Source organism: Marinomonas profundimaris (assembly GCF_000508165.1).
GTDB lineage: Bacteria > Pseudomonadota > Gammaproteobacteria > Pseudomonadales > Marinomonadaceae > Marinomonas > Marinomonas profundimaris.
Window position 1 is genome coordinate 230685 of record NZ_AYOZ01000034.1, and the last position, 57671, is coordinate 288355.

At 44.2% G+C, this 57671-nt stretch carries 53 protein-coding genes, 1 other RNA gene and 1 pseudogene (2 of these 55 cut by a window edge); 29 read left to right on the forward strand and 26 right to left on the reverse strand.

Annotated elements, in window-relative coordinates; all coding sequences use genetic code 11:
* The 4 genes in view from D104_RS31875 to D104_RS31890 are tightly spaced (at most 40 nt apart) and all read right to left on the reverse strand, a layout consistent with a single transcriptional unit that may run on beyond the window.
* A protein-coding gene (locus D104_RS31875; protein ID WP_024024716.1) for an amidohydrolase family protein crosses the window boundary here: on the reverse strand, positions 1-837 show its 5' portion. The gene continues 36 nt to the left of window position 1, outside the view; 837 of the gene's 873 nt are visible here — the first part of the coding sequence; it begins with the start codon at positions 835-837; its stop codon lies beyond the left edge, outside the window.
* A 40-nt stretch (positions 838-877) separates the two neighbouring features.
* Positions 878-1966 carry a 4-oxalomesaconate tautomerase gene (locus D104_RS31880; RefSeq protein WP_024024717.1) on the reverse strand — a complete coding sequence of 363 codons (1089 nt, stop codon included), beginning with the start codon at positions 1964-1966 and terminating at the stop codon, positions 878-880.
* Entirely contained in the window at positions 1959-2636 is a 678-nt protein-coding gene (locus D104_RS31885; protein WP_024024718.1) for a 4-carboxy-4-hydroxy-2-oxoadipate aldolase/oxaloacetate decarboxylase, read from the reverse strand. The genes D104_RS31880 and D104_RS31885 overlap by 8 nt, the downstream gene beginning before the upstream one ends.
* Before the next feature lie 29 nt (positions 2637-2665).
* Positions 2666-3673 carry an amidohydrolase family protein gene (locus tag D104_RS31890; RefSeq protein ID WP_024024719.1) on the reverse strand — a complete coding sequence of 336 codons (1008 nt, stop codon included), beginning with the start codon at positions 3671-3673 and terminating at the stop codon, positions 2666-2668.
* 622 nt (positions 3674-4295) lie between these two features.
* On the opposite strand from D104_RS31890, the gene D104_RS31895 reads away from it, so the two are divergent.
* The 3 genes from D104_RS31895 (at position 4296) to D104_RS31905 (ending at position 7134) form a co-directional block, all read left to right on the forward strand.
* Positions 4296-5309, forward strand: coding sequence for a DctP family TRAP transporter solute-binding subunit (locus tag D104_RS31895; protein ID WP_024024720.1), 1014 nt, complete (start codon positions 4296-4298; stop codon positions 5307-5309).
* Between the two features lie 80 nt (positions 5310-5389).
* On the forward strand, positions 5390-5863 hold the full coding sequence (locus D104_RS31900; protein WP_024024721.1) for a TRAP transporter small permease: 474 nt from the start codon (positions 5390-5392) through the stop codon (positions 5861-5863).
* A gap of 2 nt (positions 5864-5865) precedes the next feature.
* A complete protein-coding gene (locus D104_RS31905) occupies positions 5866-7134 on the forward strand; it encodes a TRAP transporter large permease (RefSeq protein WP_024024722.1) in 1269 nt (422 codons plus the stop codon).
* Positions 7135-7232: 98 nt separating this feature from the next.
* Here D104_RS31905 and D104_RS31910 read toward each other — a convergent pair whose 3' ends face one another.
* Both D104_RS31910 and D104_RS31915 read right to left on the reverse strand, forming a co-directional pair.
* The gene (locus D104_RS31910) at positions 7233-7712 is read right to left on the reverse strand and encodes a peroxiredoxin (RefSeq protein WP_024024723.1); all 480 of its coding nucleotides are present in this window, start codon (positions 7710-7712) and stop codon (positions 7233-7235) included.
* Between the two features lie 61 nt (positions 7713-7773).
* Positions 7774-9750 carry a methyl-accepting chemotaxis protein gene (locus tag D104_RS31915; RefSeq protein ID WP_024024724.1) on the reverse strand — a complete coding sequence of 659 codons (1977 nt, stop codon included), beginning with the start codon at positions 9748-9750 and terminating at the stop codon, positions 7774-7776.
* 274 nt (positions 9751-10024) lie between these two features.
* Between D104_RS31915 and D104_RS31920 the strand changes: the two genes are divergently transcribed.
* The 3 genes from D104_RS31920 (at position 10025) to D104_RS31930 (ending at position 12597) form a co-directional block, all read left to right on the forward strand.
* A complete protein-coding gene (locus D104_RS31920) occupies positions 10025-11428 on the forward strand; it encodes an aminotransferase-like domain-containing protein (RefSeq protein ID WP_024024725.1) in 1404 nt (467 codons plus the stop codon).
* A 220-nt stretch (positions 11429-11648) separates the two neighbouring features.
* On the forward strand, positions 11649-12059 hold the full coding sequence (locus D104_RS31925) for a PilZ domain-containing protein (RefSeq protein WP_024024726.1): 411 nt from the start codon (positions 11649-11651) through the stop codon (positions 12057-12059).
* Between the two features lie 22 nt (positions 12060-12081).
* The gene (locus D104_RS31930; RefSeq protein WP_024024727.1) at positions 12082-12597 is read left to right on the forward strand and encodes a DUF501 domain-containing protein; all 516 of its coding nucleotides are present in this window, start codon (positions 12082-12084) and stop codon (positions 12595-12597) included.
* A 50-nt stretch (positions 12598-12647) separates the two neighbouring features.
* Here D104_RS31930 and D104_RS31935 read toward each other — a convergent pair whose 3' ends face one another.
* Both D104_RS31935 and glpK read right to left on the reverse strand, forming a co-directional pair.
* Entirely contained in the window at positions 12648-12938 is a 291-nt protein-coding gene (locus tag D104_RS31935; RefSeq protein WP_024024728.1) for a hypothetical protein, read from the reverse strand.
* Between the two features lie 93 nt (positions 12939-13031).
* Positions 13032-14516 (reverse strand): glycerol kinase GlpK, encoded by a 1485-nt coding sequence (gene glpK, locus D104_RS31940; protein ID WP_024024729.1) that lies wholly within the window; start codon positions 14514-14516, stop codon positions 13032-13034.
* Between the two features lie 157 nt (positions 14517-14673).
* On the opposite strand from glpK, the gene D104_RS31945 reads away from it, so the two are divergent.
* The 3 genes from D104_RS31945 to D104_RS31955 all read left to right on the forward strand — a co-directional run bounded on the left by D104_RS31945 (position 14674) and on the right by D104_RS31955 (position 18009).
* Positions 14674-15444: a DeoR/GlpR family transcriptional regulator gene (locus tag D104_RS31945; protein ID WP_024024730.1), complete on the forward strand. Its 771-nt coding sequence runs from the start codon at positions 14674-14676 to the stop codon at positions 15442-15444.
* A gap of 183 nt (positions 15445-15627) precedes the next feature.
* Complete coding sequence (gene glpD, locus D104_RS31950) at positions 15628-17115, forward strand: glycerol-3-phosphate dehydrogenase (protein WP_024024732.1); 1488 nt, start codon at positions 15628-15630, stop codon at positions 17113-17115.
* Between the two features lie 123 nt (positions 17116-17238).
* Positions 17239-18009, forward strand: a complete 771-nt coding sequence (locus D104_RS31955) for a TSUP family transporter (protein WP_024024733.1) — start codon at positions 17239-17241, stop codon at positions 18007-18009.
* A gap of 13 nt (positions 18010-18022) precedes the next feature.
* On the opposite strand, the gene gcvA is transcribed toward D104_RS31955, so the two are convergent.
* From gcvA to D104_RS31975, 4 genes are all read right to left on the reverse strand, one after another.
* On the reverse strand, positions 18023-18961 hold the full coding sequence (gene gcvA / locus D104_RS31960; protein WP_024024734.1) for a transcriptional regulator GcvA: 939 nt from the start codon (positions 18959-18961) through the stop codon (positions 18023-18025).
* A gap of 550 nt (positions 18962-19511) precedes the next feature.
* Positions 19512-20885, reverse strand: coding sequence for a glyceraldehyde-3-phosphate dehydrogenase (locus tag D104_RS31965; protein ID WP_024024735.1), 1374 nt, complete (start codon positions 20883-20885; stop codon positions 19512-19514).
* A 262-nt stretch (positions 20886-21147) separates the two neighbouring features.
* A complete protein-coding gene (locus D104_RS31970; protein ID WP_024024736.1) occupies positions 21148-21477 on the reverse strand; it encodes a DUF3392 domain-containing protein in 330 nt (109 codons plus the stop codon).
* Positions 21478-21511: 34 nt separating this feature from the next.
* Positions 21512-22072 (reverse strand): hypothetical protein, encoded by a 561-nt coding sequence (locus tag D104_RS31975; RefSeq protein ID WP_024024737.1) that lies wholly within the window; start codon positions 22070-22072, stop codon positions 21512-21514.
* 128 nt (positions 22073-22200) lie between these two features.
* On the opposite strand from D104_RS31975, the gene D104_RS31980 reads away from it, so the two are divergent.
* The gene (locus D104_RS31980) at positions 22201-22812 is read left to right on the forward strand and encodes a uridine kinase family protein (protein ID WP_024024738.1); all 612 of its coding nucleotides are present in this window, start codon (positions 22201-22203) and stop codon (positions 22810-22812) included.
* Positions 22813-22867: 55 nt separating this feature from the next.
* Here the strand turns inward: D104_RS31980 and dnaJ are convergent, their stop codons facing one another.
* The 3 genes from dnaJ to grpE all read right to left on the reverse strand — a co-directional run bounded on the left by dnaJ (position 22868) and on the right by grpE (position 26791).
* Complete coding sequence (gene dnaJ, locus D104_RS31985; protein ID WP_024024739.1) at positions 22868-23998, reverse strand: molecular chaperone DnaJ; 1131 nt, start codon at positions 23996-23998, stop codon at positions 22868-22870.
* Positions 23999-24196: 198 nt separating this feature from the next.
* Positions 24197-26110, reverse strand: coding sequence for a molecular chaperone DnaK (dnaK, locus tag D104_RS31990; RefSeq protein WP_024024740.1), 1914 nt, complete (start codon positions 26108-26110; stop codon positions 24197-24199).
* 102 nt (positions 26111-26212) lie between these two features.
* Positions 26213-26791, reverse strand: coding sequence for a nucleotide exchange factor GrpE (grpE, locus tag D104_RS31995; RefSeq protein WP_024024741.1), 579 nt, complete (start codon positions 26789-26791; stop codon positions 26213-26215).
* 185 nt (positions 26792-26976) lie between these two features.
* Here grpE and recN point away from each other — a divergent pair, with 185 nt between their 5' ends.
* Complete coding sequence (gene recN / locus D104_RS32000) at positions 26977-28647, forward strand: DNA repair protein RecN (RefSeq protein WP_024024742.1); 1671 nt, start codon at positions 26977-26979, stop codon at positions 28645-28647.
* 70 nt (positions 28648-28717) lie between these two features.
* Here recN and fur read toward each other — a convergent pair whose 3' ends face one another.
* The gene (gene fur, locus D104_RS32005) at positions 28718-29128 is read right to left on the reverse strand and encodes a ferric iron uptake transcriptional regulator (RefSeq protein ID WP_024024743.1); all 411 of its coding nucleotides are present in this window, start codon (positions 29126-29128) and stop codon (positions 28718-28720) included.
* Between the two features lie 69 nt (positions 29129-29197).
* On the opposite strand from fur, the gene D104_RS32010 reads away from it, so the two are divergent.
* A complete protein-coding gene (locus tag D104_RS32010) occupies positions 29198-29515 on the forward strand; it encodes an outer membrane protein assembly factor BamE (protein ID WP_024024744.1) in 318 nt (105 codons plus the stop codon).
* Here D104_RS32010 and D104_RS32015 read toward each other — a convergent pair.
* From D104_RS32015 to D104_RS32025, 3 genes are read right to left on the reverse strand one after another with little or no spacing between them, the layout of a single operon-like run.
* The gene (locus D104_RS32015; protein ID WP_024024745.1) at positions 29512-29796 is read right to left on the reverse strand and encodes an RnfH family protein; all 285 of its coding nucleotides are present in this window, start codon (positions 29794-29796) and stop codon (positions 29512-29514) included. The two genes, D104_RS32010 and D104_RS32015, sit on opposite strands and share 4 nt — an antisense overlap.
* Before the next feature lies 1 nt (position 29797).
* The gene (locus D104_RS32020; RefSeq protein ID WP_024024746.1) at positions 29798-30229 is read right to left on the reverse strand and encodes a type II toxin-antitoxin system RatA family toxin; all 432 of its coding nucleotides are present in this window, start codon (positions 30227-30229) and stop codon (positions 29798-29800) included.
* A gap of 1 nt (position 30230) precedes the next feature.
* On the reverse strand, positions 30231-31589 hold the full coding sequence (locus D104_RS32025; RefSeq protein ID WP_024024747.1) for a sodium-dependent transporter: 1359 nt from the start codon (positions 31587-31589) through the stop codon (positions 30231-30233).
* Positions 31590-31770: 181 nt separating this feature from the next.
* Between D104_RS32025 and smpB the strand changes: the two genes are divergently transcribed.
* Together smpB and ssrA are read left to right on the forward strand one after the other, a co-directional pair.
* On the forward strand, positions 31771-32250 hold the full coding sequence (smpB, locus tag D104_RS32030) for an SsrA-binding protein SmpB (RefSeq protein ID WP_024024748.1): 480 nt from the start codon (positions 31771-31773) through the stop codon (positions 32248-32250).
* Between the two features lie 88 nt (positions 32251-32338).
* Positions 32339-32700: a transfer-messenger RNA gene (gene ssrA / locus D104_RS37230) on the forward strand.
* 267 nt (positions 32701-32967) lie between these two features.
* Here the strand turns inward: ssrA and D104_RS32035 are convergent.
* Positions 32968-34311, reverse strand: coding sequence for an IS1182 family transposase (locus tag D104_RS32035; protein WP_024024749.1), 1344 nt, complete (start codon positions 34309-34311; stop codon positions 32968-32970).
* Between the two features lie 296 nt (positions 34312-34607).
* Here D104_RS32035 and D104_RS32040 point away from each other — a divergent pair, with 296 nt between their 5' ends.
* From D104_RS32040 to D104_RS32080, 10 genes and pseudogenes are all read left to right on the forward strand, one after another.
* Entirely contained in the window at positions 34608-35255 is a 648-nt protein-coding gene (locus D104_RS32040) for a hypothetical protein (RefSeq protein WP_024024750.1), read from the forward strand.
* A 202-nt stretch (positions 35256-35457) separates the two neighbouring features.
* Positions 35458-36069 carry a Yip1 family protein gene (locus D104_RS32045; RefSeq protein WP_024024751.1) on the forward strand — a complete coding sequence of 204 codons (612 nt, stop codon included), beginning with the start codon at positions 35458-35460 and terminating at the stop codon, positions 36067-36069.
* Between the two features lie 414 nt (positions 36070-36483).
* Positions 36484-36951 (forward strand): annotated as a pseudogene (locus tag D104_RS37710) (methyl-accepting chemotaxis protein); the annotation flags it as partial.
* Between the two features lie 48 nt (positions 36952-36999).
* Positions 37000-37377 carry a CZB domain-containing protein gene (locus tag D104_RS37715; protein ID WP_235075939.1) on the forward strand — a complete coding sequence of 126 codons (378 nt, stop codon included), beginning with the start codon at positions 37000-37002 and terminating at the stop codon, positions 37375-37377.
* Positions 37378-37723: 346 nt separating this feature from the next.
* Positions 37724-40522, forward strand: a complete 2799-nt coding sequence (locus D104_RS32055) for a monovalent cation/H+ antiporter subunit A (protein WP_024024753.1) — start codon at positions 37724-37726, stop codon at positions 40520-40522.
* The gene (locus D104_RS32060; protein WP_024024754.1) at positions 40522-40887 is read left to right on the forward strand and encodes a Na+/H+ antiporter subunit C; all 366 of its coding nucleotides are present in this window, start codon (positions 40522-40524) and stop codon (positions 40885-40887) included. The genes D104_RS32055 and D104_RS32060 overlap by 1 nt, the downstream gene beginning before the upstream one ends.
* Positions 40888-42399, forward strand: coding sequence for a monovalent cation/H+ antiporter subunit D (locus tag D104_RS32065; protein WP_024024755.1), 1512 nt, complete (start codon positions 40888-40890; stop codon positions 42397-42399). It begins immediately after the preceding gene.
* Positions 42396-42881, forward strand: a complete 486-nt coding sequence (locus D104_RS32070) for a Na+/H+ antiporter subunit E (protein ID WP_024024756.1) — start codon at positions 42396-42398, stop codon at positions 42879-42881. Before D104_RS32065 ends, D104_RS32070 begins: the two co-directional genes overlap by 4 nt.
* A complete protein-coding gene (locus tag D104_RS32075; protein WP_024024757.1) occupies positions 42875-43144 on the forward strand; it encodes a K+/H+ antiporter subunit F in 270 nt (89 codons plus the stop codon). The genes D104_RS32070 and D104_RS32075 overlap by 7 nt, the downstream gene beginning before the upstream one ends.
* 8 nt (positions 43145-43152) lie before the next feature.
* Positions 43153-43530, forward strand: a complete 378-nt coding sequence (locus D104_RS32080; RefSeq protein WP_024024758.1) for a Na+/H+ antiporter subunit G — start codon at positions 43153-43155, stop codon at positions 43528-43530.
* On the opposite strand, the gene amt is transcribed toward D104_RS32080, so the two are convergent.
* Both amt and D104_RS32090 read right to left on the reverse strand, forming a co-directional pair.
* Entirely contained in the window at positions 43508-46564 is a 3057-nt protein-coding gene (gene amt / locus D104_RS32085) for an ammonium transporter (protein ID WP_024024759.1), read from the reverse strand. The genes D104_RS32080 and amt overlap by 23 nt on opposite strands.
* Before the next feature lie 257 nt (positions 46565-46821).
* Positions 46822-48849 carry a hypothetical protein gene (locus D104_RS32090; protein WP_024024760.1) on the reverse strand — a complete coding sequence of 676 codons (2028 nt, stop codon included), beginning with the start codon at positions 48847-48849 and terminating at the stop codon, positions 46822-46824.
* A gap of 364 nt (positions 48850-49213) precedes the next feature.
* On the opposite strand from D104_RS32090, the gene D104_RS32095 reads away from it, so the two are divergent.
* Entirely contained in the window at positions 49214-49507 is a 294-nt protein-coding gene (locus D104_RS32095; RefSeq protein ID WP_152531166.1) for a hypothetical protein, read from the forward strand.
* A gap of 41 nt (positions 49508-49548) precedes the next feature.
* On the opposite strand, the gene D104_RS32100 is transcribed toward D104_RS32095, so the two are convergent.
* On the reverse strand, positions 49549-51066 hold the full coding sequence (locus D104_RS32100; protein ID WP_024024762.1) for a Ppx/GppA phosphatase family protein: 1518 nt from the start codon (positions 51064-51066) through the stop codon (positions 49549-49551).
* A gap of 531 nt (positions 51067-51597) precedes the next feature.
* On the opposite strand from D104_RS32100, the gene rho reads away from it, so the two are divergent.
* Both rho and D104_RS32115 read left to right on the forward strand, forming a co-directional pair.
* Positions 51598-52863, forward strand: a complete 1266-nt coding sequence (gene rho, locus D104_RS32110) for a transcription termination factor Rho (protein ID WP_024024764.1) — start codon at positions 51598-51600, stop codon at positions 52861-52863.
* Between the two features lie 145 nt (positions 52864-53008).
* Positions 53009-53728 carry an NAD(P)H-flavin reductase gene (locus D104_RS32115; protein WP_024024765.1) on the forward strand — a complete coding sequence of 240 codons (720 nt, stop codon included), beginning with the start codon at positions 53009-53011 and terminating at the stop codon, positions 53726-53728.
* A 78-nt stretch (positions 53729-53806) separates the two neighbouring features.
* Here the strand turns inward: D104_RS32115 and D104_RS32120 are convergent, their stop codons facing one another.
* The gene (locus tag D104_RS32120; protein ID WP_024024766.1) at positions 53807-54079 is read right to left on the reverse strand and encodes a YfcL family protein; all 273 of its coding nucleotides are present in this window, start codon (positions 54077-54079) and stop codon (positions 53807-53809) included.
* A gap of 96 nt (positions 54080-54175) precedes the next feature.
* Positions 54176-55672 carry a malate dehydrogenase (quinone) gene (gene mqo, locus D104_RS32125; RefSeq protein ID WP_084546038.1) on the reverse strand — a complete coding sequence of 499 codons (1497 nt, stop codon included), beginning with the start codon at positions 55670-55672 and terminating at the stop codon, positions 54176-54178.
* Between the two features lie 393 nt (positions 55673-56065).
* On the opposite strand from mqo, the gene D104_RS32130 reads away from it, so the two are divergent.
* Positions 56066-56467 (forward strand): CBS domain-containing protein, encoded by a 402-nt coding sequence (locus tag D104_RS32130; protein WP_024024768.1) that lies wholly within the window; start codon positions 56066-56068, stop codon positions 56465-56467.
* 2 nt (positions 56468-56469) lie between these two features.
* Here the strand turns inward: D104_RS32130 and hslO are convergent, their stop codons facing one another.
* Positions 56470-57345, reverse strand: a complete 876-nt coding sequence (gene hslO / locus D104_RS32135) for an Hsp33 family molecular chaperone HslO (protein ID WP_024024769.1) — start codon at positions 57343-57345, stop codon at positions 56470-56472.
* A 244-nt stretch (positions 57346-57589) separates the two neighbouring features.
* On the opposite strand from hslO, the gene D104_RS32140 reads away from it, so the two are divergent.
* On the forward strand, positions 57590-57671 hold the 5' portion of the coding sequence (locus D104_RS32140; RefSeq protein ID WP_024024770.1) for an ABC-F family ATP-binding cassette domain-containing protein. 1841 nt of this gene lie beyond the right edge of the window; only the first 82 of its 1923 coding nucleotides appear in the window; it begins with the start codon at positions 57590-57592; the stop codon falls past the right edge of the window.

A 57671-nucleotide genomic window follows, 5' to 3' on the forward strand; every position in this document is an offset into this window, starting at 1 on the left:
TAACGCTTGTTGGAGCGCTTGTGTTGGCGCGATATGAGGAATGACATCCACAAGGTGACCGTCATTTGGCGCTTCTACCTTCATATTTGGGTGCGGCCAATCCGTGCCCCACAAAACACGATCAGAGAACTTCTCAACTAACGTACGCGCAAAAGGATATACATCGGAATAATCTGGCGCGTGCTGTGTTAAACGCTCTGGGCAGCTCACCTTACACCAAACATTGTCGTTGTCTGCCATGAAGTTAACAAAGCGCTGGAAGTCAGGATGATCAACGCCATTTTTCACATTCGGGGTGCCCATGTGATCCACAACAATCGTCGTGTTCAACGCTTTCAAGAAAGGGATCAAATCTTCTAGATCGGCGGCTTCAAAATACACCACGATGTGCCAACCAAAAGGACGAATTTTTTCCGCAATCGAGAAAAACACGTCTCGTGGCGTGCTGTCGACAAGACGTTTAACAAAATTAAAACGTACGCCTCGAACACCCGCCGCGTGCATTTTTTCAATTTCTTCATGGGTTATTGAATCATCAACAAACGCCACCCCACGAGCTAAATCCCCTGCGGTTTCTAACGCATCGATCAACGCAGCGTTGTCGGTGCTATGACAAGACGCTTGAACAATCACGTTACGGGAAAAGCCCAAATGATCACGCAAGGCAAACAACTGCTCTTTTGACGCATCGCACGGCGTGTATTTACGTTTTGGGTGATAAGGAAATTTATCCGCTGGACCAAAAACGTGACAATGCGCATCCACCGCACCCGCTGGCGCCTTGAACGTCGGCTTGCTTGGAGCAGAGTGAAATGGAATATAATCTTTGTCCATCATGTTCAAATACCTATTTTAAAATTCGTTAAATCGTCAGCACTTATAGGCCGTTACTATGCGCAAAGACTTGCCCATCAAACAGCTTTCTCGCGGTACGTAGAATCGCCGCCGAGCCAACATCGCCATTGTCTTCTTGATCCAAAATGACCGTCATGGCGCCAATCGGATGCTCCACATCCAAGGTCATGCGTGAAGCAGACTTAAACTTAGCCACTTCATTGGCGGGCGAGCCTTTTAATACCGCCGCCGTTGCAACACTCACCGCCCCCAAAACACCAATAGAAGCATGACAACGATGTGGAATAAACGTGCGCGTTGAAATCGCACCGCCATTGGTTGCTGCACTCACCATGGTCATTTTAGGCACAGATTTGTCTTTCACATCGCCCAAATTCATCATCGGGCCGACCTGCAATCGAATCGATTCTAACTTTGCTCGCAGCGCATCATTGGCTTCGAGCTCTTCACGAGATTCTTGCCCTGTGATGCCCATATCAGCCGCACGCATAACCACCACTGGCATGCCGTTGTCGATACAGGTTACTGCCACGCCATCGATCACATCAACAATGTTACCAGTTGGCAATAACGCACCGCAGCTTGATCCCGCGGTATCTTGGAAAACAATCGGCACTGCCGCCGAAAAGCCAGGTACGCCGTCAATGCGAGCATCGCCTTCGTACTGCACTTCGCCGCCTTTAACCAATACACGAGCAACTGCGATTTGTCCGGTGTTTTCCATGAAGATTCGAACCGAGGTTTCCCCTTCAAGACCGTTCACTAAACCACGCTCAATCGCAAACGGGGCAATACCCGCTAAAATATTGCCGCAGTTTTGTGCGTCCGTCACAATCGCCTGATCAACAAACACCTGCAGGAACAAATAATCAACATCTGCGTCGTCGCGTTCCGACTTTTTCACCACGGCGACTTTAGAAGCAAGAGGATCCGCACCGCCAATGCCGTCAATTTGACGTTCATCCGGCGAGCCCATTACACGCAATAAAAATTGCGCGCGCGCCTCGATATCCGTCGGCAAATCCGCCGCCAAAAAGTAAGCCCCTTTCGAGGTGCCGCCACGCATCCACATGCAAGGCGCACTTTTTAGGACGCCAGATGCGTTAGACATACTTAAGGCCTTTTTCTTTCAAACGTGGACGCATTTCATAGATGTCCAAGCCCAGTTCGCCATTTGCCATTCGAACGCGTTTTGCTTCTTCATTTACCATGCGTTTACGAGCAAGCTCTAACACTTCCGCGGCACTTTCACGACGCACAACCACAACACCGTCGTCGTCTGCGACAATCACATCACCAGGGTTTACCAAAGCATCTGCGCACACCATAGGCACGTTAACAGAACCCACGGTTTCTTTAATGGTGCCTTCAGAGAAAATGGCTTTTGACCAAACAGGAAAATCCATTTGACGAAGATCGCGCGTATCACGAACGCCGCCGTCGATGATCAGACCCACCACACCGCGAGACTGAGCCGATGTCGCCAACAAGTCACCAAAAAAACCGTGATTAGAAGGCGATGTAGGTGCGAACACCATGACGTCGCCTGCTTTACACTGTTCAATCGCCACGTGCATCATCCAGTTGTCGCCCGCCGCACCGGAAATGGTGATTGCGGAGCCGGCAATGGTTTTGTCCATTTGAATCGGGCGCATGTAATGCGCAAGCAAACCAATACGACCTTGAGACTCATGGATCGTCGCCACGCCGCATTCTGCCAAACCATCGATCACTGCTTGGTCTGCGCGTTCGATATTTTGCACAACAATATTATTTCGCATGATTTTTTATTCCCTTGTAATCGAAAGTCTTACGCTTTTAATCGTGAAAAGACACGACGCGCATTACCTTCAAAGATGGCTTGTTTCTGCTCAGCATTCAACGCCGTGTTGTTATCGATGTAACGCTTAGTATCATCAAAATAATGGCCCGTTTCTGGGTCAATACCCCGTACGGCACCAATCATTTCAGAAGCGAATAAGATGTTTTTCGTTGGAATAATGTCCAATAGCAAATCAATGCCGCGCTGATGGTAGACGCAAGTATCAAAGTAGACGTTATTCAACACGCGCTCAGCCAGATCAAAACCTTGATCTTGCGCCATGCCGCGGAAACGTCCCCAATGGTAAGGCACCGCACCGCCACCATGTGGAATGATGATTTTCAGTTCAGGGAAATCTTTAAACACATCCGACATCATGAGCTGTTGGAAACCAGTCGTATCAGCCCCCAGATAATGTGAACCTGTTGTGTGGAAACAGTCATTACAAGCGGCACTTACGTGAATCATCGCAGGAATGTCGTATTCACACATTTTTTCGTAGATAGGGTAAAAAGAACGATCGCCCAACGACTTATCTTGCCAGTAACCGCCGCTTGGATCCGGATTCAAGTTGATGCCAAGGAATCCCATTTCTTCAATGGTACGGACAATTTCGCCGACAGACTTAGCAGGATCAACACCAGGAGATTGAGGCAATTGCGCAACAGGTGCAAAGTTTTCTGGGAATAAGTCACACACGCGACGAATTAAGTCGTTTTGATGTTCCGTCCAATATTGGCTCGTGTATTCATTGCCAATGTGGTGTCCCATCCAACTCGCACGCGGAGAAAAGATGGTTAGGTCCGTGCCTCGCTCTTGTTGCAAACGCAGCTGGTTATTAATAATGCTGTCACGAATTTCGTCATCCGACACTATGACTTTGCCCTTTTCACCGGTAAAAGAAGGGTCTTTAGCAACCTCAGCTTTCTGCTTATCTCGGTACTCACCAACACCGGGCGGTGTTGTCGTGTAATGTCCATGGCAATCTATAATCATGTTACTGCTCTCTATTCTTATTTAAGGTAACAAAGTGCTGCGCGACAGAAGTGAATAAAGCCATTCCATCACAATCTGTTGAGAGTATTCTTTCATGGGGACAATTTGGCTATTTCAATTTAGCCGAAAGGGTATTGTATTTTGATATAGGTGTTTTTTAGTACAGATAAGACATCTGCTCATTTGAGTTATTTTTCTTGAATAATCGAACCCCATTTCTTTTTTCTCCCACGCTTCATTTCGAAAATCATATTGATATATATGGCTTTTTTCAAACTCCCCTAGCGATAATGTTTTTTGTATTCCCTTTTCGATATACGAGAGTCATAAAAAATTCATTTCTAAAAATGCAAAAATTACGACACTTTGGTGCGGTTGCTTGGCAAAGCAGTCCTAAAAACACATATCTCATGGTTCAAAACAACAGAAATCTAAACTGGGTTTCTGTAGTTGCGTACCCATAAGAAAAAATATAGGGTATTTTTAAAATGATCCTATATTATTTAGGGGCTTAAAGCGCTGGTTACGAATACGAGACAGCCTACCTCATGACGACCTTGGGGTAGAAAATACAAAAATAAAACGATCGGGACACTTAAGATCCCAGCCTGGAGACGTAAAAATGAATCTAACCAAAAAAATCACCCTCGGTTTAATGGCAGCGGGTGCAGTCAGTGCCGTTAGCGCAGCAGACCTTACTCTTACTATTGGCCACGTTGACCCTCAAGATTGGACATCGTCAAAAAAAGGCGCCGCTACTGAGGTCTTTAAAAACCTCGTTGAAGCTGAGTCCGGTGGTCGTATCGAAGTCAATGTATACCCTTCTGGCCAGCTTGGTGGTGAAACAGACCTTGTTCAATCCGCTCAAGAAGGCACACTTAGCATGGCCATGGTGTCTGGCGCTTTTGCTAAAGTCTGTAAAGAAGCCGCTGTCCTAGAAATTCCATACTTATTCCCATCAGCCCCAATCGCATGGGAAGTATTAGATGGTGAATTCGGTAAAGCATTGTCTCAACATTGCCTAGAAGAAAGTGGATTACGCACACTAGCGTATGGCGAAACAGGCTTTCGTAACTTCACTAACTCAAAACGTGCGGTTGCAGAACCTAAAGACATGAAAGGGCTGAAAATTCGCGTTCAAACTTTGCCTTTGTACGTTGAAATGGTAAAAGCGATGGGCGCAGAGCCAACGCCAATCGCATGGCCTGAAGTACCATCCGCCCTAACAACTGGCGTTGTTGATGGTCAAGAAAACCCAATCAGTGTGATTGAAGCGAATAAATTCTATGAGTTCCAAAAATACTTAACACTAGACGGTCACGTCTATGGCACAGACTTCTTGCTAATGAATGAAGAACTGTATCAATCATTGAGCGACGCAGATCGCGCCATCATTAACCGCGCAGCGAAAGTAGCCGGAACATTGGGCCGTGCCGTACAGCAATTCAACTCCGCAAAAGGGCTAAAATCATTGGCTAAAAATGGCATGGTGATCACCACTCCAACGCCAAGCCAAATGGCGAAGTTCCGTGATGCTGCACAACCAGCCGTGATCAATTGGCTGAAAGGTGAGGTACAACCAGAGTGGATTGAACGTGCTCAAATGTCTGTAAAGGTTGTTAGTAACTCGCAATAAGCTATTCGTTTGAAATCAGGAGGCCGACAGCGATTTAATTTCTGTCGGCCACCTTTCCTTTGTCACAACCCGGAATCACCATGAAACGCCTCTACAAGAAAGTCCTCTCCATCTTAACTGGCACCTCCCTATTCGTTATTTTTGGCGTTATTTTAGTCAGTAGCATGAGTCGCTATTTATTAAATTCACCGATTCAATGGAGTGAAGAAGTAGCGAAATACGCCATGATTTACGGCACCATGTTTGGCATGGCGCTGTGTTATTTAGAAGGCATACATATTCGTTTTACGTTTTTAGAGGATTTGGTTTCCGATAAGATCCGCCACTTTCTTCATTTTATTTCTGACGCTATCGCCCTTATTAGTGGCGGAGTGATCGCCTATTCTGGTTACCTTTTCATGATGAAACGAGGCGGCATAAAAGCGCCGGGGACGGGCATTGAAATGTATTATTTTCAAGTCGCCATGGTCATCGGTGGCCTGTGCCTTATTATTGCAGCACTCATTCGACTCGCCGCGTATTTCCAACCTAAATCATCCGTAGAAGGACAATAATCATGCTAGGTTTCGGAATTCTTATTGTTCTTTTGGTGATTGGTAGCCCTATTGCCTTTGCTATTTTATTGGGTGTTGTGGGTCATGTTTACACTCTTCCATTCAATGTAAGTTTAGTGGCACAACGCATTTTCAGCGGGCTGGACTCGTTTTCAATTCTGGCCATTCCCTTATTCGTTCTAGCGGGTGAGTTAATGAACGAAAGTGGTATAACAGGCCGCATTATTAACTTTGCAAATGCCTTAGTTGGCCATATGCGCGCTGGCCTTGCTCATGTCAATATTTGGGCGTCGGTAATTTTTGCTGGGCTTTCTGGTTCTGCCGTTGCGGACACATCGGCACTGGGTCGTGTGTTTATTCCGACGATGGAAAAAGAAGGCTATCCGCGTGCGTTTGCAGCGGCACTAACAGCCGCATCGTCGGTTATCGGTCCGATGATTCCACCCAGCATTCCGGTGATTATTTACGCTTTAATCACCACCGGCGTGTCGGTTCCCGCTCTTTTCCTTGCTGGTGTCACACCAGGTTTATTCCTCGCTGTTGGCTTGTCCGTTTACGTGTATTTTTTTGCGGGCCATTACGCACCAATAAAAGCAAAGCTGTCCGTCAAAGAACGCTTAAAAGCCTTTGTGGATGCGTGGATTCCTTTGTTCATGCCCGTCTTCATTGTGGGCTCTATCCTAACGGGTATCGTTACGCCAACTGAGGCCGCGGCATTTGCCGCCGCGTACGCATTGTTAGCGGGTATATTCATTCTTAAGAGCTTGAAGCTATCGGACTTGCCTCGCGTCTTCATTCGAGCGATGCGCGATTCTTCTGTGATATTGATTGTGATCGGCGTGGTTGCCGCAGCAAATTGGCTACTAACTTTCTCTCGAGTGCCTCAAACGGTAAGTCAAATGGTACTAGAACAAGTGTCTAGCCCGTGGATGTTCTTGATTCTAGTCAACGTCATTTTGTTGGTTGTGGGGCTCTTTCTTGAAGGGATCGCCGCCATGCTGATATTGCTGCCGATTCTACACCCTATCGCTATGAGCTTGGGTATTGATCCGGTTCACTTTGGTATTGTGGTAATTTTTAACTTAATGATTGGCCTTGTGACACCACCGATGGGCATTTGCTTATTTGTCTCGAATTCCATTGCCAATGTCGGTATCGCCGCGATTTCAAGACAGATCATGCCGTTGTTCTTAGTGGAATTAGCAGTCTTGATATTAATCACCTTTGTTCCAAGTACGGTGACCTTCTTGCCGACGCTATTCGGGTACTAAGGCGCTGAGCTAATTATTGATGATTAAAAATATCAGGCATAAAAAAACGACGCATATTGCGTCGTTTTTTAAATTCAATACGCCGTCTTTCTTACGATTTACAGCTGAGACAACACATATTCAGCAGAACTGACTTTGTACTCGCCCGGTTCATCCAGCCATAACTCCTGCACGATGCCGTTGGTAACCAACATAGCGTAGCGAAGGCTGCGGATGCCCATTTTAGCCGCAGAGATGTCTAGTTCCATCCCCATAGAGCAAGTCAGCTCAGCCAAGCCGTCAGACGCCATCATTAAGTGCTCTGCGTTGTTCGCTTGACCCCAAGCGTTCATCACAAAAACATCGTTCACAGAAAGACAAATAATATCATCAATGCCTTTTGCTTTTAGATCATCATAATGAACAACATAACCCGGTAAATGGCTGGCGCTACACGTTGGTGTAAACGCACCAGGAACCGCAAACATCAATACGGTTTTTCCAGAAAAGAACTCCGTTACATCGATCGTCTCAGGCCCTTCTTCTCCCATGATTTGAAACGTACCATGGGGCAGCATATCGCCAACAAGAATAGACATAGATTTTCTCCAGAGAAATTAAGTTATGCCAATCTTAACGCAATCTCCCTGAGAAAACTCATTAAACAATCTTAAACTGGCTCAGTAAGTGCTTCTGATGAGACGCCAACTTCGACAAGCCTTCACTGTCTTTCTCACTTTGATCCGAGCCCAATGCCGCCTCTTCAGACATCGCGGATATCTCCAACACATTTTGCTTTATCTCTAGCGAAACAGCAGACTGCTCTTCTGCTGCTGCCGCAATTTGCGTGCTCAAGTCTCGAATTTCTTCCATGCTGCTTTGCAATTCTGCCAATGACAAGCCAACGGTACGAGCTTCTTCTGCACTGGTATTCGCGCTCTTACGGCTTTCCGCCATACTGTCTACCGTTTTTGTCACGCCTTGCTGTAACTGAATAATGACTTGTTGGATTTCTTCGGTAGAGCTGTGCGTTCGCGTTGCTAAGGTACGGACCTCATCCGCCACCACAGAAAATCCACGACCTTGTTCGCCAGCACGTGCCGCTTCAATCGCCGCATTAAGCGCCAATAAGTTGGTTTGTTCAGCGATTTCTTGGATAACATCTAATATGCGATCAATGTTTTTGGAGTGTTCATCGAGCTGATTAACGACCGTGGTCGATTCTTCAATTTTTGAAAGGAGTCGTTCTATTTGCTTAATATTCGAGTCCATCAACGAGCGATTCTGATTGGCTCGTTGGTCGACAGATTGAATTTGGTGCAGAATCACTTCTGAACTTTTGGCCACTTGATCTACCGCCGCCACCATTTCTGTCATAGACGACGCGACTTCTGTCGTTCTATCATTCTGAGCGCCCATCAAGCGTTTTGATTCGGCGGCCAAACGCACATTACTTGCGGCCGATTCTGCAACGTCATTCGACACTTTATCGATGTCCGCCATCACGTTTTGTAATTTCGCCACCAAGCCATTAACCCAACCGGATAATTCGCCAAATTCGTCTTTGGTTTTCACCGCGCTGCGCTGCGTGAAATCGCCATCCGCAATTTTGCCTAACACATTCATCACTTCTTTTAATGGAAGACGAATGCTTCGACTAACCCACAACGCCACCAGCACAGCAATCACAATAGAAACCACCAATACGATTTCTATAATCAATGTGGACAATGACGCGGCGGCACTGGCTTCACTTTTGGCCTCGCGGCTCATTTTTTCGGTTTCAGACAAAAGTTGTTCCACGGAAGCGTTCACGGCTTCCATGCTGTCCGACAACTGTTTCGCCAGTACTTCAGACTCTTGAGACAAACGCGTATTTTCATACTGTTTCGCCACAACGCCTTCTTCTGAAGAAACGCCCAGCTCTACTTCATTCACTAAATCATTGATATTGTCGTCTTTCACATACGACTGTTTGTCTTTAAGGCTCGAAATAATGGTCGCCATTTCATCTCGAAACTCCTGCATTCTATCCAAACCACGTACATCGAAATAATCGTTTACCGATACTTGTAAGCTCTGTATTTGACTGTGCATATAGGAAGCGGCAAACTTAATTTCAGACGTGTCGCCATCGGTTTGCAACATGTCTAGATCTTCCGATGCAAAATTAATGGCGTCTTTTAAATCCAGTTTTTCATCCGGGACAACCGCCTGCAGTTCTAACATTTTTTTATGATTAGAAAAGGCCACATCGGTGTAACCAAAAAAGTTCTCAACTTCTGCATTGATGTCCCTCAATGCTTGTTCCATTGCAGGAAGGCCTTCAAGTTGACCAGACAGTTGCTCAGACACATCAATAAACTCTTGTTTATGAAGTGAAAAAGCTTCTGAAAGCGTTTCTAATGAGTCCGGTGTTTTACTCAGTAAATATTGTAAAACGGCGGCATTCGATAGGCTTAAATCGTCTTTTAACGCATTACTCGTAGACGAAATTGTCGCGACTCTTCCTGTAACAACATTTAGACGGTCTTCAATTTTGTTAATGCCGACAAAACCAGACGCAGCGATCATTACTAACAGCAGCAATAAAACACCAAAACCAAATAAAATCCTTTGAATAACAGACAACGACATAATCGACCTCTAAATTAAAACCCACGTGATATTTTCTTTGTGCTCACATTATCGAAAAGCACTCATATTGACATAGAAATGCTTATTTTCACGGAAAACTAACCAATCATACAGGAAAACAATAACACTTTATTGACAAACAATGCCGTACCCTCAACGTCAAATACCCGCAAAAACAAATCCATGAACGTCACACCACATAAACCACATAGATTTCTTTCAACCCGCCAATCTGGTAAATTGGGGTTCTCTTTCTGAACTCGACTTGCACTTTATGGATTGCCCCTTATACGAAAAAATTGCCAACCAAATTGAACACCAAGTTCATGAAGGTATTTTCTTACCAGGTGCAAAAATTCCATCCGTACGAAAATCCAGCAAACAAATGGAAGTCAGTGTCGCCACCGTGCTCCAAGCCTACAGTTTGCTGGAAGACCGAGGCGTCATCAAAGCCCGTCCACAAAAAGGGTATTTCGTTCAAGAACACCAATTACAACCATCAGAACGCATCAAAATTGAACCGACTAAAAATGACGGCACTATTCATGCGTTATTAAGGCGTCTTCTGCACGCATCACAAGACGAGAATATTATTCAATTTGGCGCCGCCATTCCGAAAAGTCAGTTTCTGCCCATTCGACAATTACAGCGTTCTGTTGGTCGACTCATGCGCTTGGAGCCTGAGATCTGTGCGGCCTATGAATTTACCCCGGGCTCACTCAGCTTACGTCGCCAAATCGCCATTCGCATGCTCGACAGTGGCTGTCAATTGCAACCCGATGACATCACCATCACATTAGGCTGCCAGAATGCTTTAATGCTTTCATTACAGGCCGTTGCAAAAGCCGGCGACACCATTGCCATAGAAAGCCCTGCTTATCATGGCGTTCTACAAGCCATTGAAGTACTCAACCTAAAAGCCATCGAAATTCCTTGCTCTGCTGAACACGGCATCGATCTGGACTTATTAGAAAAAGCCGCCACGGAATGGGACATTAAAGCCTGCATAGTCACCCCAAATAATCAGAACCCCATTGGCGCCACACTCAGCCATCCATCCAGACAGCGCATCATCGGTCAATCCGTAGAACATGACTTCACTCTGATTGAAGACGACGTGTACGGCGAACTGAGCTACAAAGACAAGCGCGAACGCGCGCTCAAAGCCGACGACAAACACAACACTGTGATTTACTGCAGCTCTTTCTCTAAAAGTATCGCGCCGGGGTTCCGTATTGGGTGGGTTGTTGGTGGACGCTTTCAGCCACAAATTGAACATTATGCTTACGTTCAATCCTTGGCGATTCCGACGTTAACGCAAACCGCCATCGCCAATTTTTTGGAAAACGGCGCCTATGATCGCCACTTACGAAAAACTCGGTTGGCGTATCAGGATAACTTGGCTCGTTGCCAAGCCTTAATCCAAGAGCACTTTCCAGCAGGCACCGAGACATCATCCCCTAAAGGCGGTTTTTTACTCTGGGTCACTTTGCCAGACCACGTAAACGCCATGACGCTTCACGCTCAAGCTCTGGAAAATGACATTGGCTTATTACCCGGTCTTGCCTTTAGTTTGACGGCGCAATTTAGTCATCATTTTCGATTAAATTACGCATTAACTTGGGATAATAAAACCGATGCAGCACTTAAAGCGTTAGGGAAACTTTGCCAACCATAGACAAACTGATCTAAGCTGTTTTAAGGTAGTAAGACAGGCAAAACGAAAAGCCTAAATCTGGCGTTTCGACATATAAGTAAAAGTTATGAATTTAAGGATGAACATCTTAATATTCGTCTGTACAGACAGAGCAAAAAGCGTACAATTCGCATTCTTTTTTAAACACTCGGCTTCCTTGGCCGATAACATAATTATCTAAATTAGTAGCTGGCTTGTTGCGATGGAATTTGTTGCACATCCGAGAGACCTTCCGTTAGAAATCACTCTAATAGAAGATCAGCCTTTTCCTCCGGTTAACGAAGAAAGAGCTGGGTTTGTCGGTATTACATATGTCTCCCTTCGTCCATTTGATAATGGACGCTCGGTAAGAATCACACTGGAAGAAATAGACCCAAATTTTTGCGTCTCTGGCCGTGTGGTATGGTGTAACCAAGAAGCTGACGGTTATCGTATTGCTATTGAATTCCCTACCAATGAAGAGTGTTATTGTGTTCGCATGATTGAACAGCTCTCTCAGATAGAACACTATCGACGTAAAGCAAAAACAGAAGGTCGACGACTTAATTACAACGAAGCCGCTGCCGAATGGATACAAAAATTTGCCGCTAGCTTTCCTGCATTCACGCTTTAACCTCCCTATTTAATAAGACTCTATGAAAAACACACTTTCTCAGCGTGATTTTGACATCATCGCCGCTCAACTTGGCCGTAAGCCTAACGGCATCAATGCCATTGCTCATTATTCTCCCAACGGAACGCCTCAAGTATTAGAGATGGAAACATGGGTGTTTGATCAGCCCTTTCCAACGCTGTATTGGCTTTCTAGTAAAGCAATAGACAAAGCGTTGGCAAGAATAGAAAGCCACGGTGTTGTAAAAGAACTGGAACAACGCATTAAAGACGACCCAGAATTAAGAGAAGCACATCACGCTTCTCATCGCGATTATATTGCGAGACGCTGGGAAGTGATGAGTGATGAACACAAAGCCATCATTGAAGAGAAAGGTTTCAAGCCTCTGTTCGATAAATTGGGCATTGGCGGCATTGCAAACTGGGATAAAGTACGATGCCTGCACATGCAATACGCACATCATCTTGCTGGCAACAATGTGATTGGTCGCATTCTAGATGAAGAATACGATGTCAGGGCCATCGCCGACGCAGAATAAAACAAAAAAGGGGCAACATTATGTTGCCCCTTTTTTTAAATGCTAAATGCTTATTTTAAGCTATTCAGTAACGCTCTGAGTTCATCGGATGTTGACGCTTTAGGAAGCACGCCACGAATACGGTTAAACGCATTCTGCGCAACAGACGCACGCTGCGCGTAAGTTGTTAATGCACCACCTGTCCAACCCGCCAATTTCACCATTTCATTTTTGAAATTGTTACCGTTAACGCCATGACCACCTAGCGCCATTAACGCATCTTCAATCTCCAGATAGCTTGGACGGTCGCCGCCAAACTTCATAAAATCATCTTCTTGCACTTCAGCATACTGCTTTGACATTTTCTAAACCTTTTTAAAAAGAAACACCTGCTATTAAAGTTAGACAAATTTACCTTATCGCACAAGCCATAGCGTGTATTAAAACGTAAAAACTTACTCACGCGTTCGAACGCGGTCTACCGCTTTTTGCCAACCTTGATACAATTTGTCTCCCGTGCCCTTTTCCATCGCCGGCTCAAAACGTTTATCCGCTTTCCATAACGCCATCACGTCGTCCAAAGAATGATAAAGACCAACATGCAAACCCGCTAAAAACGCCACACCCAACGCGGTCGTTTCGGTCACACAAGGACGCTCTACCGTAATTTCTAACAAATCACTTAAGAATTGCACCATTACGTCGTTTATTACCATTCCACCATCGACACGCAATGAACTAAATGTTGCGCCATCTTGCGCCATCGCCCCGACTAGATCCCTTGTTTGATAACACACAGAACGCAAACCCGCACTTACAATATCTTCCACACTGGTGTCACGAGTAAGGCCTATCATGGCGCCACGGGCATCTGGATCCCAGTACGGCGCACCCAATCCAGTGAACGCTGGCACAAGGTATACCGAATCATCATTCAATGCTTTTTTTGCCAGGCTTTGTGTTTCTTTGGCGTCCGCAAACAGCTTCAGGCCATCGCGAAGCCACTGAATAGCCGCGCCAGCAACAAAAATACTGCCCTCTAAAGCGTAAGTCACTTTACCATTCAAACGATAACCAACCGTCGTCAGTAATTTATGCTCAGAACGAATGGCCACATCGCCTGTATTCAAAATCATAAAGCAGCCTGTTCCATAGGTACTTTTCACCATCCCAGGTGTAAAACATGCTTGACCGACCAAGGCCGCTTGCTGATCACCAGCGATGCCATTAACTGGAATTTCCGCCCCTAACCAAGACGCGTCAATCACACCAAAATCCGCACTGCAATCCATGACTTCAGGAAACAAAACGTCACCGATGCCCAACAATTGAATCAGTTCATCGTCCCATTCTTGTGTATGTATATTGAACGCCATGGTACGAGCCGCATTAGTTGCATCGGTTTTATGGGATTTCCCATTGGTTAACCGCCACAATAAAAAGCTGTCAACGGTGCCAAAGGCTAACTTTCCTGCTTGCGCTTTTTCACGCGCACCTTCAACGTTATCGAGAATCCAGCGAATCTTAGTGGCTGAAAAATACGGGTCAATTAACAAGCCTGTTTTCTCTTGAACTTTTTCACCCAACCCCTGAGCGCTTAAGGACTGGCAGAATTCACTCGTTCGACGGTCTTGCCATACAATTGCGTTATAGACCGGCTTACCCGTTTCCGTATCCCATAAAATGGTCGTTTCACGCTGGTTTGTGATCCCTATGGTCGCTATCGCTTGCGCATCGATCCCTGTATCCTTTAAAACAGATCGACAAACCGCTAACGTAGACGACCAAATATCTTCTGGATCATGCTCAACCCAACCGTCATTTGGAAATATTTGTGGGAACTCTTGCTGGGATTGACCGACACGTGTGCCTTTTTCGTCAAATAAAATAGCGCGAGAACTGGTAGTGCCTTGATCAATAGCAAGAATATAATGCGTCATAGTGAATTCTCTTTCGAACCACAGTCCCTCAACACGTGAGCGACTTAATTGTTGTTTTGTTTTTTGAACATGAATATTCAAATGCGAATATTCCATATTAAAGACCAATGCACACTTGTTTAGCAAGCAGTAACCTTTTTCAGGAGAAGAAAACAATATGGGTCAACTCTCTCGCCAAGACAACATTGTCGCCATAGTAAAAGAAAAGGGTTATGTGACAATCGATGAATTGGCCAGTCAATTTTCTGTGACGCCACAAACCATTCGAAGAGACATCAATGAACTGGCCAAAGCCGATCAAATACGTCGCCACCACGGCGGAGCCAGTTACGATTCCAGCACAACGAACGTCGCGTATGCCACTCGACAGATTCTACAGCTGCCAGCAAAAGAACAAATTGCCCAGCGAATCGCAGCTGAAATCCCCAATCACGCGTCTCTATTTATCAACATAGGTACAACAACCGAAACCGTTGCACGCGCACTTTTAAACCACAAAGGCCTGCAAGTCATTACCAACAATCTCAATGTAGCGGCTATTTTGAGTGGAAAAGAAGATTTTACCGTTATTATTGCTGGCGGTACGGTTCGTTCCCGTGACGGTGGCGTAATGGGCGAAGCCACCATCGATTTTATCAACCAGTTTAGAGTGGACTTTGGCATTGTCGGCATCAGCGGCATCGACCCAAATGACGGCTCTCTTTTAGATTACGATTACCAAGAGGTGCGAGTTGCCCAAAGCATCATCCACAATTCTCGTACCGTATTTCTGGCCGCCGACAGTGCAAAATTTGGACGTAATGCCGTTGTTCGATTGGGAAACATCACCCAAGTCGACCGCCTTTTCACCGACGAACAACCACCAAAAGCCATCATAAAACTCATGAAAGAACACAAAGTACGCCTAGAACTTTGCACGCCCAAGTAACCCTTGGGCAGGTTCCTTTCAAGGTAACACTTCACTCTTCTGCCAACCCCATTCATAAATAAGATCATTTTTTCACCAAAACTTCACAAAGCAATGTTGTCATCAGCCACGTAGAGGTTTAATATCGAAAAACAATGTTCACTTTCGAACATACAAATTCGCAATACAACCGTGAGGCTTTGCATGAATCACTCCCATTTTGACCTATTTGTAGTTGGTGGCGGAATCAACGGCACAGGAATCGCCGCCGATGCGGCTGGACGAGGCCTCAATGTTGGCCTTTGTGAAATGGGAGATTTGGCTCATGCGACATCATCATCCAGCAGTAAGCTGATTCATGGCGGGTTAAGATACCTAGAGCATTATGAGTTTCGACTAGTAAGAGAAGCGTTAACAGAGCGTGAAGTCTTACTGAAAGTCGCGCCGCATCTTGTCACGCCAATGCGCTTTCAAATGCCGCATAGACCACACTTACGGCCTGCTTGGTTAATCCGCATTGGTTTGTTTCTTTACGATAATTTAGGCAAGCGAGAAACCTTACTCGGCTCAAAAGGCGTGAAGTATCGCGCAGACAGCCCACTGAAAGACGACATTACTCAAGGCTTTGAATACTCGGACTGCTGGGTCGACGATGCTCGCTTAGTGGTGACCAACGCCCTAAGCGCACAACAAAACGGCGCCATTATTTTTGCTAGAACGCGCTGTACCTCTGCCAAACGGATTGATGGTCAATGGAAGATCCAACTCGAAGACCAAATTACTAATGAAATACATGAAATAACGGCCAAAGCCTTAGTCAATGCCGCTGGGCCTTGGGTATCGTCGTTCATTGAAACGAAACTGGAACAAAAAGCGCCTTACGGCATTCGCATGATTAAAGGCAGTCACATCGTAGTGCCTAAGCTTTATCAACACGCTAACGCGTTTATTATGCAAAATACCGATAAGCGCATCGTGTTCGCGATCCCTTATCGTGAACATTACACGCTATTAGGCACAACCGATGTTGAATACAAAGGTGACCCTAATGATGTCGCGATTACCGAAGAAGAAACACACTATATTCTAAAAGTCGCGAACGACCACTTCAAAAAGACACTTTCTCCTGCTGACGTGGTGTGGAGTTACTCTGGCGTTCGTCCTTTATTAGAAGACGAGTCTTCTGACCCATCGGCCGTGACTCGCGATTATACCTTGCATTTAAACGATCAAAATCACAAAGCACCACTGCTAAGCATCTTTGGCGGTAAAATCACCACATACCGAAAACTGGCGCTCTCCGCGATGCATAAACTCGAACCGTATTTCGATAAGCTTGGGGACGAATGGACACACAGTAAACCATTACCTGGTGGTGATTTAGGCATGCCGTTGGATGCCTTCGCCATGAAGCTTCAGCAAGATTACCCGTTTATCGGTGCACACCTTGCGCACCGTTTTGCCAACAGCTATGGAACGCTCACCCACACGTTACTGAACAAAGTGAATTCAGAAGAAGCGCTTGGCCAGCATTTTGGTAATCAGCTTTATCAAGTCGAAGTGGATTACTTAATAAACCATGAATGGGCTCGTACAGCGGAAGACATTTTATGGCGCCGCACTAAGCTGGGTCTGGAGTTTACGCCAGACCAAATCACCACATTAGAAGGTTATTTACAGGAAAAAGTGTAACGATTCATTTTGGTTAACCATTAAATTAGCGCTCAATAGCCCACCTAAACGATTGTCTAGGTGGGCTTTTTTTGGTCTACTAAAACGCCCCTCTCGCCTTCATTTAATAGGAAGCAACACACAATGGATTTTGTCTTTTTCGATATTTCGCTTTGGGTCTATCTTGCCCTCTTCGCAGCGGCTTTTTTCGCAGGGGTCATTGATGCTATTGCAGGCGGCGGTGGACTCATTACTGTACCGGTTCTATTAGCGGCAGGCTTATCACCAGCCGAAGCGTTAGCCACCAACAAATTACAAGGCTGTGCGGGGACCGTTTCCGCTTCTTACCACTTTATCAAAAAAGGCCAAGTTAAGCTTTCTGACATGTGGCTGCCTATTGTTATGACAGCCATCGGTGCAATTTTTGGCACGTTATTGGTCTCGTATTTAGACAGCCGTTTATTACTAAAAGCCGTGCCAATTATTTTAATCGCCGTCGCGATTTTCTTTTTCTTTTTACCAAAAGTTCAACCTTATATTGCCAGCAGATTTTCCCTTACACATATACAGTTCGCCGTGATCATCGGCACGAGCATCGGGTTTTATGATGGTTTAATTGGTCCTGGAACTGGCGCGTTCTTTTCTACGGCGTATTTATGCTTAATGGGATTAACGGTGGTTTCCGCAACGGCTCATACAAAAGTACTCAACGCGACCAGTAACTTGGCGTCACTCGCTATGTTTGCATTTAGCGGTCATCTTATTTGGATGTTAGGCATCGTGATGGGAATAGGACAATGGTTTGGTGCGCAAATTGGCTCACGTTTGGTCATCACCAAAGGCGCGAAGCTTATTCGCCCTATGGTGATTATTATGTGCTTGGCCATTTCGGTAAAACTGCTACTCGATAACTGATTCGTCCTTTTTATCAGAGCAACTCATCTGGCGTAGTCAGAGTGTCTTCTGGAGAGTAGCGATAGCATTCTTCCACTAACCACTTAAGTAATTGTTGTACTGGCTCTCGTTGTCGCTGCATGTCAGGGCAAGCAAACAAATAAGCATGACCTTCATCCAATACGTGAGAAAAAGGCATCACTAAGCGTCCATACTGAATATCATCCATAACCAAAGGTGTTCTTCCTAAAGCAACACCCTGACCTGCAATCGCAGCTTGAACCGCCAAATCACCTCGATTAAAACTGATACCGCGAGACGGTTTGACGCCTTTGGCATTAGCTAATAATAACCAGCGCTCCCATTCCGCATACGGACTGGTAAAGCGCCACTCCGAGTCATCATTCAATAATGGTACCTGAGCCAATTGATTCGGCTCTACCAACAATCGCGATGCGGCAAATGCCGGACTGCACACTGGAAACACCTTATCTTTCATCAAGGGGACAATATTCCCTTTTGTACCATGAACGTGGCTGTGCACGATCGCGACATCAATTCGGTCTCGCTGAAAATTTACCTCTCGATCATTCGCTTGAATTCTAAGCTGTAAATCAGGGTACGCTTCTTGCAAACTCCCCAATCGAGGAATCAGCCATTTTGTCGCAAACGAAGGCATCACAGAAACCGTTAGAATATTAGAGGTTTCTTCTTCTTGTAATTCTGAAACCAACTCATTGATCTCATTAAAACTGTGATTTAGCTGAACCGCCAAACGCGCACCCGCGACCGTTAATTCCAATCGACGGTGATAACGAATGAACAATGTCAGGCCTAATCGCTCTTCTAGTTGTCGAATTTGCTGACTAATCGCACCTTGTGTGAGGTGCATTTCCTGTGCGGCTTTCGTAAAACTCAAATGACGCGCGGCAATGGAAAACGTGCCTAATCCAGACAAGGGAATAGATTTCATAACATAATCACCATAAGACGAGCTCAGCTACTGCAAAATTGAACAACCAAGAAATAAGAAAATAATCTAAAGACAAAAACGCTTAAAATATGACCATTTTCTACCGTTTAAACAATCATAAGCAGCCAGTTTGCTGTTTATCGAGTTGAAAATAGTCGTCATTAGAAAACATCGATCTATTTTGCATTAATTATACTAATCCAACAAATCAATTTATATCGTTTGTCACCTGATTCCAAAAAGCTAGAATAGCCACATCTCTTAGGTTTAACAGCGACCTAATATTTATCAATACAGCCCTAACTGTATTACTCCTAAAATGTGTCCCACAGTCATGTTTTAGGCGAATAGCATCATTCCCCACAGTGTGGTGTTATTCTCAATTGCTAGTTACTTTTGTTGAAGCCGGACCTTGTCCGGCTTTTTTTTATCCAAAATTCAACGTCTCGCATTCAAACCAACGAACATCTGAATAGTGCATCTCATCACAACGAAAAACGGCGACCCTAAGGCCGCCGTTCAAGACAGTATTCTCTGTATTCAACACGGTTTACGCCGCTTGATCCTCAAGCAACACCGCCTTTTTTAAATTAGCCTGAGCCAATTTCTCCATCAAGCGAACAACCTGACAGCTGTAGCCGTATTCATTGTCGTACCATACATACAAGATCGCTTGATTGCCACGCACTTTCGTTGACAAGGAATCCAATATGCCAGCTTGCTGAGAGCCAATGAAATCAGAACTTACTGCATCGGCGCCGTCGCTGTAGCCAATTTGACCGGTTAATTCAGCGCTGTTTGATGCATTTTTCAACAGCTGATTAATGTCATCAACCGATGTGGCGGATTTCAAATTCAGACTCAATACTGCAATCGAAACATTAATCACTGGCACTCGAATCGCGCTGCCGCTCAACTTCCCTTCCAAAGAAGGAATGGCTTTAGAAACCGCTTTCGCCGCGCCCGTTTCTGTCATCACCATGTTCATGCCAGCCGCACGACCACGACGATCACCTTTGTGAATATTATCGATTAAGTTCTGATCATTCGTATAAGCGTGAACGGTTTCAACATGACCCGACACAATGCCGTACTTCTCTTCAAGAACAGACAAAATGGGTGTAATCGCATTAGTGGTACAAGACGCCGCAGAGACAATGCGATCGTCTTCGGTAACGTCATTGTCATTGACACCAAACACAATGTTTTTCATTTCTTTGCCGGGCGCCGTTAAGACAACACGTTCGATACCAGGACGATTCAAGTGAACACTCAAACCGTCATGATCACGCCAGCGACCAGTATTATCCACAAGCAACGCATTATCGATGCCATACGCTTGATAATCGACTTCTGCAGGATCTGAGGCATAAATCACTTTCACAGGAGAGCCATTAATAATCAATGATTGATTGGCTTCATCGACCTTTACCAAACCATCGTAAACGCCATGAACCGAATCGTATTTCAACAAGCTTGCACGTTTTGTAAGATCATCATCACACGCCTTACGAACCACAATCGCCGCCAAGGCCATGCCCGGAGTAGTATGACCCAACGAACACATACGACGAGCAAGCAAACGACCGATACGGCCAAAACCATACAACACAACCGGTGTTTCACTGCCCGTTTTAGGGGCTGCCGCCAAGACAGAAGCAACATCCGCTTCAGCGATAAGCGATTCCAGTTCGATGGTCGTGTGAGAATTGTCGCTCGCCAGAACCTGCTCCAACACTTGATAGACTTGCGCAAGATCTAACTCTGGATACGAATCAAAAGCCGCCATCAACCCAGTGACAGAATCTGCCATTAAGGTGTTTCCTGCCAATTGAACTTTAATCGATTTTTCACGACCCAGCTTACCCAAAAGAGGAATCATTGATTCTGCTTGCGAAAGTGTTTGTAACCAAGTGCTTGTCATTTTCTGCCCCCGAAAAAAGACGTTGTTATATCAATATGGGCGCAGTCTAACGACTGGATTAGACAAAAACAAATTGTAAGAAGACTACAAAAAACCTTTAAAATCGGGTATTTAGTGTCTTTTTTTATAGAAATAACGAAATAACAAGAAAGGGTTAGAAACTTTACTACATAATCATAGAATCAAACGGTGCATCCGCATAAATCGAATGATTATGTTGTAATTTGGCAACGTAAACTGACAGGAACTTTCATGAATTATTTTATAAATGTCGCTTTCTTTCCGCCAAAACACCTAAAAAACAAAAACAAGCAAACACCAAAGCCGGACGATAAACGAAATCAACGCGAGTAATTCCCCAATATACTAAAGGCTGACTCCACAACGTTAACAACCCATAACCAAATGTACACATCAAAATAAACGCCACTACTCGAGCAATAAACACCCAAGAAGCAACCAGTTTTTTGAGATACCCATTCACTTTATCGCCGTATACCACTAAGCAAGTCGCCACTAAAGCCAGAGAAATATCATTAAGGTGTGGCTGAATAAGGTGCGCTAGACGAAGATTTAAATCCAAAACAAACATAAATAATTAACTACTACCGTTTAAAAATACAACGCTACTGATTTTTTCGAGACAAGGCTTCAACATCTATTTTACCAGATCGATTCACCACTTTTGGGTGCTCATCAACATACATAATGGACACATCGTACGTGCTATTTTGAAATTCGATCAATGTTCCGTCCTTAAACAACCAAGTTGAGCGGCCAATACCCTGATTCAAATGCCCTTCTGTCGGCTCACCGTATTTTTTCTCTAACAAGGCTCCTAACGCTTTTCGCTTCTCGTTACTTTCTACAACGCCCGATAATAATGCTTGGCGTACATAACCAGACGTATTCGAAAAAACCGTTAAGTTAGTAACGCCCAAAATACCTTCTGGCCCTAAGCTGTAACTCATTTCGCCATCTCGATAAGACGGGTAACTACTCAACCCCATACTCTCAAGCTGCCTTTTTAAACGAGACAAGCTCAAATCATTCAGTGGTAAACCAAACAACTCAGCCATATTGGACAGGCGCGCTTTCTCATTCGTTTTTGCCTGTACAGTGCTAGTCATTCCCATTAGTAACGTAAGAATCAACGCTGCAAACCCAAAAGTAAATTTTCTAGACATTAATCCTTTCCCAATGAGAGTTCATGTTCCAGTTTGACAGGCAAAAAACACCAAACCTGATATATAATACAACACTATAGACTCCTTCCATTCAAGGAGCATCAAAACTTTATTTATTGAGGTAATACATGGCACTAGTTATTGGCGTCACGGGCGTATCTGGCAGCGGCAAAAGCCGACTTTGTTCTTTATTAGCAGAAGGCCATGGCGACAGAATTACAGTCTTGTGCCAAGACAGCTTCTACAATGGCTGCGGAAGCATCGATCCTGACGTTTACAACTTTGATGACCTTAGCTCGCTAGACCTAGAAAGCATCACAATGGCCATTCACAACTGCAAAAATCGTCAGCAACCGAATGAAATTCCCGTTTACGATCATGCACAGCACAGACGCACAGGATACCGAAACCTAGAGTCAACGCACATTGTACTGGTTGAAGGTCACATGATGTTTCAGGACGCTGGAATTCGCGATGCGGTTGATTACCTTTTGTATGTCGACACCGATATGGACATTGCCATCGTCCGACGCCTAAAACGAGACATCGCTGAACGCGGTCGAGATGTAAACGAAGTCACTAGCCGTTACATGCGCCATGTTCGTCAGGCCTCGTTAAAAACGATCGATATTCGCAGCAAATCGGACTTTATTATTCCGAACAATAAAAGCTTCACTAATGCCGCTAATTTACTCAGCAATCACATCGATTACCTACTAAAAGAAAAAGGCGCCAAATAGGCGCCTTTTCGTTAGATTTTCAATTTCTCAAACATCCACTATCAACGTGAAACGTTTACTTCTTAATATCATCAAAGAAACGTTTTACGCCGTCAAACCAGCTTTTCTGCTTAGGTGAATGATCCGTTCCTTCACCCATGCTTTCGGCTAATTCAGTGAACAACTCTTTTTGACGTGAAGTCAGGTTCACTGGCGTTTCAATCACTGCCTTACAAATCAAATCACCCACTGGCCCGCCACGAACCGGCTTAACGCCTTTATTACGAAGACGGAACAATTTGCCAGACTGACATTCAGCAGTCACTTTCAGACGCACACGACCATCTAGCGTCGGCACATCAATTTCGCCACCCAACGCCGCTGTAGTGAAGCTGATTGGCACTTCACAGTACAAGTTCGCGCCATCACGTTCGAAAATATTGTGCGGCTTAACCGACACCTGAACAAACAAATCACCCGCTGGACCGCCATGCGTTCCGGCTTCGCCCTCACCAGACAAACGAATACGATCACCTGTATCCACGCCCGCAGGGATTTTAACATTTAACGTTTTGTACTCTTGAACACGGCCTTGACCATGACAATCATTACAAGGATCACTGATCACCTGACCTGCACCATGACATTCTGGGCACGCTTGCTGCACCGAGAAGAAACCTTGTGACATGCGGACTTGGCCAGCGCCACCACAGGTACCACAGGTTTTCGGTGTCGAGCCTTTCTTCGCACCAGAACCTTCACATTTCTTACAATTCACCAGTGTTGGTATACGAATTTTTTCTTCGCATCCCCAGACGGCTTGTTCAAGATCAAGCTCTAATGTGTAACGTAAATCGGAACCACGACGCGTTCGGCTTTGACCACCGCCACCACCGCCGCCGAAAATATCGCCGAATACATCACCAAAAATATCACTAAAACCACCAGCGCCAGCACCACCGCCGTAGCCGCCGCCCTGTCCATTGACACCTTCATGGCCAAAACGATCGTAGGCTTCACGTTTTTCTTCGGAAGACAAAATTTCATAAGCTTCGGCCAGCTCTTTGAATTTTTCCAATGCTTCTGGGTTATCTGGATTCTTATCTGGGTGGTACTTATTCGCTAAAGAACGATAAGCTTTTTTAATGTCTTTCTTATCCGCGCTTTTGGCCACCCCAAGAACGTCGTAATAGTCTCTTTTGCTCATCGAAGGCATTCCTGAATTGAAAAGTCTGAATTGAAAAGTTTGAATCTAACAATCTGAATTGAAAAATCTGTCTCTAAACGCTGAACCTAGATCTAAAAAATCGTCAATCTCAGATATTACAAATAGCAAAACACGGTCCTAAAACCGTGTTCGCTATCAACAACCCTTTTTGAGAAGGGCAAAAATAAGGTTTAACGCTTATTTTTTATCGTCTTTTACTTCTTCGAATTCTGCGTCAACCGCATCATCCTGAGACTTAGCTTGCTCGCCTTCAGCTGGCTGTTCGCCGGCTTCTGCTTCTGCATACATCTTCTGAGCCAAAGTGCCAGACGCTTGAGTCAACGCATTCGTTTTCTCTTCGATCTTCTCTTTGTCATTAGACGTTAGCGCTTCTTCAAGCTCAGTGATCGCTGTTTCAATCGCTTCTTTTTCTTCTGCTGTTGCTTTGTCACCAGCATCAACCAACGTTTTACGCGTCGCGTGGATCATGCCGTCAGCGGTGTTGCGAACTTGTACAAGCTCTTCGAACTTGCGATCTTCTTCCGCGTTTGCTTCAGCGTCTTGAACCATTTTTTCAACTTCTTCATCACTCAAGCCAGAAGAAGATTTGATCACGATAGACTGTTCTTTACCCGTTGCTTTGTCTTTCGCAGACACGCTCAAGATACCGTTGGCATCAAGATCGAAGCTTACTTCGATTTGTGGCACACCACGTGGAGCCGGTGGAATGTCAGCCAAATCAAAACGGCCTAGCGATTTATTCTGAGACGCTTGCTTACGTTCACCTTGCAATGCGTGGATCGTTACCGCATTTTGGTTGTCTTCTGCTGTAGAGAACGTCTGAGATTTCTTAGTAGGAATCGTCGTGTTTTTCTCGATCAACGCGGTCATTACGCCGCCCATAGTCTCGATACCCAAAGACAGTGGCGTAACGTCTAGAAGAAGAACGTCTTTTACATCACCAGAAAGTACCGCGCCTTGGATAGAAGCACCAATTGCTACCGCTTCATCTGGGTTAACGTCTTTACGTGGCTCTTTACCGAAGAATTCAGTTACTTTCGCTTGAACCATTGGCATACGTGTTTGACCACCAACCAAGATAACTTCATCGATATCAGACGCTTTCAGGTCGGCATCTTTCAACGCTTGACGACAAGGCTCAAGAGATTTCAATACAAGCTCTTCAACCAAAGACTCCAACTTAGAACGTGTCAATTTCACGTTTAAGTGTTTAGGGCCAGTCGCATCTGCCGTGATGTAAGGTAAGTTAACTTCAGTCTGTGAAGAAGAAGACAATTCAACTTTGGCTTTTTCGCCCGCTTCTTTCAAACGTTGTAGCGCAAGTGGATCGTTGTGCAGATCGATACCAGACGTTTTTTTGAATTCAGCCGCTAGGAATTCGATAACGCGCATGTCGAAATCTTCACCACCTAGGAAAGTATCACCGTTTGTAGACAACACTTCGAATTGCTTCTCACCATCAACGTCAGCAATTTCGATAATAGAGATATCGAATGTACCACCACCAAGGTCATAAACCGCGATAGTAGAATCACCTGAGCTCTTGTCTAGACCGTAAGCCAAGGCAGCCGCTGTTGGCTCGTTAATAATACGTTTTACTTCTAGACCAGCGATTTTACCTGCGTCTTTTGTTGCTTGACGCTGAGAGTCATTGAAGTAAGCAGGCACCGTAATAACCGCTTCGGTTACTTTCTCGCCAAGGTAATCTTCTGCTGTTTTCTTCATTTTCTTAAGAACTTCAGCGGAAATTTGTGGTGGCGCTTTCTTCTCGCCTTTCACTTCTACCCAAGCATCGCCGTTATCAGCAGCAACGATTTTGTAAGGCACCATAGAGATGTCTTTTTGTACAACGTCGTCTTTAAATTTACGACCAATCAAACGTTTAACCGCAAACACGGTGTTTGTTGGGTTTGTAACCGCTTGACGTTTTGCGGATTGACCAACCAATACTTCACCATCGTCTGCATAAGCAACGATAGACGGTGTGGTGCGATCGCCTTCCGCGTTTTCAATTACACGTGCTTTTTCGCCATCTAGTACAGCAACACAAGAGTTCGTTGTACCTAAGTCAATACCAATGATTCTACCCATGGTTTGTATCTCCAATAAATTCGTTTATAACAATGATAATTCTGTATTTGGGTCCGCTTTTTTGTATTTCAAGCGTTCGGTGTCAAAAAAATGACAGGCAATTTATGCCGCGCTTGAAACCACTACCATTGCAGGTCGCAATAGACGGCCATGAAGCGTGTAACCTTTCTGCACAACATCCATAACGGTGTTTGGCTCTAACTCAGGATTTGGCACCATAGTGATCGCTTGATGCAATTCTGGGTTGAAAGGTTCGCCATGCGGATCAACCACTTTCACTTCAAAACGCGCTAATGTTTCAATCAAGTCTTTCAGTGTCAGCTCAACACCTTCACGAACAGGGTCTGATTCACCTGTTGCAGGCGCCGACGCCAATGCACGCTCAAGATTGTCTGCGACGTTCACAATCGACTTGGCAAATTTTTCGACGCCAAATTTATGCGCCTTTTCAACATCTTGCTCGGCACGGCGGCGCACGTTTTGCGCATCAGCCTGAGAGCGAAGTGCCGCTTCTTTATACTGAGCGACTTCTTCTAATGCTTTTGCAAGCTCATCATTTTCAGTAACTTCTTCTAAAACCTCTACTTCAGGCTCTAAAAGTTCTTCTACTGTTTCGTTTTGCGTTTCGCTATTCAAAACTTGCTCCGCTTCTAGATTAGGATTTTTTTGCTGTTCACTCATTCTTCAACTCCAAATAACAGAAACAATTCTTTCTCTGTGCAGGTTATATGGGGACTGCTTTTTACCTTTCAACACTAAAACCGCATTAATTTCATGGGAATTAAATTTGCGAACTAGACTTGTCAAAAAACAGCCAACTACTGTATAAATAACCATATAAAATATTATTTTTCTCGGAGCTCTCTATGCTGACCAGTATCGCTATTTCCAACTTCGCCATTGTTGAATCCCTAGAACTGGAATTCAAAAAAGGCATGACCGTGATTTCAGGTGAAACAGGCGCAGGCAAATCCATCATGGTGGATGCCCTGTCATTATGTTTAGGGGATCGCACTGACGCCGCCGTCGTGCGCCATGGAGAAAAGAAAGCGGATATCAGCGCCAGCTTTGATATACAGCAGTACCCTCATGTTCATAAATGGCTTGAAGAAAGAGATCTAGAGCATGAACAACACTGCATACTACGTCGAGTCATTAGCAAAGAAGGACGATCGAAAGCCTATATAAACGGCCGCCCTTGTACCTTGACAGATTTAAAAGAAGTCGGCAGTCAACTTGTTGATATTCATGGACAACACGAACACCAGTCGTTATTAAAAAAGAACGCCCAAAGACAGCAACTTGATGCCTATGGCCAGCTGACCGACCTAACAAAAAAAGTCAGTCAGCAATACACCGTTTGGCGACAATTAAAAGAAGAGCTGTCTGCTCAACAAAATCGATCTTCCGAACAAGATGCCAAGATCCAATTACTGTCTTATCAAGCACAAGAATTACAGCAACTTGATTTGAAAAGTGACGAAATTAACGAACTGGAAAACGAGCAGGCTTTTTTATCCAACATTGCCGATTCACAATTTAAAGCCTATCAAGCCAGCGGCATTTTAATCGACAGCGACGAGGGCAATGTTTGCTCTCTATTACATAAGGCGATCAACAGCGCTAATCAGATCAATCCAGCCACAAAAGAACTCGAAAGCGCGCTTGAAATGATGAACACGGCACTGATCCAAGCCCAAGAAGCGGCAGACAGCCTTCATCACTACCAAGACACTCTTGAACAAAATCCTGAACGCCTTACCTCAGTAGAGCAGCGTTTATCCGACATTTATGAGACCGCGCGAAAGCACAGAACATTGCCAGAATCGCTCATCACCTTGCGTGAAAGCGTTGAAGCAGAGCTAGACAGCCTACAAGGTAGCGAGGAAAGCCTCGAATCTCTCAAGGAAAAAGAAGAGCAAGCCTATGAAAAGCTTACCGCGCTGGCCACAACATTGACCGAAAAACGCATTACGGCAAAAGACGACCTTGCTCAAAAAGTAGAAGAACAGGTTCATGGCTTAGGCATGCCACACGCGCGTTTCTTTATTCAGTGCCAACCACTAAACCAAGTCACGGCAAACGGATTTGAAGACATCGAATACATGATTGCGTCTAACCCAGGCCAACTCGCTCAACCATTACGCAAAGTCGCATCCGGCGGTGAACTTTCGCGAATTAGTTTGGGAATTCAAGTGGTCACCGCGCACACATCCATCATACCAACCTTAGTGTTCGATGAAGTCGATGTGGGCATCAGTGGAGGCATTGCGGAAGTCGTCGGACGAATGCTTCGATCGGTTGGTAAACGTGGTCAGGTTTTCTGTGTAACTCATTTGGCACAAGTCGCGGCTCAGGGTAATCAACACTTACGAGTGAGTAAATTGGTTGCCGATGAAGCCACATCGTCGCAGGTTGAGTTATTGAAGGATCAAGAACGCACACAAGAGATTGCACGTCTGTTAGGCGGACTAGAACTCACCGAGCAAACACTCGCCCATGCTCGAGAAATGCTTGGCAATGTTCAACTGCAATAATGAAAGATAAAAAAAGGGCTTAAATTCTGCTATTTAAGCCCTTTTCATACACGACGCAATAAGCGTGTGTTTATTTCTTCTTTGGACGCACGTAGATGATCAGACTGTGATCTTCAATATCAAAGCCATGTTCTTCCGCAATTTCATGCTGACGCTGCTCAATCACTGGATCAACAAACTCAATCACTTTGCCCGTTTCCAAACAAATCATATGATCGTGGTGATCGCCTTTTGCCAATTCGAAAACCGCAGTGCCCGCTTCAAAGTGATGACGTTGAACCAAACCCGCCGTTTCAAATTGAGTTAACACACGATAAACCGTTGCCAAGCCTACGTCTTCGCCTTGATCAAGCAGGGTACGATAAACGTCATCCGCGCTCATATGGCGGTCGCCCGCCGTCTCAAGGATTTGTAAAATTTTCACTCGTGGCAAAGTTACCTTGAGTCCCGCTTTCTTTAGCTCTTGATTTTCGCTAGTCATGAGTCATTCTCTATTCGTTCTTATTGATAATTACTTTATCATTAGCATACCAGAGTAAGGATAATACAAATGAAAAAATCAGTTTTAATACTATGCGCAGCACTTTCGCTTAGCGCATGCAGTTTATTTCCACCACCTTACAAGGTTCCAGTCACACAAGGAAACCTTGTAACAAAGGAGCAGTTAGCACAGTTACAAGTTGGCATGTCTGAATCTCAGGTAACATATCTGCTGGGAAACCCAATGCTGAAAGATACCTTTAAACCAAACGAATGGCATTACTTATACACAACTCGGTATGCAACCGCTGACACCAAACAAAGTGATGCTAGCGATCTAGTGCTTATTTTTAATGACGGCGTATTAGCAGACATTAAAAACAATTAATCCTTTGTCGTTTTCGCTGCGCGGTTGGCCCTAGCTTGTTTAGGGTCAACTTTCAGTTCACGATACAGTTCGACTCGCTCACCCTCTTTTAACACTTGCTCTTCTGCGTTACGCACTGACTTCCCAAAGATGCCGACTTTCACTGTCTCAACATCTACTTCTGGAAAAAAAACAGCCATATTGGAACGACGAACAGCGTCACGAACGGTACAGCCTTCCTCAACATCCAACGCTATGATTTTTTGCTTCTCAGGCAAAGCGTAAGCCACTTCCACTCTCATACTATTCACCGTATACCACTTTTGCACGCTTGCTAAAAGAATCGACCATTGCATTGGCAATCTGACTAAACACACCACCAAATGCAAATTTCAACATACCACTTAATTCAAAATTGATGCTCAGCATAATTTTGCAGCTCGTTGGCGACAGCTCCGTAAAAGTCCATACGCCATGCAGACGCTTAAATGGCCCTTTTACTAAGGTCATCTCTATTTGACTGTGATTTTCCAAAAAGTTCTTTGTTGTAAAAGATTGTCGCACTGGCCCTTTGCCCACTTCTAAAGACGCCACGATTTCCGTGGGTGTTTGCGAAATTAGAGTCGCGCTTAGGCAGCCCGGTAAAAACTCTGGATAACCATTAATATCATTCACCAAAGCAAACATTTGCTCGCAACTGTAATTTACATGAGCAAATCGTTCTATATGACTCAAACTAAACTCCTATCCAACCTGCAAGGGTTATCACCAACATCGCAGGAATACTGATGTATTTTAACGTCTTGTACCACCACTGAAAATGATTGGCCTGTTTCGTAATCATTTCATTTTGCAACATAGAGTGGGGAATAAACCAAGCCACCAACACCGACAAAGCAATCGCTCCAACAGGCAAAAGGATCAAAGAGGTGAACTCATCCAACAATTCAAAAAAATTCAGCCCAAAGACAATTTTGCTGTCCCAGTGATTAAATGACAGCAATACAGCAATGCCAATAAACCAAACGGCAATGCCCATTAATACAGCGGCTTTTAAACGAGAAAAATAGAATTTTTCATGCAACCAAGCAACGAACAACTCCATCATTGAAATCGCCGATGTTAGTGCCGCAACCACCAGCAATAAAAAGAACACACCAGCAAAGAACTGACCGCCAGGCAGACCACCAAAGATTATTGGCAAAGAAACAAAGGTCAAACTTGGGCCAGCTTCAACATCAATATGAAAAGAAAACACCAGAGGGAAAATCACCAACCCGGCTAAAATAGCCACCAGCAAATCCACACCAACCACAATGCTACAAGCGCGCGCAATGGACATTCGCTTACTCATGTAAGCGCCATAGGCAAACATCGCCCCCATGCCCACACTCAAGCTAAATAGAGCAAGGCCGACCGCCGCCAGAATCACATCAAACGTAATATCTTGCCACGACCAACGGAACATAAAATCCAGCGCCTCTGCCGTATTCCCAATCACCATGGAATAACAAGCCATCAGCACCAAAGTCACCACCAATGCTGGCAACAACAAACGAACCACGGCCGATAATCCTCGCGTCACCGATTGCCCAACCGTCAATACAACCAACGCCATAAACACCGAATGCCAAAGCAACATTTCTACAGGGTCCGCCAACAAGCGATTGAACATGTTAGAGGCACCATATTGCGTAATCTCTTTAAAGTCGCCCGATAATGCACGCTCTAAATAAGCAATCGACCACCCCGCGATCACGCTATAAAACGTCAGAATCAAGAAACCTGTCGCGCCCGCAAGCCACGGCACAAAAACCCAAGCTGGGTGCACAATACGTCGTTCACTTAAGTCGTTCACCGTATCAACAGGGTTAGATCGAACCGTTCGCCCCAACGCCACTTCGGCCATTAAGACTGGCAATCCAACCAACAACAAACACAAGCAATACACTAATAAAAAAGCACCGCCGCCGTTTTGCCCTAAAACATAAGGAAACTTCCAAATATTTCCCAATCCAACCGCCGATCCACTCGCCGCAAAAATAAATATCCACGGACTTGACCAGATACCTTGTAAACATCGACTTTCAGGCATAAATTTAGGCTCTAAATACACAACATGTGTTTAAGGATAGGAAGAAAATACAGACGTGGCCAACACATCTACAACACCTAGCCAGACAAAATAATTAACAAGTACGAATTTTCTATCATTCAGGCGCATACCTCAAGAAAAGCATAGGTTTTTGCTCCTATCGACCGTATAATTTCTAACTATGAGTAAAGTAAAGAAAAAATCCAACAGCACGGGCACTATTGCGCTTAATAAACGTGCAAAATTTGACTACTTTGTCGATCAGAAGTTCGAAGCCGGACTGGTTTTATCTGGTTGGGAAGTAAAAAGTCTGCGTGAAGGCAAAGCACAACTAGTCGATGCCTTCGTCATCATTCACCAAAACGAAGCATGGCTTGTCGGCGCACGCATTGTGCCACTGCTTAGCGCATCTACGCATGTTGTTTGTGAGCCAATGCGCCAACGCAAACTGCTGCTAAATCGCAAAGAGCTCGATAAGATCATTCAGGTTACTGAGCAAAAAGGCAAAACCTGTGCGGCCATGGCGCTGTACTGGAAAGGCAACAAGATCAAATGTGAAGTCGCCTTAGTAACCGGTAAAAAAGACCATGACAAACGCGATACCGAAAGAGATCGTGATTGGTCAAGGGACAAAGAACGATTAATGAAACACAGCGCTTAGCTCTGTCATTTAATTGTGAAGATAGAAAGCATTTCAGCGTTATCTCTAGCGTAAGCACTTTGTTTCCGTTAGAATTGCGTTACTTTTTGGGGGCGACATGGTTTCGACGTCGGTTACAAACCCAAAGGTGCATGTCGAGAGTGATGCGTGATCTCGTTAATCCCCCGCATCAATTTTATAGTCGCAAACGACGAAAACTACGCTTTAGCAGCCTAAACCGCTGCTAGTGTGCTGCCCTCAGGTTGCTTGTAGCCAGAGATTCTGCAGTATCATAAATTACGAGATGCTAACTGATGCCCCGCCTAGGGATAAGGTTCTAAGACTAAGTAGGCTCGCCATTAACACCCTGTCCTTCGGGCGGTTCGTGGTCAAATAATAGAAGTGACTATGCATGTAGAGCCGATGGCAGAGGACTGACGGACGGGGGTTCGACCCCCCCCGCCTCCACCAATTAAAGGCTTGATTTTAAAAGGGTTTGCACTTTTTAAAATGAAGTCGGTGCACATATGAGGCACCAAATAAAAAAACCACCTTCGGGTGGTTTCAGGCTGCTGATAAACCCCAGTATTTTTGCTGGGGTTTATTGTTTTAGGGGCTTTTAATGTATTTCCGCTTATAAAACGGGCAATAGGCTATTTAACTCTCGGAATACTGTGTTGCCGCTTTTATAGGCTCTATATGACAATATTTCATTAAAATAAAGTCGAGAGTCGAACCTTACTTCAACATCAAGGCTATCTTTTTCATGTTTTGAGCCGCCGCGGTCAATAAACACTGCGCTTGAACTTTTTTAATGCCTCTGAACCGAGCGTAACGGTAACTATGAAGTTCTTTAGCATCCGCAAAACTGCGCTCTACGGTTTCTTTTCTTCGTGCATAAATACGCTTTCCGACCTCTGTTAGCCTGCGCTGATTCACTCGCTCTTTACGATCTTCCCAAACATGGCGAGTGAGGGTTTTTACCGCATCCTTATTTTGCGTGCATTTATCTCTAACTGGACACCGCTGGCACAGCGATGGATCAGACTGGTAATGACGGTAGCCTTCTCGGCTCGTTGTTTTATAAATAAGAGACTCACCCTGAGGGCATTGGTATTCGTCTCGTTCTGCATCGTAAACATACTCACGCTTATAAAAGTAACCTTTTCGATGTGTGGGTCTTCGATACCCCATCACGGCATAGAGCTTTCTCTCTTCCACCCCGTAACAGATAGCCGACGTAAAATAGCCCGCATCCAGACCCACACCGCGAACCTTAAAATCAAAACGTTCTTTTTGCCTATCCAGTCTCGCTAAATAAGGGACGGCATCATGAACATTACCAGGCGTCACATGAACATCCGTGATGATGTTACATTGGCTATCGACCGTGCGATGATCAAGATAAAAGAAGCCTTTTGGTTTGGTGTCTCTGACCATATAACCGCTGTCTGGGTCGGTGGTGCTTTGTTTAATTTCTCTTGTTTCGACCTCCTTCTTGGCCGGAGGGAGAGACTTTTTTCCGTGAGCCAATCGATCCTCTTCGACCGCTTTATCCAAGTCATCCATATACGCTTGACGCTCTTGTGCCACTTGAATTTTTTTAAAATGCTTTTTATTCGCATTGGCTTTTAAATGAGTAGAGTCGGTGTACAAGATTGCCCCTGAGACCAATTTTTTCTCTTTCGCTTGCAACACGATTTCATCAAAAATATGTTGGTACACATCTGAGTCATTAAAACGTCGAATACGATTCTGACTGAGTGTAGAAGCGTCTGGTATCTTGTCGGTAAGCCCTAACCCTAGGAACCAGCGAAAAGCCACATTCACTTGGATGTCACGTATCAGCTGGCGCTCACTTCGTACGCCATACAAATAGCCGAGAAACAACAGCTTAAACATAAGAGTAGGATCAAGGGCTGGGCGACCGTTATCGACGCAGTAAAAATCTTTAACGAGATCATGAAGAAACGAAAAATCAATCACACGATCAATTTTGCGTAATAAGTGGTCTTGAGGGACCAATTCGTCGATACAGACAAACTCTAATGCGGACTGGGTTTGGGGGCGTTCTTTAAGCATGGCGCTATTATAAAAAATCCCCGCCGTTTGGCGAGGACTTTGTCAGCAGTCTGAAACCACCTTCGGGTGGTTTTTTATTGTCTATAATTCATCACTACTATGTTCTTACATTCGTCTTCGCCAACAACCCTAAGCCTTTAAGCCATAACAAACGGCCATTTGTCTTTTAAACAACGTTCATCCGTCAGTTTTATGAAAAATAGTGAAACGCCACATTCCAGACCTCGGTTTAATTCATAATCTGTGTTTTTATGTTCACTAGACGATGGTACGAGTTAAAAATAGGGCTCTTGACGATGAAGACTTTCACTTTTTTGGTGTTATTTACTTTTCTACTGACAGGTTGCGCAAACAATATCACCCTTTCAGGGCACAATGTGAGCAACGTCGACGCGACCATCGTTCTCGATAAGTCTGCTTCCGTGACGGTCATTTCGAACGCTGAAGGTGATCAGCTTACCAACAAACGCTATATTCCAAATGTGATCGCCGCTCTGCAAGCAAGAGGTTTTTCCAATGTGTCTGATACGTTTGACCAGTCCGACTATACGGTCAAGGTGAATTTTCGCTCAGAATCAAAAATAGAAACCATACAGGTTCCTATTTTTAATCACGCTCAAAACCTACCCTACACAATTTGCCGCAGAGATTTAGGCACCAACACTCGAACCTGCATCACCCGTTATCGCAACTTCATGGATCCTATTGTGAGTGGTTATAAGTCCGTCCAAACACCCATAAATATTTACACGTTTCGCTATACACTTACGGATAAACAGAATCATCTTATTCTGGATTCTACCAACACCGTTGTGAATAAAGATTGCTCAAAATGGAACATGTTTGAGTTTTTATCAAAAGATGCCATTAGCAGAGCCAATTTTAACGATCCGATCGACACGCCTTATGAGATTGAAATGCCCCCTACTTATCAATGCCAATAAAGCCATTAGGCGAACAAAGCTCACACCGCCTTTGCTTCTTTATCGTTCTAAACTCTCTTCCTTTATAAGAAAAGGGTATTACCTTTTCCTCTTTTTCGAGCGTATCAATCTATACTGATTATAAGCCACTATTGTTTGGGCGTGGCTGTATCAGGAGTTTTTCCAAATCCATAACGCTTTGATTCAAAGCAAGGGGGAATCCATGATCAATCATGTTTGGGGTCTTATTCACCATCCAGAGAAAGAATGGCGAGCGATCAATCAGGAACACGAATCCGTCAGCCATATGTACTATCACCATGTTCTTTGGATGGCAGCCATTCCTGTTGTCAGTACGTTTATAGGAACAACGCAATTTGGCTGGACGTTTGGTGGCGATGAAGCCGTGAAGGTCTCCTTTATGGATGGCCTTGGTTTAGGGTTGCTGTTTTATGTACTCATTCTTGCCGCTGTTGTCGTGGTCGGCAGTTTGATTCATTGGATGGCTCGAAACTACCCAAGTCGCCCACCACGCCAAGAGTGCATTGTGTTTGCCGGTTACATTGCAACGCCCATGTTTTTGAGTGGCTTATTTGCCGTCTATCCAATCATATGGCTTTGCTTGCTGGCTTGCGTTGCTGGTGTGGCGTATACCGGATACCTACTTTACCGGGGCACACCGAGCTTTTTGGGCATTAGCCATAAACAAGGCTTTATCCTTTCCAGTACGACATTAGGCATTGGGGTTTTGGTGTTAGAAGCGCTACTGGCTGCGGTGGTTCTTTTATGGAGCTTAGGGTCGGAGCACAGTATTGTCTGGCGTTTCTTCCAATAGCAAATTTTGTCATCACCTTCTGGAACACCCTAGAAATGCCGCTCATTTGCTTTGAGCGGCATTTTATTTAGGTAAAACAATACATTTTTTACAGTTCGTTACCATTTTACAACAAACTCATGGCCCTTAATTTGATTACCCTCACGCGCAGCCATGCTTTATTCGATACACTGTCCGTTCAATTATTGAGCTTTTTCAATATCTGGATTGGACCCCTTTATGTTTTTTAACTCTCAATTAAAACAACAAGCAAAAAAACTGACTCTGCAATTAGAAAGCGAACGCGCTAGCCATCAGCAAGCCATGCAAACGCTCCAAGCGAAGCTCGATGCCGTCACGGAAGAACTGCATGCATCGAGACATCATTCAGGCGACAGTTTAGAGCTAATTCGTTATCAATTGCGCGGTGGAGAGATGCTCAACTCAATCCGCTTTGGCTTAGCAGACAGCGCAGAAAGCCTCATCGAAGAACGGGTAGCCTTAGCTAAACTGGATGATATTTTCGACGAAACACGTGTTGCTTTAACTCGATTGAGCGAACGCGCCAGCCTAATCAACGAGCAGGCCAATGACAGCATGGGCGCTGCCAATGTGCTTGATAAAACAGCAAATGGCATTAGTCAGCTCGTTTCAAGCATTCAAGAGATTTCCTCGCAAACCAATTTACTCGCATTAAATGCGGCAATAGAAGCCGCTAGAGCAGGCTCTGCTGGACGCGGCTTTGCCGTGGTTGCCGATGAAGTTCGTAACCTCGCAGGAAAAACCCACAGCGCAAGCGAACAAGTTGAAACGCTCGTAAAGCAAGTGATATTGCAGACGGATCAAATCAAAAGCATGGTGAATAATAACCAAGTCAGTGCGATGGACATTTCCTCATCTTCGGTTCAAATTGACCAAGTTGTGGACGATGTCATCTCTCGCTCTAATCACATGCAACGAGTAATCAGCCTAGCGGCTACTCACTCTTTTTTGAACACAGTAAAGTTGGATCATGCCGTCTGGAAAAATGATGTTTACAATCGCATCGATAAGAAAAAATTCGATGAGGAGGTCAATTTACATACCGAGTGTCGTTTAGGTAAATGGTATTACGAAGGGTATGGCAGCCGCCACTTCCAAAAATCCAACAGTTTCAAAGCCATAGAAGTGCCACACAAAACCGTTCATGAGTCTGGACGGGCAGCACTCAAAGCAGCTAAAGAAGGCGACACCCACGCTATGCTCGCCCAATTAGATAAAATGGAAGTAGCAAGTTTGCAAGTTGTCGTACACATTGAAAGCCTTATGGAAGAAGTGAAACACCACTAACGCCATAGACTTCAACCATTCACCCACGACTGAAATCGCCCAAGAACCACACTAGGGGTGATTTCAGTCGCTTTGTGTTGCGCCTTACTTCGCGGAACTTTTCCGATACTCTACGTTCTTAGCTTCTGACTAATTCGTACACCAAACAGCGTTTTTTTTCTGATGATTACGGTTTTAGGCTATTGATTAAATTAGTAAAAGGCTATGCTTATTACGTTCTGCCTTGTTAGCTTGCCTTGAAGCGAAAACTAACACACTACACAAAGAGACCGATTGTTAGGATAACAACCATGCTCACACCGTCAACGCATCTTGTATATTCTCTAACTAATAAGGAGTGTTACCTTTGAGCTCACTGATTTGGCTGCCTTTTCTTCCTTTATTAGGCACTTTAATTCCGCTTATCACCGCTCGTTTAAGCCGCACAGCTTGCGCTTTTTTAACCGCCGCATTGCCCGCTTTAACCTTATTTTTAGTTCTTTCACATGCTGGTGATATTTTTCAAGGAACGCTTTTTCAAGCATCAATACCTTGGATTCCTACCATTGGACTGGAACTTGCCTTTCGTTTAGACGGTCTTGCCCTGTTATTTTCTATCTTAATTCTGGGCATTGGCTTACTGGTTATTCTGTATGCTCGTTATTATTTATCTGCCAAGGATTCAATCGGTAAGTTCTACGCGTATTTGATTTTATTCATGTTTTCCATGCTGGGTGTGGTTCTGTCCGACAACCTAATTCAACTCTGGTTCTTCTGGGAGTTAACCAGCATCAGCTCGTTCTTACTCATTAGCTTTTGGGGTCATAAAACAGAAGCGAGAAAAGGCGCAAGAATGGCGTTAACCGTTACAGGGGCTGGCGGTTTAGCGTTATTGTCTGGCTTACTCATTTTAGGCAATACCGTTGGCAGTTTCAGCCTTCAAGATATTCTGGAAAGCGGCCCTTTTATTAAAGACAGCGCGAATTACCCTGTGATTGTTGTGTTGATTTTATTAGGTGCTTTCACCAAATCCGCACAGTTTCCTTTCCATTTTTGGCTACCCAATGCGATGGCAGCGCCAACGCCAGTCAGTGCCTACTTGCATTCTGCAACCATGGTGAAAGCGGGCATATTCCTGATGGCGCGTTTTTACCCTGCGCTTGCGGATACCGATTTATGGTTCTTGATTGTCAGCTTAACAGGGCTTGCAACCTTCCTAGTCGGTGCTTACATTGCGCTTTTCCAGCACGATCTCAAAGGTCTGTTGGCCAATTCTACCATCAGTCATTTAGGCTTAATTACGCTGTTATTAGGAATGGGGACTGACCTTGCGGCGGTCGCGGCCATTTTCCATATTATCAACCACGCTATTTTTAAGGCGTCATTATTTATGGCGGCGGGCATTATCGACCATGAATCTGGATCGCGAGACATGCGCCAGCTGAACGGTTTATGGAAATACATGCCTTATACCGCCACATTGGCGATGGTGGCTTCTGCGTCCATGGCGGGTGTGCCATTAATGAACGGTTTCTTATCCAAAGAGATGTTCTTTACTGAAACACTCCATCAGGCATCGCTTGGCTCCTTGTCTTGGTTTATTCCTGTATTGGCCACTTTAGGCGGAGTGTTTGCCGTCGCGTATTCGACTCGATTTATTCACGACGTTTTCTTTAACGGCGAACCAATTAACTTACCAAAAACGCCCCACGAGCCACCACGTTATATGCGTGTGCCTGTGGAAATTTTGGTGGCATTGTGTCTCTTAGTCGGCATATTCCCAAGCTTGGTGGTTGGTGATTTATTACTCGCAGCGGCCAGTGCCACACTGAATGGCCCAGCGCCAAGCTATAACCTTGCTATTTGGCATGGCTTTAACTTCCCTCTGTTAATGAGTTTTATAGCGTTGGTCGGTGGTTTATTCATGTATTACAGCCGCTCGCATTTGTTTAAGTTTCAAGCCCAATTTCCAACAAGTGACCCTAAGTTAATATTTGAAGGTGTTATTCAATACCTTTCTGCCAAAGCCAGCCGCATCATTTCCCTAACGGAAAACGGCTCTTTGCAGCGGTATATTTTCTTTGTATTGGCGTTTGCGGTCATTATGACCGCGTCTTCGTTGATGAAGCTAAACACCACCGCAGGGCAGCGCCCAGAAATCCCTCTTGATGCACTTTCTATCACTTGCGCGGTTCTATTGTGTATTTCTGCTCTGGCAACCGTGATATGGCACAGAAGGCGCGTTATTGCGCTGCTGACCTTGTCTGTTGTTGGATTAATCGTGTCGCTGGCATTCGCGCAGTTTTCCGCACCCGATTTAGCACTGACCCAATTGTCCGTCGAAGTTGTCACTGTCATCTTATTAATATTGGCGCTGTTCTTCCTTCCGCAAACAACACCGAAAGAATCATCGCCTCGTCGTGTGGTCAGAGACTTAGGGCTGGCGTCATTAATTGGTGGCGTCATTGGCACCATTTGTTATGCCTTGATGACTCGCCCTCTCGATACGATTTCGACCTTTTTTACCGAAAATAGTAAAACTGGCGGTGGTGGCACCAACATAGTGAATGTCATTTTGGTGGACTTCCGTGGTTTTGATACCTTAGGTGAAATCACCGTTTTGGGTATTGCCGCGCTGGGTATCTATAAACTGATCGCAAGAATGCGTCTTTACATGCCATCCAGTGATGACAATGGTTTGGCGTGGTCTGAAGACAGACATCCGATTTTATTGGCGGTCATTTCTCAAAGCTTGTTGCCATTGGCACTCTTGGTATCCGCGTACATTTTCTTGCGCGGACACAATATGCCTGGCGGTGGTTTTATCGCCGGCCTTATTACGTCGGTTGCTATTATTCAACAATACGTGGCGCACGGTGTGGTGTGGATTAAGACTCGAATTAAATTGGATTATCAGATCATGATTGGTTCTGGTATTGGTATTGCGACCCTAAGCGGCCTCGGTAGCTGGGTCTTTGGGCATACTTTCTTGTCCTCTTGGTTTGATTATTTTTATTTACCGGTCATTGGCAAGTTTGAATTAGCCAGCGCCATGGCGTTTGATCTTGGTGTTTTCCTTACTGTCATTGGAGCAACCATGTTGATTCTTGCCAACCTTGGACAATTAACGACCAGTGAACGCCCAGTACAAAAGGAGCATGATTAATGGAAGGTTTGTACGCATTTTGCGTGGGTTTATTGACCGCCTGCGGTATTTTTCTCGCATTACGAGGCCGCAGCTTCTCTGTGGTTATCGGCTTAACTTTATTGTCATACGCGGTGAATTTGTTTCTCTTCGCGAGCGGAAGACTAAAACTCAATGCCGCCGCCGTACTTGGTCAATCTGAACAATACAGTGACCCGCTCCCTCAAGCATTGGTCTTAACTGCCATTGTCATTGGCTTCGCGATGACCGCATTTGCCGTGATATTGGCCATGCGCGCACGCGCTGATTTAGGAAATGATCATGTTGATGGCACCATACCAACACAGCCAAACCCGACAGCACGAAAATCAGGAGGAAGCCAATAAATGCAACACCTAAGCATTTTTCCAATCTTGATTCCATTACTGTTCGGCGCTCTGATGTTATTGCCACCCATTTCTCGTGATATCAATTCACAACGGGTAACATCGATCATTGGCACATTATTTTTGCTTATCTCATCGGCGGTTTTGCTTTATAAAATCAATACAGATGGCGTCCAACTTTACGCCTTAGGCGGCTGGCAAGCGCCTTTTGGTATCGCTCTAGTGGCAGACAAAGTGTCTAGCCTTCTCGTACTGCTTACGGCCTTTTTGTCATTCTGCGTCATGCTGTATGCTGTGGCAGGACAAGACAGAGGTGGCGCGTACTTCCACCCTTTGTTTATGTTTCAAATCATGGGCATTAACGGCGCTTTTTTGACGGGTGACATATTCAATTTATTCGTTTTCTTTGAAGTGTTATTGATCGCTTCTTACGCGCTACTGATCCATGCCGGTGGCAAGCAAAAAACACAAGCCGCGCTGCACTATGTCATTCTTAATTTGGTTGGCTCAAGCCTGTTCTTGTTTGGGCTCGGTATTTTATATGGCACGCTAGGCACGCTTAACATGGCGGACATGGCGATCAAAGTGGGAGAACTTCAAGGTGAAACCGCGACGCTCGCAAAAACAGGCGCACTGCTATTATTGGTTGTCTTTGGCCTAAAGGCCGCTATGCTTCCAATGCACTTTTGGCTACCAAAAACCTACGCCAGCGCCAGCGCCCCCGTCGCAGCACTGTTTGCCATTATGACGAAAGTCGGGATTTACAGTATTTTCCGTGTTTATACTGTAATTTTCGGAGAACATGCTGGTGAACTCGCAAATATTGCAACCCCATGGCTGTGGCCTTTGGCCTTACTAACCATCGCGATTGGTAGTATTGGTGTGTTTGCTAGCCCTAGCTTGAAAATCCTTAGTGCCAATTTGGTTATCGTTTCCAGTGGTAGTTTGCTGGCTTGCGCTGCAATCAATTCAGCAGCAGCCACTTCTGCTGCACTCTATTATATGGTTCATAGTACATTGGCTTCAGCCGGGCTTTTTTTGTTGGCGGATGTAATGGCACGTCAACGAGGCAAGGCGGAAGACCGTTTTGTCCGCTCGCGCCCTTTTGTTCAGCCAAGGCTACTTGGTTTTGCTTTTGCCATTTCGGCATTAGCATTAATCGGAATGCCACCGCTATCCGGTTTTGTCGGAAAAATTATGATTCTGCAAGCAACACAGTCTACAGCGCAAACCATGTGGGTTTGGCCTCTTATTCTAATTGGTAGCCTTGCGGCACTGATTACCTTTTCGAGAGCGGGAACCACGTTATTTTGGCGTCACAATGGCACTGTGGCAAACGAGGCGATCCCTGCAAAAACAACAGAGATCATCAGTATTGCACTATTGTTACTGGCGTCTCCCATATTAGTCCTATTCGGTGGCGACATCAGTGAGTTTACACAGCAAGCCGCTGACTATTTGCATGACATTCAGTCTTCTGCATATGACCTATTACCTGGAGTAACCCAATGAAGTTATTCCCTATGCCCTTCCACAGCCTGCTACTTTTCGTTGTTTGGCTCCTGCTGAATAATTCCATCAGCGCAGGACACATTGTATTAGCGGTTTTTTTCGCAATTACCATACCTTGGCTCGTAACAGGAATGCTTGATGAACACCCTAGAATCCTGAAGCCTTGGTTGGCCATTCGCTATGCATTAATGGTGTTAAAAGATATTTTAACCGCCAACGTAGAGGTCGCATTGCTTGTTATTGGACCAATCAAAAACCTTAGCCCAGGGTTTGTTGCTGTGCCCATTAATGTTAGTTCAGACTTAGGCATTACGGTTTTGGCCAGTACAGTGTCACTGACACCAGGAACGGTCAGTGCAGAAGTATCGAAGGATAAAGCGTGGCTTTATATTCATGCACTTCACCTTGACGATGAAGCTGAGCTCATTGAATCCATCAAACAGCGCTACGAGAAGCCTATTAAGGAGATTTTTGGATGCTAAATTTGACCATTATTATTGTGGCTGTTTGTATTTGCATCGCTTTAATTTTGAATTTATGGCGATTACTGCAAGGTCCTTCGATATCAGATAGGATTTTGGCACTGGATACCATGTACATAAACGCGATCGCGCTTATTTTGCTGTATGGCATTTACATAAAAAGCGCCTTGTACTTTGAAGCCGCCGTATTAATTGCCATGCTAGGATTTGTCAGTACAGCGGCACTATGTAAATACTTACTTCGCGGCGACATCATAGAATAGGATAAGTTATGCCTTTATATTTAGAGATTATTATCTGCGTGTCTTTGCTGATTGGAGGCGCGTTTCTATTAATTGGTTCTTACGGTCTCGTTCGCTTGCCCGATATTTACATGCGCCTGCACAGCCCAACCAAAGCATCAACGTTAGGCATTACGGGGGTTTTGGTTGCGTCGATGATCTTTCAAAGTCATTTAAAAGGCTTCTTTTCTATTCAGGAATTGCTCATAACCTTGTTCCTTTTGATTACCGCGCCGGTTGCTGCAAACATGATTGCAAAAACCGCGCTTCATCAGCGAACTAAGTCATTAAAAGACACAAAAGGCCAAGACTTGATGGAAACCATTCGTGACCGAGAAGCCCCGACTAAGCCTCCACAGAATCCTTAGCAAGCAATGTGGCAAGCTCATGACTTTTCATGGGCTTGTGGAAGAAATATCCTTGAAAAATCTCACAACCTAATGATCTCAACATCTCAGCCTGCGACGCCGTTTCAACCCCCTCAGCGACGATGGTAAGCTCTAAATTCCTCGCCAAATGAATAATGGTTTCACAAATTTTAGTGTCTTCAATATGACTGTCGCACTCTTCAACAAACGACTGATCAATCTTCAACGTGTCCAAAGGCAAGCGCTTTAAATAGCTTAAGGAAGAATAGCCGGTGCCAAAATCATCCACAGATATTTTAATGTCGAGCGCTTTCAGTTCCGCCATGACTTCAATACAACGCTGGATATCTTGTAACAAAATGCCTTCCGTGATCTCAATTTCTAATAACCGTCCTTCAATACCATAGTGTTCCAGTTTTTCAGAAATATAAGCCACTAAAGAGTCCGACACCAGGTGCCGTCCTGAAAGGTTCACCGCAACAGGAAGAATCGTCAAACCCTGATCACGCCAGATATTTTGTTGCTTTAATGTTTGGTCAATTACCCACTCATCAATCTTAATGATTAAGCTCGATTCTTCTGCTATGGGAATAAATTCCACAGGGGAGATCAGCCCTTTGGTTGGGTGATTCCAACGGATCAACGCTTCCATACCTAAAACACGCGCTTTTTCCATAAAGACTTTCGGTTGATAAACCAAAAAGAAGTGCCCTAATGAAAGCGCCTCATTTATTTCGCTTTCAAAGCCAAATTTTTTGGTAACCACGCTGGCCATTTCTGGCGTGAAAAACTGCGCATTATCACGCCCTTTTTCTTTTGCGCAATACATTGCGATATCTGCCTGCTGGATCAATTTATCGGCATTCACCCCCTGATCATCTGAAAACGAAATACCAATGCTTGTCGGAATAGTAAGGTGTTGGCCGTTAAGTTGAACAGGCATCCGCATGACATTAAGAATATCTTGAGCACGCTTTTCCAATTGATGTTCTGTCACCTGTTCCGTCATCATAAAGACAAATTCATCACCACCCCAGCGCGCGATCACATCGCGCGAGTCCGACACAGTAATCAAACGTCTTGCGACCTCGCACAACAACTCATCACCCGCTTTATGCCCCAATGTGTCATTGATGATTTTGAAGTTATCCAGATCTAAAAATAACAAACCGACCGATGTTTTCTGTTTCGTCGCAAACAACAAAGCGCCCACCAGCGCATCCATTAAATAGGTTCGATTATACAAACTTGTTAACGGATCACTGTAAGCCAAAAACTTCAAACGCTCTTGAAGCTTCATATGACGAGTCATATCTCTAATATGAAGTGTGTACTCACTCTCGACAGAGGGTTCGGAATTTGCTTTAGTAATGGCAATTTCTGCAGGGAAATGATGATTTTGTCCACGCTGTAGCCGGAACGGATTACGTCGATTTAGAATGAGGCCACTGGAAGATGAAAAGCCCGAATTTAAACTTTCAAAAATTTTCTGTCTATCCTCTTCAAGAATAAATAGACCGATAAAGCTCTTTCCTTCCACCTGTTTTTTCAAGCACCCAAACGTCCGCTCTGCTGCGGGATTAAATTCCATAACAGAACCAAAACGATTGATCGTCACAATGCAATCCATGGAAGAATTCAGAATGGCAGACTTTCGCATTTCACTTTCTTGAAAACGTGTTAACGCATCATCTCGCTGACTAATTTCACTACTAACACGACCAATGACCTGATTGTATTTACGCGCAATTTGACCCACTTCGGTAAACGGTTCTTCTGGTACCGGTGTCGAAAAATCCGCGTTGTTTTGTTGATATTGCATCGATGTCAGCAGATCAAATAACTCCGTGGTCGCACGGTGCTCCGCCACATTTAAACCTTGCTCTTCTTGCTCTTTACTGGCCCGAAGTGGCATGAAGCGGTTTAACAACCACATACAGGCATAACCCACCACAAAACAATAAACACCAATGACAACAATACCAGTCGCTTGCACCCAAAGCTGCTCTATAAAGCTCAAACCGTTGTCGATTTTGTCCGCTTTACCAAATAAGGCCACACTCAATGTCCCCCATATTCCAGCAAACAAATGAGCGGGCACCACATCTAACGCATCATCAAGGCGCCAGCGCTCCATCAACAAACTACCGTAATAGACAACCACACCAGAAACGCCACCAATAACAACAGAGGCACCTGGTGAAACCACATGGCAAGAAGCCGTAATTCCCACCAACCCTGCAATCGTACCGTTTAATACAAAACCGACTTCAACATAACCATCTCTAAAATAGTTGATGCCTGCCGCGATCAACCCGCCCCAAGCCGCTGAGATAAAAGTATTTAAAATAATAATCGGCACATCATCGGTCAGCGCCAACGTACTTCCGCCATTGAAACCAATCCAACCAAACCAAATTAATAAGGTGCCAAGTGCAGATAAAGGAAGGTTATTACCAGGAGGAAGGCGAATGCCCTGCTCAAATCGCCCCAAGCGAGGGCCTATAATCATGATGGCGGCCAATGCAACCCAACCACCTACGGAGTGAACAACAGTAGAGCCGGCAAAATCGACAAAGCCCAGCGACTCAAGCCACCCTCTAGGCCCTTCTGAAGGATAAACACCAGACCAAGCCCAATGACCAACGATAGGATAAATAAAGGCACTTAACACCGCTGTAATAGCCAAATACCCAATAAACGTCATGCGCTCAGCCACAGCGCCGGAAGTGAGTGTTGCCGCCGTTCCGCAAAACATCATCTGAAAAATGAAGAAGCTGACTTCCCAGGAGGTATGTTTGTCATCGAACAAAAAATCACTAACACCAAATAGACCAGCGACCGAATCGCCAAACATGATGCCAAAGCCAAAAAACCAAAATAGTGTCGTTGAAATAATAAAATCGGATATATTTTTGGCCGCCACATTGATGCTATTTTTGCTGCGGATCCGCCCACTTTCTAAACATAAAAAACCCGCTTGCATCAAAAAAACAAACGCGGCAGCCACTAACAACCAATAGAATTCAGCCATACACATCCTAAAACCAAAAAAGCGCACCAAAAGGATTCGCCCAATTCTAGACCGCACAACTGACGCTCACTAAAGTAACTATCTCAGCCAGAAAATAACCATGCGAAACAAAGAATTGAGCTCACTATAAACACATTCAATAGTTAAGCCAACTTTCGACGCCATCTCCGATATGTCATGCCATAAAACACAAAAAGCCACCCGAAGGTGGCTTTTGAAAATGAAAGTATCAAAACGGTTTACACCGCTATACTAACCTAACCATTAAGTGTAAGAACGTTAGTTTTACTAATGCGATGGCGATAAATTTCACGAAGATACTTAATCGCATTCTTCACATTATTAATGTCCAAGCGAATATCATTTATAGAAACAAAACGTTGGCTGTTATCAATCAATTCACGATATTTTTTCTCGTACATTGGCTTAATGGCATACCAGTTTGTGTCCAAAATTTTCGCTGGGTTCTCATACGTCGTAAAGTATTTATCCACCAACGACTCATCGAATTCATCGTCTTGAATCATTTTAATGATGGCGTTATCAATTTCATCTGTGTATCGGTAATCATCACGAGCAAAACAGCGCTTCATGTAAGCCACCATCAGCGTTAAGAAATCATCACTCAAACATGGGCTTTTTGCGATCAACGTTGTTAAAGACAAGTTAGCTGAAGCGCCGATAACCAACGCATAACGCTTTAATGTGGTATTCGGGCATAAACGGTTCAAGTGCATTTTCAAACGATTCAATGCCGTAAAGGACAATTTATAGTCTCGAGGCAAAGAAATAATAGAAACGATGGACGAACAGTTTTTGAAGAAATGCAAATGATTCAATGTACTCGCATCATAGCCACTTTTACGGTAATTCTTAATCGCTTCTCGGTATCGCTCAGATTCAACCGGTAACACACTGACACCTTCAATAGCCGAAGTATCATTATTAAAGTGTGGTAATTCGATAGAACGACAAAACAAATCATCAATATCTACGCTGTCTTGATGCGTACCTTCATTCACCACGCTTTCAGCATAAGCGACCGCGACCGGACCCGCCAAACTCATAAACAGATCATTCGCATCCAAACGGATGGTTTCAGCAATATCAATACCGGCACGACGAAAGTAATCTTCATCGTAATCGGTCGTAACGGCTTGCGCGGTTAAGATGTTGAAAATTTGCTGAGAAATATACTGATTGGCGTATTTTTCCATTGTGTTGACATCAATGTTGTCCGCGTCACCACCGTCTTCTTCTTCGGCATAACGCATAATGTCGTTGGAAATTAACATCATTGAATTCCAAGGGCGAATACGTTCCATGACATCTGCAGGTACTTCGTCTTCTTCACGCTCTTCGTTATAAGAAAAATTCCATTCTTCAGATATGTATTTCGTTAACAAACGCCCAGCATTAATGTGTAACGCTTCTGAGATTTCCACGTTCTTGCCAGAAATATTAGGGAGAATACAAATACCTGAAGTGAAAATAGGCTCAAATACAAAGCTATGACGTTTATCAGCCATTTGAGCTTGATCAGAGCGATAGTCAAACGTTTTGCTCAAGTAAGAAAATTGCTGCGCAAGACCAAATTCAGACGCCATGCCAGAGCCCGTACCACCACCAGCACTGAAAATATAAAAATAGAGACGTGACTGATTCGCTTTAATACCACAGGAATCAACCAGATAAGAATGCATTTGCTTCCAGCTTTCATTGCGGAATGTCGTTGCGTCCTTATTAAGAATTATTTTCGCAAGATACTGACCTAAAATAGGCGCATTACCGGCACCACCAGCATGCACTTCAGACAGGTCCATTATTTGAAGTTTAGTGTATTCCTCTAAGAACTTGGCACGACCTTCTTGGTTAGAAAAGCGAATACGTCCTTCAATATCTTTATCCAAGTCGCCCAGTAATACGATAGGCTCAATTAAGAAAACGGGTTTAAAACCGTCTTTTCCTTCCATGGGCAAATGCTTACGAATCCAACGCATTGGGCGGAACTCTCGTTCCACATCTAATAATTCTTGGTTTTCCACTTCACGCATATAGTTGGTTCTTGCATCATAGACTAGCGATGCAACATCCAACGCGATGTTGGAGCCGCAGCGACCCAAACCAATCAAGCAAACAGACGGAAACACCTGATCATTAATGCCAGTTTCTTCGGTGAGTTGCGGATGTATTCGATTACGAACGATATCTAAATTTTCTAAGATTTGCTCTAGGTTAGTCTCAGTAAAATAAAGGTGTTCTATTGGGAGATTTTCTTGGCTCATGCGGCATCCTTTTTGAAGCAAATTACTTACAACAGAGAATCATTCACGTTATCAACAGGATATAAAGTAGAATGTCCCTCTGTTAAATGCTCTATTATTAGTTAACTTATTGACAGACAATATCATCCTTATATGTCAATGACACTAATATGGTGAATGAGAGTATAAAATAAATAGGAAATGGAAAGGAATTCAATGAGAATTTAAGTCATTGTTAATTAATGCTCCGTTTCCCACTCACATTTACACACGCCTTCACTTGCTCATAAACACATTCACAAATTAACAACAAAAACACACCAAGCTCATTTTTTGTACTATGCTTTAAGGGGTAGTAACTTAAACCATTATCTGGGTGACTGTTTTGTCCATTTCATCAGTAGCACCAAGCAACCGTTTGTATTTTCCTACTTTGCCGGTACAGGCAGATACTCAGGCGCGCTCAGATTCTCAAAAATCACAAGATCCTGTTCAACTATCGGATCAAGCGAAACAATTACTATCCGCTCAACTCCAACCTGAGAAATCAGAAGAAAAAGACGATACTAGAAAAGAGTCTGTCCAAGTATCATCCAGTATTGGACGAGTTTCCCGTATTACGGGATTGCAACGAGAAGAAGTCGCGGCACTGTACCGTTCGATTGATAAATTAACCTAACCAACCAAAAATAAACACTGTGCACAGATAGACGCTAACCTTTAGCTAAAAGTCAGCTCGTACCCATCTGCGACTAATGAATCCGCTTCACGTTGTAAGTTTGCTAACGTTAACGGTCTACTGTTTAACCATTCAGGTAAGAATTCAGCGTGTAAGGTTTTATTATCTGCTTTCAGGGTGAAAATAGGCATATCGCCTTCTTTCCTATCATGATGCAGTAAAATAGACAGTCTCAATATAATAGACAGCCGATCTAAATCTTGCTGATCGCTTTTTGTAAAACGATAATCCAACGATTGAGTGAACTTACGTCGATGTCGCAAGATTAAATTTGCCAGTGCCTGCTGCTCTTGTTGGGAAAATCCCGGCATGTCTGATTCACTGATAATATAAGCACCATGCTTATGATATCGGCTATGTGAAATACCGAGTCCGACTTCATGCAGTAAACCTGCCCATCTCAGTAAATCCTCACTGGAAATGCTATTTAAGTTCCAAGATTCTTTCACCTGAGCCAACGCAGACAATGCTGTATTCGTGACTAGCTTCGCTTGCTCTGTGTCAATGTGGTACTGATTTAACATATAGTTAACCGTACGCTCACGAATGTCCGTCTCTGCGTAGCGACCCATGATGTCATAAAGCACGCCTTCTCTTAATGCACCATTTGAAAAGTCCATTTGCTTAATATCAAAGCATTCAAACACAGCCGTTAATATGGCGATACCTGCGGCAAAAGTGCTTTTACGCTCAGGTTTTAGGCCTAACAAATCAATATTATCGACATGACCTGCCAAAAATAATGCTTTTTGTATCTGTTTAAGCGTTTTTAGCGTAATGCCTTTTTTACCCCAATTGTTTTCCTTAACAATATTAAACGCCGCTTTAATGGTGCCAGAGGAGCCAATGGAGACCTCCCACGTTTCATCAAGGTAATCGTCTTGGATACTGAGGAGCTCTAAACGTGCAGCGGTAACCGCTTTCTGAAAATTCGACTTGTTAATCGTGCCATCATCAAAGAAACGTTGCTTGAAACTTACACACCCCATGTGAAGACTTTCCGTTAATATTGGTTCTAGTTGTTTACCAATAATAAACTCTGTACTGCCACCACCGATGTCAACCACTAAGCGTTTGGCATCACCATGATCCATGGTTCTGGAAACGCCAACATAAATAAGACGCGCCTCTTCTCGACCAGCGATAATTTCAACTGGGTGACTCATAATATCCATCGCTTTGCCAATAAAGTCATAACGATTCTTGGCAACCCTCAGTGCATTCGTCCCAACCACTCGAACAGAGCCTGGCGGCATGTCTTCAATAACTTGTGCGAACTGAGCAAGGCAATCCAAACCTCTCTGCTGCGCGGCATCGTCTAAACGTTCATCAACCAATCCTGCGGCCAGCTGAACTTTTTCCCCAAACTCTCCGGTGATACGTAACTGCCCATGGGTAACTTGAGCCACAACCATATGAAAGCTATTCGACCCAAGATCGATAGCCGCTATTTTTTCAAAGGGAAAGTCATGAGATTGTTGCAAAAAGAGTGATTGCATTCAAAAAGCCTTATCTTGCAGGAGTCTTAATATGGACAAGAGTATATCAGTTACTTGCCTATGTCATTGGCAACAAAACCCTAAAAACAGCCGTCTTTTAAAGGATTTTTTAATGAATTTTCCGGTTTTTTCCCGAAAATCAAGCGTCATTAATGCACTAAAAGTAAAAAAACAACCTCTGAAAACCTTATAAAACCTATCTTTGATCAAAAAATTATCAGAAAATGTTTTTTTCCTAAGTTTCACTATAGACCTCGCCTTTAAGTCGAACTATAGTATGGATGGTCTTAACAGTGATAAAGCAGTAATCAAATCACGTTTAGATTCCAATCAAATTGTTTCGCGCTGTATTGGCTTTTGGCCCTACCCGGGCTAGTTTAAACCAGAACACACTTCTAACCATGTTGTTTTGCGTTTTGGTGCCGAGTAGCTGATACATTGTAAAATACTTCCAGACACAAATTATTGTTACTAAATTATTAACTCTAATTCCGTCAATTTTCCTCAATTGAGCTAATACAAAACCCATTTATGAACCTTACCGACTTAAAACAGAAATCAGTACACGAACTTTTAGAAATCGCATCAGAAATGGGCCTAGACAATATGGCTCGTTCTCGCAAACAAGATGTTATTTTCTCGATCCTAAAGCGTCATGCGAAAGGTGGGGAAGACATTTATGGCGACGGTATCTTAGAGATTCTACAAGATGGCTTTGGCTTCCTACGTTCACCTGACTGCTCATACTTGGCAGGCCCGGACGATATTTATGTTTCACCAAGCCAAATTAGACGCTTTAATCTTCGCACAGGCGACACTATTGCCGGCAAGATTCGTCCACCAAAGGATGGCGAACGCTACTTCGCGCTTTTAAAAGTGAATGAAATCAACTTTGATAAGCCAGAAAGCGTTCGTAATAAAATTCTTTTTGAAAACCTAACGCCTTTATTTCCTGATGAACGTCTATTGATGGAAGCAGGAAACGGTTCTACTGAAGATGTCACTTCACGTATTATTGATCTTGTTGCTCCTATGGGTAAGGGTCAGCGTGCTTTGGTCGTTTCTCCGCCAAAAGCGGGTAAAACATTCATGCTGCAAAACATCGCAAACGCCATCACTCGTAACAACCCTGAATGTGATTTGATTGTATTACTGATCGATGAACGTCCTGAAGAAGTGACAGAAATGTCTCGTACCGTTCGTGGTGAAGTGGTTGCCTCTACCTTTGATGAGCCACCAACTCGCCATGTTCAAGTGGCTGAAATGGTAATCGAGAAAGCAAAACGCCTTGTCGAACATAAACGTGACGTTGTTATTCTACTAGACTCCATCACTCGTTTGGCTCGTGCCTACAACACCGTCATTCCTTCTTCAGGTAAAGTATTGACCGGTGGTGTTGATGCCAACGCATTGGAACGCCCAAAACGCTTCTTTGGTGCCGCACGTAACATTGAAGAAGGCGGAAGTTTGACCATCATCGCGACGGCGCTTGTTGATACAGGCTCTAAAATGGATGAAGTTATCTTTGAGGAATTCAAAGGTACGGGTAACTCCGAATTGCATCTTGACCGAAAAATCGCTGAAAAGCGCACGTTCCCTGCGATTAACATTCGTCGTTCTGGTACTCGTCGTGAAGATTTATTAACGTCTGAAGATGAACTTCAACGCATGTGGATTCTTCGTAAGCTATTGAATCCTATGGAAGATGTTGCCGCTACGGAATTCCTCATTGACCGCTTGAAAGTCACTCAAACAAACGATGAGTTCTTCCAGTCAATGAAAGGCAAAAACAAATAAGTAGACATTGCCGCAGCAAGAAGTCTGCAATAAAAAAGCCACTTCATGAAGTGGCTTTTTTTTACTTATATGACCAACGTATTGCATTATCAATGTTCGCCCACTTTTCACTAAGAGTAGTACGACTTAATATCGGAGCCGTCACATGAAAGAGATTACCGCGAAGGTAAACACCGTTGAACTTATTAACAAAGATGTCTACCAAATTAACCTACAAGTAGATGACCTATCTTTCTCAGCAGGTCAGTACCTAATGGTAGTATTACCAACCGGTGAACAGGTTCCTTACTCTATTGGCAGCGCCCCACACGAATTGCCTCAGGTGATTTTGTATATTCTTGTTTCTGACGTGGCATCATTGGCCAATAAAGTCGTTGAATACATCAAGTCAAATGCCGAAATTACAATAAAAGCACCAGGCGGCGACTGCCACTCCCATAATCCCGTTTTAGATTCGAATCCAGAACATATTTTACTCATCGCCGGCGGAACGGGTTTCTCTCAAATAAAAAGCGTATACAGCGATTTGGTTGAGAAAAACTTTCAAGGTAACGTGTCTTTTTATTGGGGACTCAGAAGCGCAGAAGATGTCTTTGCTCAAGAATGGTTAGAAGAAGCCCATAAATACTCACCGTTCACACTAGACGTCATCGTGAACGAAGAAAGTGACCAGTGGCACGGAAGAAGCGGCTGGTTATATGAAGCCATTCTGAACGATCACCCGGATCTAAGCAATTGCGTGGCGCTCATCAGTGGTTCAGTAAACATGGTATACGGCACACTGGATCAATTAGAGTCCAAAGGCTTGAACAAAGATCGTTGTTTTTCTGATGTTTTTGCTTATGCACCACATCCAGGAAAATAGACGCCTTCGATAAAAAAGCATTTAAAAAGGGAGGCAATCTGACATTGCCTCCCTTTTTAAATAACGTAATCGTTATGATTAAGCAGCATGCTTACAAATTGATTGCCATAGCGTAGTAATACTTTCTTGATCCGACTCAGTCACACCTTCTGCCTCTAGTGTTTCTTGCAGAACCCCGCTAAAGGCTTGATCGAATTCATTTTGACCTTCGCCTTCAACACTACTGTGCAAACCTAAAAGCCCCAAAAGATAAGCGCAATAAAAAAGTTGATCGCCTTCTTCAGCACCATGTTCAATTTCTCGTAATCTGTCACACAATTGATCTGCGCGCTCAGCAAAATTCATTGTCATATTAAGTCTCAAAGTTAGTTCTTTTATTGGCCGTTAAAAATACAAAAAAGCCGGGGAAATGACCCAGCTTTTTTATGTATAGCGAAATCGCTTATTTTAAGGCTTTAACTCTAGTGTCGCCAAAGTATGAGCACGGATAGAGAGTAATAAATCCGTATTCTCTACCAAGGATTCTCCATAAGAAGGCACCATTACTTTCATTTTGGTTTGCCAATCTGTCGAAGCGAAACGGTCATGGAAACAACGTTCCAAAATACCAATCATGGTATTTACTGTCGTTGATGCGCCAGGCGACGCGCCAAGTAAAGCCGCCAATGAACCGTCTTCGGTCGTAATGGCTTCTGTTCCGAACTCCAGCTTTCCACCCGTTTCTTCGTCTTTTTTGATGATTTGAACTCGTTGCCCAGCGTACGCAAGCTCCCAATCTTCATCCTTTGCATCCGGAAAAAACTGGCGCAAAGAGTTGCAACGATCTTTATGAGATTGCATCACTTCACTAATCAAGTAACGCGTCAAATCCATATTGTTTTTACCAACACTCAGCATTGGTTTTATGTTGTCAAATCGCACACTTTTAGGCAGGTCAAAAAACGAACCTGTTTTCAAAAACTTCGTCGTAAAACCAGCAAATGGGCCAAACAATATGGCTTTCTTACCATCAATGATGCGTGTGTCCAAATGGGGAACAGACATTGGAGGCGCACCGATTGGCGCCGCGCCGTAGACCTTGGCAAAGTGCTGCTCAACCAATTCTGGCTTCTCGCAGACTAACCATTGACCACTAACAGGGAAACCACCAAAGCCTTTACCTTCCTTCACTTCTGCTTTTTGCAGAAGAGGTAACGCACCACCGCCCGCGCCTAGGAAAACAAATTTTGCGTCAATAACTTTACGCGCGCCATTTTGCTCAATGTCAACATCCCATCGACCATCGGCTTTTTTCTTTAATGCTTTTACTTCGGTGTTTAGGCTCAGCTCAAAGTTATCCAGCCCTTCTAAGTGCTTACTCATATTACGAGCAATGGCACCAAAGTTCACATCGGTACCATGCTCTACACGTGTGGCAGCAAGTGGTTCGCTATCGTCACGGTTATTCATAATAAGAGGCATCCACTCTTTCATTTTTTCACGGTCTTCCGTGTATTGCATTTCTTTGAAAGCTGGGTGTGCACTCATGGCAACATGGCGTGCTTTTAACATATTGACGTTACGTTCACCCCATACAAAACTTTGATGAGGTACGCGGTGTATAAACTCTTGAGGAGCAGGCATTAAACCTTGCTCAACAAGGTAGGACCAAAATTGCAGGCTGATTTCAAAAGCAGCGTTAATATTAACGGCCTTATCTATATTAACGGAGCCATCATCATTTTCAGACGTATAATTGAGTTCGCAATATGCAGCATGGCCCGTTCCCGCATTGTTCCAGCCATCTGTACTTTCTTTTGCAATACCACCCAATCGCTCAACCATCATCATGGTCATGCTAGGGTCTAATTGCTTTAGTAACACTCCTAAGGTGGTGCTCATCGCACCGCCTCCGACTAGTAAAACGTCTACAGAATTTGAGGTCATATGATTTCGCCGTGTCATAGCCAATTGTGAATTGGAGAGTGATTTAGAAAGACGGCTTTTGGCCAACAACCTGTGCTTTAGAAAACACGGCTTTACTTTCCTCTCGCCCTCTTCAGAAGGCCTTAAGTGCAGAGGATGTTTAAAAAACAAACAACTCAAAAGGTTCTGATTAGGTGTACGATGATTATACGGATTTTGAAGACAATGTCTTGAGACCTTAGTATAAGAATGTGGATATATTCATACCTAGAATATCAAGGTAATGGGGATTTTATTGACTTTAGCAGCATGAAAGGCGATGTTAACGACAGTAATAAAAAACCTGCTTCTATTTAGCCAGTATATTTAAAAACTAATGTTCAGTATAAATATCCGAAATCTTCTCATAATGAACCAAACGGGGATATGACGATGAAAGCACAAGATATCATGGTTACCAATGTCATTTGCGTGGATATGGACGACCGCTTACCCAATGTGCGGAAAACCATGGCAAGCCATGAATTTCACCACCTTCCTGTCACAGAAAAAGGCAAGCTTGTCGGTATCATTTCAGACAGAGATCTTTTGCGTTTTATTAGCCCATTTATTGACAGTGCATCTGAACAACCCAGAGATTTAGACACGTTAAACCATGCCGCCCATCAAGTCATGACACGCCAACCTATTGCGGTAAAAGCAAACACATCAATAGAAGAGATTGTTGCTTGGTTTAAGCGAGTGGACATATCTTGTCTGCCCGTTATCGATGAGCAAGAACAGGTCATAGGCATTATTTCGTGGCGTGATTTGATTAACCACGCCACATTTTAGCGTTAATGTGTTTTCGCTTGATCGCCTAACAAATCCGCCAGTTCATCTTCGGTAAATTCGTACTTTTCCGCACAAAACTGACAATCAACCATCACACTACCTTGCTCAATCAAAAGCTCACGAATTTCTTCCGAGCCAAGTGACATAACAGCGTCCAGCGTACGCTGACGAGAACACGAACAACCAAACTGCATTGGTTTAGTATCGTAAAGACGAACCTCTTCTTCATGATACAAACGATGCAGTAAAACCTCCGTTTCAAGACCAAGTAACTCTTCTTCTTTAACGGTAGAAGCCAACTGCGTAAAACGTTCCCACGCGTCTTCATCGCCTTCTTTCGCCTGCTCAAGCGGTAATCGTTGTAAGAATAAACCGCCACACTGAGCACCATTCGCTGCCAACCACACTCGGCTAGGCAATTGCTCAGATTGAGAGAAGTACTGTTCAAGGCATTCGGATAAAGTATCGCCCACTATTTCGACAATCCCTTGATAACGCTGACCATTGCGCGGTTGAATCGTAATGGCTAGATAACCTCCATCTAACACGTCTTTTAAAGAAAACGTGTCTGGAATATCTTGGTTTTCATCCCATTGTGCAATGCCGCGAAGATTTTGATTTTCATCACACTCCGTCATCAAGGTCGACAAAAAACCATTGCCTTTCGCTTGAATCGATAGCACGCCATCAATTTTAATAATGTCACGCAACAACGCGATCGCGGCGACGAATTCACCAAGAAGCTTTTCCAGCGATAACGGGTATTGTTTGCGCTTAATGATTTCTTGATAAGCACTGTTCAATAACACCCGCTCACCGCGGACATTGGTATTATCGAATGAAAAACGCTGTATTTCATTTATGGTTACATTATTCACAAATCACACCTTTCTCAGACAAACGGCCTGAGTAAAAAATTTCAAATTAAGATTACTGTCATTTTACCCTTGAGCGGGTCAATCATCCAATTTAAAAACGTCATTAACTGGGGATTTGTACTTGGAATATGCACGCTTGCTATTTCGTTTACGCGAACAGCACTCTAAAATGTTCAGCATTGCATTCAACCATGAAGCACCTAATTTTATTCCTCATGATAGAGGTAAGAGATTCTTAGTTTTTATGATCCAGTTTTCTGAAGTTAGCTTACAACGCGGCACTCAATTCTTATTGGAAGACGCCGACCTTACTATTTTTGAAGGCC

Coding starts and splice junctions, on each gene's coding strand:
- D104_RS32035 (WP_024024749.1), bottom strand. CDS start 34,311: ATGCTTAAAGAACGCCCCCAAACCCAGTCCGCATTAGAGTTTGTCTGT.
- D104_RS31970 (WP_024024736.1), bottom strand. CDS start 21,477: ATGTTTGTTTTGGATTTAAATCTTCGTCTAGCGCACCTTATTCAGCCA.
- dnaJ (WP_024024739.1), bottom strand. CDS start 23,998: ATGAGCAAAAGAGACTATTACGACGTTCTTGGGGTGGCCAAAAGCGCG.
- D104_RS31920 (WP_024024725.1), top strand. CDS start 10,025: ATGGATTGCCCCTTATACGAAAAAATTGCCAACCAAATTGAACACCAA.
- D104_RS31955 (WP_024024733.1), top strand. CDS start 17,239: ATGGATTTTGTCTTTTTCGATATTTCGCTTTGGGTCTATCTTGCCCTC.
- D104_RS31980 (WP_024024738.1), top strand. CDS start 22,201: ATGGCACTAGTTATTGGCGTCACGGGCGTATCTGGCAGCGGCAAAAGC.
- D104_RS31935 (WP_024024728.1), bottom strand. CDS start 12,938: ATGTCAAAGCAGTATGCTGAAGTGCAAGAAGATGATTTTATGAAGTTT.
- D104_RS32090 (WP_024024760.1), bottom strand. CDS start 48,849: ATGAGCCAAGAAAATCTCCCAATAGAACACCTTTATTTTACTGAGACT.
- gcvA (WP_024024734.1), bottom strand. CDS start 18,961: ATGAAATCTATTCCCTTGTCTGGATTAGGCACGTTTTCCATTGCCGCG.
- D104_RS32070 (WP_024024756.1), top strand. CDS start 42,396: ATGAAGTTATTCCCTATGCCCTTCCACAGCCTGCTACTTTTCGTTGTT.
- glpK (WP_024024729.1), bottom strand. CDS start 14,516: ATGACGCATTATATTCTTGCTATTGATCAAGGCACTACCAGTTCTCGC.
- D104_RS31905 (WP_024024722.1), top strand. CDS start 5,866: ATGCTAGGTTTCGGAATTCTTATTGTTCTTTTGGTGATTGGTAGCCCT.
- D104_RS37715 (WP_235075939.1), top strand. CDS start 37,000: ATGCAACGAGTAATCAGCCTAGCGGCTACTCACTCTTTTTTGAACACA.
- D104_RS31915 (WP_024024724.1), bottom strand. CDS start 9,750: ATGTCGTTGTCTGTTATTCAAAGGATTTTATTTGGTTTTGGTGTTTTA.
- D104_RS31975 (WP_024024737.1), bottom strand. CDS start 22,072: ATGTCTAGAAAATTTACTTTTGGGTTTGCAGCGTTGATTCTTACGTTA.
- dnaK (WP_024024740.1), bottom strand. CDS start 26,110: ATGGGTAGAATCATTGGTATTGACTTAGGTACAACGAACTCTTGTGTT.
- D104_RS32065 (WP_024024755.1), top strand. CDS start 40,888: ATGCAACACCTAAGCATTTTTCCAATCTTGATTCCATTACTGTTCGGC.
- D104_RS32115 (WP_024024765.1), top strand. CDS start 53,009: ATGAAAGAGATTACCGCGAAGGTAAACACCGTTGAACTTATTAACAAA.
- mqo (WP_084546038.1), bottom strand. CDS start 55,672: ATGACACGGCGAAATCATATGACCTCAAATTCTGTAGACGTTTTACTA.
- grpE (WP_024024741.1), bottom strand. CDS start 26,791: ATGAGTGAACAGCAAAAAAATCCTAATCTAGAAGCGGAGCAAGTTTTG.
- D104_RS32130 (WP_024024768.1), top strand. CDS start 56,066: ATGAAAGCACAAGATATCATGGTTACCAATGTCATTTGCGTGGATATG.
- D104_RS32120 (WP_024024766.1), bottom strand. CDS start 54,079: ATGACAATGAATTTTGCTGAGCGCGCAGATCAATTGTGTGACAGATTA.
- D104_RS32075 (WP_024024757.1), top strand. CDS start 42,875: ATGCTAAATTTGACCATTATTATTGTGGCTGTTTGTATTTGCATCGCT.
- D104_RS32045 (WP_024024751.1), top strand. CDS start 35,458: ATGATCAATCATGTTTGGGGTCTTATTCACCATCCAGAGAAAGAATGG.
- recN (WP_024024742.1), top strand. CDS start 26,977: ATGCTGACCAGTATCGCTATTTCCAACTTCGCCATTGTTGAATCCCTA.
- D104_RS32060 (WP_024024754.1), top strand. CDS start 40,522: ATGGAAGGTTTGTACGCATTTTGCGTGGGTTTATTGACCGCCTGCGGT.
- D104_RS31895 (WP_024024720.1), top strand. CDS start 4,296: ATGAATCTAACCAAAAAAATCACCCTCGGTTTAATGGCAGCGGGTGCA.
- D104_RS31910 (WP_024024723.1), bottom strand. CDS start 7,712: ATGTCTATTCTTGTTGGCGATATGCTGCCCCATGGTACGTTTCAAATC.
- D104_RS31930 (WP_024024727.1), top strand. CDS start 12,082: ATGAAAAACACACTTTCTCAGCGTGATTTTGACATCATCGCCGCTCAA.
- D104_RS31925 (WP_024024726.1), top strand. CDS start 11,649: ATGGAATTTGTTGCACATCCGAGAGACCTTCCGTTAGAAATCACTCTA.
- D104_RS32015 (WP_024024745.1), bottom strand. CDS start 29,796: ATGAGAGTGGAAGTGGCTTACGCTTTGCCTGAGAAGCAAAAAATCATA.
- D104_RS32040 (WP_024024750.1), top strand. CDS start 34,608: ATGAAGACTTTCACTTTTTTGGTGTTATTTACTTTTCTACTGACAGGT.
- D104_RS32025 (WP_024024747.1), bottom strand. CDS start 31,589: ATGCCTGAAAGTCGATGTTTACAAGGTATCTGGTCAAGTCCGTGGATA.
- fur (WP_024024743.1), bottom strand. CDS start 29,128: ATGACTAGCGAAAATCAAGAGCTAAAGAAAGCGGGACTCAAGGTAACT.
- smpB (WP_024024748.1), top strand. CDS start 31,771: ATGAGTAAAGTAAAGAAAAAATCCAACAGCACGGGCACTATTGCGCTT.
- D104_RS32080 (WP_024024758.1), top strand. CDS start 43,153: ATGCCTTTATATTTAGAGATTATTATCTGCGTGTCTTTGCTGATTGGA.
- D104_RS31890 (WP_024024719.1), bottom strand. CDS start 3,673: ATGATTATAGATTGCCATGGACATTACACGACAACACCGCCCGGTGTT.
- D104_RS31965 (WP_024024735.1), bottom strand. CDS start 20,885: ATGACAAGCACTTGGTTACAAACACTTTCGCAAGCAGAATCAATGATT.
- D104_RS32010 (WP_024024744.1), top strand. CDS start 29,198: ATGAAAAAATCAGTTTTAATACTATGCGCAGCACTTTCGCTTAGCGCA.
- D104_RS31900 (WP_024024721.1), top strand. CDS start 5,390: ATGAAACGCCTCTACAAGAAAGTCCTCTCCATCTTAACTGGCACCTCC.
- D104_RS31945 (WP_024024730.1), top strand. CDS start 14,674: ATGGGTCAACTCTCTCGCCAAGACAACATTGTCGCCATAGTAAAAGAA.
- D104_RS32100 (WP_024024762.1), bottom strand. CDS start 51,066: ATGCAATCACTCTTTTTGCAACAATCTCATGACTTTCCCTTTGAAAAA.
- rho (WP_024024764.1), top strand. CDS start 51,598: ATGAACCTTACCGACTTAAAACAGAAATCAGTACACGAACTTTTAGAA.
- glpD (WP_024024732.1), top strand. CDS start 15,628: ATGAATCACTCCCATTTTGACCTATTTGTAGTTGGTGGCGGAATCAAC.
- D104_RS31880 (WP_024024717.1), bottom strand. CDS start 1,966: ATGTCTAACGCATCTGGCGTCCTAAAAAGTGCGCCTTGCATGTGGATG.
- amt (WP_024024759.1), bottom strand. CDS start 46,564: ATGGCTGAATTCTATTGGTTGTTAGTGGCTGCCGCGTTTGTTTTTTTG.
- D104_RS31885 (WP_024024718.1), bottom strand. CDS start 2,636: ATGCGAAATAATATTGTTGTGCAAAATATCGAACGCGCAGACCAAGCA.